The organism is Microbacterium sp. MMO-113, assembly GCF_037148555.1.
Taxonomy (GTDB): Bacteria; Actinomycetota; Actinomycetes; order Actinomycetales; family Microbacteriaceae; genus Microbacterium.
Window position 1 is genome coordinate 621373 of the sequence record NZ_JBBCTD010000002.1, and the last position, 55275, is coordinate 676647.

Sequence of the window (55275 nt, forward strand, 5' to 3'; positions counted from 1 at the left end):
CATCGCGGTCGCCACCGTCGCGAGCTTGATGAAGACGCGCCGGCACCGCAACTCCGTCTCTTCCCCGACCGATTCCACCCCCACCATCGACAAGGAGCACTCTTGAGCGCGCAGCGCTGTTCTGACTCTTCGGACTCTGACAGTACGAGCACCCGGTTCATCCCGGGTGCTCACCCCGCCACCGAGGAGGTCGCCCGCTGATGGGCGATCTGCTCTGGAACATCGCCCTCGTCCTGCTCTTCGTGCTGATCGGCGGTGTCTTCGCTGCGACGGAGATGGCGCTGGTCACGCTGCGCGAGAGCCAGCTCAACGCGATCGCCGTCCGCGGCCGTCGCGGAGCGAAGGTCGCCGCCCTCGCCCGTAACCCCAACACCTTCCTCTCTGCGGTGCAGATCGGCGTGACCGTGGCGGGCTTCGCGTCCGCCGCCTACGGGGCGACCTCGATCGCGCCGTCCGTCGCGCCGCTGCTGGAGGGCTGGGGTGTCGCGCCTCCGCTCGCGATGACCCTCGCCACGATCGTGCTGACGCTCATCATCGCGTACCTGTCGCTCGTGCTCGGCGAGCTCGTGCCGAAGCGGCTCGCGATCCAGCGCAACGCGCAGTTCGCGTACGCGGTGGCACCGGCCCTGAACGGCTTCGCGACCGTCATGCGCCCGGTGATCTGGCTGCTGTCGGTCTCGACGAACGCCCTCGTCCGCGTGCTCGGCGGCGACCCGCACAAGACGAGCGACGAGCTCACCGATGAGGAGGTGCGCGACATCGTGGCGACCCACCAGGGCCTCCCCGACGACGAGCGCCGCATCCTCGACGACGTGCTCTCGCTGCGTGGGCGCCAGGTGAGCGAGGTCATGCGCCCGCGACCGGAGGTCGTGGCGCTCGACGAGGCTGGCACGGTCGGGGCGGCGGTGGAGCAGGTGCGCGAGCTGCCCTACTCCCGGTACCCGGTGTCGCAGACGTCGATCGACGACATCACCGGCTTCGTGCATGTGCGCGACCTCTTCGAGGCTGCCGCGGACGACCCGGAGCGTCCGCTGCAGGGGCTCGTCCGCGACATCCCTTACATCCCGTCCACGGCGGGGGTGCTGCCCACCCTCACCCGGATGCGGGCCGAGGGACACCACATCGCCGTCGTCGTGGACGAGTACGGCGGCACCGACGGTCTCGTGACCCTGGAGGACCTCGTGGAGGAGGTCGTCGGCGAGATCTTCGACGAGTACGACGCCGAGGTCTTCCTCTCCGCCGACGACGGACTGGACGGGCGCCTCAACCTGCAGGACTTCGAGGAGGCGACGGGGCTCGCGATGCCGCGCGGTTCCTCGGACACGATCGCCGGATTCGTCACGGAGCAGCTCGGACGGCTCGCCGTGGTCGGCGACACCGTCGAGGTGCCGGGCGCGACGATCCAGGTGGTCGAGATCGATCGCCGCCGCATCGCCCGCGTGCGCGTCTCGATGCACACCGATCCGGGTGCCGAGCGGGGCGTCGAGGACTGACGGCCGGCCGGGCGGCGGGGCGCGTCAGTCGCCTGCTCCGCTGCCCAGCTCGCGCAGGCCCTCGCCGAGGACCTCGGTCAGGAGCCGGGCGTAGCGACCGTCCGGGTCGAGGTCCGGGTCGAACACGGTGATGCTCGCCCCGATCGCCTGCGGGGCGAGGGCGCGCAGGAGGGCGGTGAGGTCTGCCGCCCCGAGTCCGCCCGGGTCCGGGCTGTCGACGGCGGGCATCACCGACGGATCGAGCACGTCGACGTCGAGCTGCAACCAGTAGCGCCCACCCGCGGACGCGGCGGTCTCAGCCGCGACCGCGCCGGCCCCTCGTGCCAGGACGTCGGCCGCCGGCGTGACGCGCGCGAGGAGGCCGCGGGCCTCCGCCTGCTCCTCGTCGTCGTCGCGGTGCCCGATGTGGGCCGTGCGGGTGGCGGGGAAGTACGGGGCGAGTCCGTCGATGTCGGCGATCGCCGGCCAATGCTTGCCGACCGCGGCCGCCAGCGCTTCGCCGGCCACGCTCGCGCACTCGTCGCTGTTGCCCGGGTGGCGGAAGTCGGTGTGTCCGTCGATGTGCACGAGGCCCGCGCCTCCACGGCGCTTCACGGCGATCCCGGCGCCGACGAGGATGCCGCAGTCGCCGCCGATCACGAGCGGGGCGCGGCCCTCGTCGAGGATCTCGCCGATACGCGAAGCCAGACGGAGGGAGTGGTCGACGAATGCGGCCTCGTTGCGTACTCGGCCAGCGGGCCGCGTGGCGTCGTCGTCCACGTAGCGCCCGGCGAGGACGATGCCGCCGTCGCTCACTCCCCGGTCGGTGAAGCGCCGGAACAGCCCCGCTTCGCGAAACGCCTCCGGTGCCTTCGCGGAGCCGGGCACGCTGCCGGGCTCCGGAGGGCGCAGGCCGAGATTGCTGGGGGACGACAGCAGTGTGATCATGCGCTCATCCTGCATCGGGCGTCCGACATCGCGACGCTCAGCGGATGGCGTAGACGGCGCTGCCGACGATCACCGCGATGACGGTCGTCCAGGCGACGATCGCGACGGCCTGCCATACGAGGATGCGCCCCTTGCCGATGCCGGACGCGGCGAGCATGGTGGCGGTGAAGTGCGTGGGCAGCAGCAGCGGTCCCAGCAGGCTCACCCCGGGGACGCCGTAGCGCTCGAACGCGCGCTGGAACTTCTCGCGGCGGGCGGACCCGCGTCCGGTCTCCGCCGGGACGCCGTCGGCCTCCAGGCTCGTCCCGCCGCCCACCGTCACCGGCTGCTTCGCCCGCGAGCGGTCCACGATGGCCCGGCGGGCGCCCGCGCTGGCGAGCACCAGGATCGCGACGCAGAGGAAGTTGCCGACCATCGCGGCGATGGCCGCGACCACGGGCGGGATTCCGCCGAGGATGCCGATGCTCGCGGCACCCTCGCCTTCGACGAACGGCACTGCCCCGGCGAGGGCGACGATGAGGGGCTGGACGAGGTCGGGGACCTGGGCGACGAGGTTCTGGAAGGTCTCGATGAGGTTCATGGGGGAAGCTCCGGGTGTCGGTGCAGACGGTCTCTCCGTCGCGATGACCCCAGTCCAGTCGATGCCGCCCCGGGGCGGCAGTGCCGCCGCGTCACCGCTCTCCGTGCGGTTCGCACCCGGATCCCGTGACATGTGTCACGCCTCTATCGTGGGGAGCGTGAGCAGTCCTTCCCCCGCCCTCTCCGATCCCGGTCCCGGTGCCCGCCAGCTCGCGCGGGGCATCACCGCCACCTGGTGGTACACGGTCGGCGGGGTGATCTTCATCGAGCTCATGCTGGTGGCCGCCTGGCTGGGCATCGCCGTGGCACTGGATCGCTCGGGCGTCGCTCTGCTCGTCGTGGGGGTCGGTGGGGTGCTCTGGGCGGCGTCGACCGTCCTGCTGCTGGTCGACTACCGTCATCGCGTCGACGCCGGCCCCGGGGTGGGCTGGGTGCGGCTGGCCGTGCCGACCGTCGTCGCCCTGATCTACGGCGGCGCGGCGGGGGCTCTGGTCGGTAGTTGGCAGCTCGCCGCGATGCCCGTGGTGCAGGTCCTCGTGCTGGTGAGCTGGCCCCGCGGGATCCGGGTGCGCGTGGCCGTGGCGGCGACGGTCGTGCTCGTCGCTCTCGCGCTGCTCGACTCGACCACGACCCTCGGTTCCGGGATCCCGGCGTGGGTGCCGGTGCTCTACGGAATCATGCTCCCCGGGATGACCGTGAGCTCGCTGTGGTGGTGGGACGTGCTCGTGGCCCTCGACCGGGCACGCGCCTCGGAGGCGCGCCTGGCGGCGACGCAGGAGCGCCTGCGGGTGGCGACCGACGTGCACGACCTCCAGGGGCATCATCTCCAGGTGATCGCGCTGCAGCTCGAACTGGCGGAGCGCCTGCTGCCCACGGATCCGCAGGCGGGGATGGAGCAGCTCCGCGCCGCCAGGGCGAGTGTGGACGACGCGCGGCAGGGCACCAGGGACCTCGCCACGCGGTTCCGCTCCGTGCCCCTCGGCGACGAGCTGGCGAACGCCCGAGACCTGCTCGCGGCCGCAGGGCTGACGGTGGAGGCCCGGATCCACCCGGATGCGGACGCGGCACCCGTGGCCGACCTCGGCCCGGTGATCCGGGAGACGACCACGAACGTCCTGCGGCACGGACGCGGTGGTCACGCGCGCCTGATCCTCGACCGGACGGCGGACGCCTGGCGGTACGAGGTCGCCAACGACACCGACCCCGCGTCCGAGGACGGGGCGGGCGGCTCCGGGCTCGACGGCGTCCGCCGGCGCATCGGAGAGGCGGGCGGCACGTACGAGCAGCGGCGGGACGCCGACGAGTTCGTCGTGACGGTCACCGTGCCCGCGCGCGCGGAGATCGTCCGATGATCCGGGTGCTGCTCGCCGACGACGAGGGCATGATCCGCTCCGCGCTCGCCGCCCTGCTGCGTCTCGAGGCCGATATCGACGTGGTCGCGGAGTGCGCGGATGGCGAGGAGGCCGTCGCCGCCGCCGTCCGGGTCGAGCCCGACGTGTGTCTGCTCGACCTGGAGATGCCGGGACTCGACGGTGTGCAGGTCGCCGAGCGGCTCAACCGCACGATCGCGACCCGCTGCATCGTCGTCACCCGGCACGCCCGCCCCGGGGTGCTCCGGCGGGCCCTCGCCTCCGGCGTCTCCGGGTTCGTGCCCAAGTCGCGAGGTGCGGACGAGCTCGCCGCGATCATCCGCCGCGTCGCGGCCGGCGCCCGGTACGTCGATCCGGAGATCGCCGCGGATGCGCTGAGCGACGAGCGGTCGCCGCTCACCGATCGGGAACTGGATGTGCTCCGCGCCGGGCGTCGAGGGGAGACCACGGGACAGATCGCGCGGGCGCTCGCGTTGGCGCCGGGGACGGTGCGCAACCACATCTCCGTGATCCTCGGGAAGCTCTCGGTGAGCACCCGTCAGCAGGCCGTGCTCGTCGCCGAGGAGCGCGGCTGGATCTGAGCATCGTCACGCGTCCGTTCCGAGGGTCGCGGCCTGCGAGAATGGAGGCGCCGAGTCCCGAGCCGAGGAGCACACGTGCCGTTCATCTCCACCCGCGGCGGCATGCAGCCGCAGTCGTTCAGCGAGACGCTGCTGGAGGGCCTGGCGCCCGACGGCGGCCTGGCCGTCCCCGACGTCATGCCCGAGGTCGACGGCGAGACGCTCGAGCGCTGGCGTGCCCTGACCTATCCGCAGCTGGCGACCGAGGTGCTCGGCCTCTTCGCGACCGACATCCCGCGGGAGGATCTCGCCCGGATGACGGCGGCGGCGTACGCGGACTTCCCGGACGGCGTCGTCCCGCTGCGTCGCGTGGACGACGACCTCACGCTGGTCGGCCTCTCCGAGGGCCCGACCCTGGCGTTCAAGGACATGGCCATGCAGTTCCTCGGGCAGGTGCTGGAGTACACGCTCGAGCGCCAGGGCTCGGTCCTCAACATCCTCGGTGCCACCTCGGGTGACACCGGCTCCGCCGCGGAGCACGCCCTGCGGGGCAAGGAGCGCGTCGCGGTGTTCATGCTGTCGCCGCAGGGCCGGATGAGCGCGTTCCAGCGGGCGCAGATGTTCTCGCTCGACGACGCGAACGTGCACAACATCGCGGTGGAGGGCGTCTTCGACGACTGCCAGAACCTCGTGAAGAAGCTCGCCGGCGACCTCGACTTCAAGCGCGCTCAGCACCTGGGCGCTGTGAACTCGATCAACCTCGCCCGCATCACCGCGCAGACGGTCTACTACTTCTGGGCGTGGCTGCGGGCGACCGATGCCGGCGGGTGGACCGAGGTGTCGTTCACCGTACCCTCCGGGAACTTCGGCAACATCCTCTCCGGATTCTTCGCGAAGCAGATGGGACTGCCGATCCGGCGCCTCGTCCTGGCCGCGAACGAGAACAACGTGCTCGACGAGTTCTTCCGCACGGGGGTGTATCGCCCCCGCAGCGCCGCCCAGACGCTCGCCACCTCGAGCCCCTCGATGGACATCTCGAAGGCCTCGAACCTCGAGCGCTTCATCTTCGAGCTCGTCGACCGCGATCCGGCGCGAGTGGTCGGTGCGTGGGACGACCTGGAGGCGCAGGGCTTCTTCGACTTCTCGGCCGAGCAGCCGCGCTTCACCGAGGAGTTCGGCATCGTGAGCGGCACCTCGACGCACGAGGACCGGCTCTCGACCATCCGCGACGTGTACGAGGCCTCCGGCGAGGTGATCGACCCGCACACCGCCGATGGCGTGAAGGTCGCGCGGGAGTATGTCGAGCCCGGAGTGCCGATGCTGGTGCTGGAGACGGCCAAGCCGGAGAAGTTCGCCGAGACGATCCACGAGGCCATCGGGGTGGAGCTGGCGTACGCCCCCGAGCTCCGCGCCATGCTCGACGCCCCCCAGCACGTGACCGAGATGCCCGACGACGAGCACGCTCTCCGCGCCTTCATCGAGGAGAACGCCCTCCACTGACTCGCGAAACCCCGCTTTCGCGCCGAAACCCCCTGTCCCGGACGCCGGAGACAGGGGGTTTCGACGTGAACCCGGGGTCTCGGCGGGAAGAGAGAGGGACGCGGCGGGAAGAGAGAGGGACGCGGCGGGAAGGGAGGGGGTGGGCAGGGTGCACAGAGGGAAGGGGGATTGAGGCAGAGTGCACATGTCGGGGAAGGCGGGGGGATGAGTACCGTGGCGGGCAACCCGTATCCTCCTCCCGAAGGACTTCCCATGGCACGCACGGCGCACGCAGACGACTTCGCGCTCTCCCGAGTGACTCCCGAGGCCCGCAAGCCCTGGTTCGGAATCGCCGTCCAGCGATTCGGACAGGTCTCGGCCCTCTCGCAGTTCCTCCTCGGCGCGACCCTCGGTTACAGCATGACCTTCGGCGAGGCCGTCCTCGCCTTCCTGTTCGGCTCGCTCATCCTCGAAGTGATCATGTGCGTGGTCGGCTTCATCGGCCAGCGCGAAGGCCTGAACACCGCGCTGCTCGCCCGCTGGACGGGCTTCGGCGAGATCGGCGCCTCGCTCGTCGGCCTCGCCATCGGCATCAGCCTCATCGGCTGGTTCGGCATCCAGTCCGCGATCTCCGCCCAGTCCCTCGACGCCCTGATGCCCGGAGCCCTGCCGGTGTGGGCCTGGAGCCTCATCTTCGGCCTCGCCGTCACCGCGATCGTGGCCTTCGGGTTCGTCGGGATGCAGTGGCTCGCGAACATCACCGTGCCGCTGTTCCTGATCCTCGTGGGCTGGTCCGTCATCTCCGAGCTCACCCGCCACGACATCGGCGAGCTGCTCACCGGCCCCGCGCCCGGACCGACCATGAGCGTCTGGGCCGGCACCGGCATCGTGGCCGGCGGTCTCATCGTCGGCGCGATCATCACGGGGGACATGACCCGCTTCAACCGCTCCCGCGCCGACGTCGTCAAGCAGACGGTGCTGGGCGTCTCCCTCGGCGAGTTCGTGATCGGTCTCGCCGGTGTCCTCCTCGCCCACGCGGCGGCGACCGGCGACATCGTCGCGATCGTCACCTCGTCCGTCGGGTTCGTCGGCCTGTTCATCGTGCTCACCGGCACGCTGAAGATCAACGACTGGAACCTGTACTCCTCCACCCTCGGCCTGGTGAACTTCATCTCGACGGCCTTCGGCAAGAATCTGCACCGCGTCACCACCACGATCGTCCTCGGCGTCGTCGGATCGGTGCTGGCGGCCGTCGGCATCCTCGGACAGTTCACCGAGTTCCTGATCGTGCTCAGCGTCGCGTTCCCGCCGATCGCCGGGATCATGGTCGCCGAGTACTACGTGGTGCGCCGCTGGCGCCCCGAGCTGGACGCGACGCGCGAGGCCGGAACCCTGCCCGCCACCGCGCCGCGGATCGTCCCCGCCACGATCGTCGTCTGGCTGGTCTCCTCGCTGGTCGGCTACTTCGTGACCTGGGGCATCCCCTCCCTGCTCAGCCTCTTCCTGTCGATGGTGCTCTACATCGTCGCCGGCAAGCTCGGCTGGGTGCGCGGCGTCGGCGTCGCGACCACCCGGCAGGCGAGCCCCGTCGACAGCGCCCCCGCCGCGGTCTGAGCAGACCCGCCGGATACGAACCACCTCCACGAAAGCGAGCACCATGCACATCGGCATCGACGTCGGCGGCACCAACACCGACGCCGTCCTCATGGACGGCACCCGCACCCTGGCCGGGGTCAAGCACTCCACGACCCCGGACGTGACGAGCGGGATCGTCCAGGCCATCGAAGACCTCCGTGCGGGGCATTCCTTCGAGGGTGGCGACATCGACGCGGTGATGATCGGCACGACGCACTTCATCAACGCGCTGGTGCAGGCGAGCCGGCTCGCTCCGGTGGCGGCCCTTCGACTCGGCCTGCCCGCGACGCGGGCCCTGCCGCCGCTGATCGACTGGCCGGAGGTTCTCGTCGCGGCCACCCAGGCGCGCAGCTACCTCGCGCACGGCGGCTACGAGTTCGACGGCCGCCCGATCTCGCCGCTCGACCCCGACGAGATCCGCGCGCACGCCGAGGACATGAAGGCGCACGGCATCCGCTCGGTCGCCATCTCGTCGGTGTTCAGCCCGGTCAACCACGACCTCGAAGTGCAGGCGGCCGAGATCGTCGCCTCGGTGCTCGGAGAAGACGCCGCCATCTCGCTGTCGCACGAGATCGGCCGCATCGGACTGCTGGAGCGCGAGAACGCGACGATCATCAACGCCGCCCTCCGCGAGCTCGCGTCGGAGATCGTCGACGGGCTCACCTCGGCGGTCCGTGCGCAGGGCATCGAAGCGCCGATCTTCCTCAGCCAGAACGACGGCACGCTCATGGACGAGGACTACGTGCGCCGGTACCCGGTCGCGACCTTCGCCTCCGGCCCGACCAACTCGATGCGTGGGGCGGCGGCCACCAGCGGCCTCGTCGACTGCGCCGTCATCGACGTGGGCGGCACCACCGCCGACATCGGGCTGCTCATCAACGGCTTCCCGCGGGAGACGGCGAACGAGGTGAAGGTCGCCGGCATCCGCACGAACTTCCGCATGCCGGACGTGCTCTCCCTCGGCATCGGCGGCGGCAGCATCGTCGACGAGGAGACGGCCGAGGTGGGCCCGGCCTCGGTCGGCTACCGGCTGACGACGGAGGCTCTGGTCTTCGGCGGCTCGACCCTCACGGCCACCGACATCGCGGTCGCCGCCGGTCGTGCGCAGGTGGGGGACCCCGCCAAGGTCGCGCACCTCGATCCCGCCTTCGTGGAGCGCGTGCTCGCCCGGATCGCGGAGCGGGTGGCGGAGGCGGTGGACCGCATGCGCACGTCGCCCGAGCCCATCGCGGTCGTGGCCGTCGGCGGCGGGTCCATCCTGCTGCCCGACGAGCTGCCCCTGTTCGGCACCGTGCATCGTCCGGAGAACTACGCGGTCGCCAACGCCATCGGCGCCTCGATCGCGCAGGTCGGCGGCGAGATCGACAAGGTCTACGCGATCGAGCCGGGCCGCCGCGACGAGACGATCGCCGAGGTGCGCGCAGAGGCCGTCGACAAGGCCATCGCGGCCGGCGCCAAGCCCGCGACCGTGTCGATCATCGACTTCGACGAGGTCCCCATCCCGTATCTTCCCGGCAACGCCACGCGCATCCGCGTGAAGGCCGTCGGCGACCTCGACATGGGGGCCTGACATGAGCACGACGATCACCGCCGCCGACATCGACGGTCTCGCCCGCGGCGCGGCCGTGCTCGGCACCGGCGGGGGCGGCGACCCGTACATCGGCGCCCTCCTCGCCCGCCAGGCCCTCGCCGCGGGAGACGTCACGGTCGTGGCGCTCGACGAGGTGCCGGACGATGCCCTCGTGCTGTTCGTCGCGATGATGGGCGCGCCCACCGTCATGGTGGAGAAGCTGCCGAGCCTCGCGGAGGTCATCGAGCCGGTCAAGGCGCTCGGCATCCATCTCGGCCGCCCGGTCACCCACATCGCCTGTGCAGAGGTGGGCGGGGTGAACTCGACGATCCCGATCGCCGCCGCCGCAGCGCTCGGGCTGCCCCTCGTCGACGCGGACGGCATGGGACGCGCGTTCCCCGAACTGCAGATGGTGCTCCCGACGCTGTACGGCGTGACGGCCTCGCCGCTCGCCTTCAGCGACGAGAAGGGGAACACGGGCGTGCTGCAGACCGCCGACAACTCCTGGACCGAGCGCATCGCCCGCGTCGCCTGCGTCGAGATGGGCTGCTCCGTCATGATCTCCGGCTTCTCGATGTCGGGTGCCGCCGCACGCCAGTCGCTGGTGGCGGGATCGCTGTCCCGGTGCATCGACATCGGCCAGCGGATCGCGGAGGCCCGCGAGGCGAAGACCGACCCGGTCGCCGCTGTCGTGGAGCTCCTCGGCGGCCGCGAGCTGTTCGGCGGCAAGGTCGCCGACGTGAACCGGGCCACGACGACCGGCTTCGCCCGTGGTCGGGCACGGATCGACGGAGACGGAGGCACCTCGCTCACGTTGCAGTTCCAGAACGAGCACCTCGTCGCGGAAGCGGACGGGAGGGTGCTGGCGACCACCCCCGACCTCATCATGGTGCTCGACGGCGAGTCGGGGGAGCCCGTCACGACCGAAGGGCTGCGCTACGGTCAGCGCGTCCGCGTGATCGCCGCTCCCGCTGACGAGCGCTGGCACTCGGACGCGGCTCTCGCGATGGTCGGCCCGGGGTACTTCGGCTACGACATCCCGGCGCACCGGTTCGACGGCACAGTCTCCGCCGGAGACGCCGCGGCGGGGGCCGCCGCATGAGCTGGGAGCTGACGGCGGCGGATCTGCCCGACCTCGCCCGCGGCGCGACGCTGCTCGGCACCGGCGGCGGGGGCGACCCCTACATCGGCAAGATGCTGGTGGAGCGGGTGCTCGGCGACGGGGCGATCACGATCCTCGACCCGGACGACCTCGCCGACGACCTCTTCGTCATCCCGACCGCGCAGATGGGGGCACCGACCGTGATGGTCGAGAAGATCCCCGCCGGCACCGAGCCCACGCTCGCCCTGCGCACCCTGGAGGATCACCTGGGACGCCGGGCCGATGCCACCATGCCGATCGAGTGCGGCGGGATCAACTCGATGATCCCGCTCATCGTCGCCGCGGAGACCGGTCTTCCGGTCGTGGACGCGGACGGCATGGGCCGGGCGTTCCCCGAGCTGTCGATGGAGACCTTCGCGGTCTACGGCGTGCACGGCTCGCCGCTCGCCCTCGCCGGAGAGCGCGGAGAGCGCGTCGTCATCGACACCGGGGACGACGATCGTCAGATGGAGTGGCTCGCCCGCGGCATCACGATCCGGCTGGGTGGCGTCGGTCACATCGCCGAGTACGCGATGAGCGGGGCCGACGTGCGACGCACGGCGGTGCCGCGCACCATCTCGATGGCCCTCGCCCTGGGGCGGGCGATCCGGCTCGCCCGGGAGGAGCACCGCTCGCCGTTCGAGGCGATCGCCGCGACGCTCGCGACCACGCTCTACCCGCATGTGCGCGAGCTCTGCGTCGGGAAGGTGGTGGACGTCGAACGACGGACCACCGAGGGCTTCGCGAAGGGGCGGGCGGTCATCGCTCCGCTCGGCGCCGCGGAGGACGACACGTTCGAGATCGCCTTCCAGAACGAGAACCTCACCGCGCGGCGGGGTGGGCGGCTCGTCGCGATCGTTCCCGATCTCATCTGCGTCGTCGACCACGAGACGGCCGAGCCCATCACCACGGAGGGCCTCCGCTACGGTCAGCGCGTCCGGGTGCTCGGCATCTCGACGCCGGCGATGATGCGCACTCCCGAGGCTCTGGCGGCCTTCGGCCCCTCCGCCTTCGGCCTGACCGAGGAGTTCGCTCCCGTCGAGGGGATGGTCGCGTCCTAGGCTGGATCCCATGAGGCTGGAGCGGGACGACCTGGAGGCGCTCGCCCGCGGGTACGCGCTGCTCGGTTCCGGCGGCGGCGGCTCCACGACGATGCTCGAACTCATCCTCGGTACGACCGCGCACTGGCCGCTCGAGATCGCGCCGGTGGACGCGCTGGATCCCGCGACGCCCTGCCTCGGCGTGGCCTTCGTCGGGTCGACGATGCTGCTCGGGGAGCGGATGCCCGGTGCCGCCCCCTTCGCCCCGCTGCTGCGCGCAGTGGAGAGGTGGCTCGGGCATCCCGTCCCGGCGGTGTGCTCGCTCGAGGGCGGAGGGATGAACGGCCTCGCGCCGCTCACTCTGGCCGGATCGCACACCGTGGTGGACGCCGACTGCACCGGGCGCGCGGTGCCGGGACTCGATCAGATGTCGCTGTTCGTCGACCGTGTCCCTGGGCTCGTGTTCGCGTGCGAGACCGGTGCCGACGGGGTGGCGCTCGTGGAGGCGACGCGGGCGATCGATGCCGAGCGCGTCGTGCGTTCGGCCATCGTCCAGGCCGGAGGCGTCGGCTGCGCCGTTCTCGCCGGCTTCACCGTCGGCGACCTGCGCGAGCACGCCATCGCCGACCACCTCGCCCGCGCGCTCGCCCTCGGCCGCAGCTTCCTGGCGCACCGGGCGGCACCGCTGCCGGTCCTCGCCGAGGTGCTCGGGGGGACGCTGCTCGCCGAGGGCCGCATCGTGACCACCGCGTCCTCCGCAGCCGACCCGCACGTGAACGCGGTCGAGATCGCCGGACTCGGCGGAGCGGTGCACCGCATCGTCACCCGGTCCGAGACCCTCGCGGTGCTCACCGACGGCCTGCTGGTGGCCGCGGCGCCCGAGATCATCGTCCTCCTGGATGCCGTGTCCCGAGACGTCCTCGAAGTCACCGAGCTGGCCCCCGGGCGCACCGTGGCGGCCCTCGCCCTCCCCGCTCCCGCATGGTGGAACGCCCGCCCCGAGCGTCGGGCCCGGGTGGTGCCTTCCGCCTATGGGCTCGTCGATCTGGACGCGGCGTGAGCGGGGCGCTCGCGCTGCCGGCGCTGCTGGCGCAGGAGGAGAACGGCGTCCTCCGCCACGTCGCGGGCCCGCGGGATGTCGCGTGGGACGCGGTGGTGGTGGAAGCCGGCGAGTCCGACCTGCCCGACGAGGGCATCGGCCGGCTCGCGATCCTCACGTCCGGGGCGCCGATCGCCACCTGGCAGCAGGACGCGATGCTGCGCCGGGTCCGTGACCGCGGGTTCACGGGGCTCGCGCTCCCCGGCGCCGCCGGTGTCGACCCCGGGGCACTCCGCCTCGCGGACCGGATCGGTCTCGCCCTGCTCGATGTCGAGAGGCCGGTCCAGCTCGCCCGCGCCTGCTGGATGCTCATCGAGGCCCGCGACGCTCTGACGCTCACGCGGGTGCGCAAGGTCGCGCAGTCGTTCGAGTACGCCGCCGACGACCTCGGCGACCTGCTCGGACACCTCGCGGCGAACCTCGGTCTGGGCGTCGCCCTCGTCGACGCCGCGGGAGTGCTCCGTGAAGCCGGCGGACACCTGGACGCCGAACTGCACGCGGCGATCCGCTTCGACGCGTGGAGCGACAGTGCCAGGGCGGGGGAGGGCACGGCCGCCTCGGTGCGGGTGGACAGCCCCGGCCGGTCCGGTCTGCGTCTCGTCCTGTTCGGCCACGGCTTCGGAGAGGCGCAGCTGCAATCGCTCCTGGTGGCCGCGGAGGTCGCCATGCCCGCGGTGGCCGCCCGCATCCTCATCGACGAGATCGCGGCGGTCAACGACGTCGCCGCGTCGTCGGGGCTGCTGCGGGACTTCGTCGAGCTCCGCGGAGCCGCCGATGCCGACGTCGAGCGGCGCATGGCGGAGCGGGGATGGCGCACCGGCGGGCATCACCTCGGGTTCCGCATGGTGGCGCGCAGCCGGGTGGAGCCGCTCGCGCTCCTCCGTGCGATCAGGCCCGGGCTCAGCGCGATCGACGCCGAGGCGCACGCGACCACGGCGGGTCGAGGCCTCAGCGGCTGGCTCTCCTTCGCTGAGGCCCCGGAGCCCGACCGCGTCGAGCGGGCTGTGGCGGCACTGCGCGAGCTCCACCTCGCGGCACTGCGCGACTTCGCGGTGGCCACCGGGGTGGGCTCGGCACAGACCGGGCCGGAAGGACTAGCGGCGACCCTCGACGAGGCCGGCGACGCCGCACGGATCGCTGCGGCCCGGTCGGCCACCGGATGGTTCGTCCGCGTCGACAGCCTCGGGCTCGAACAGCTCCTGCTCGCCTGGACCGGCAACGACACCTTCGTCCCGGCCGCGCAGTCGCTGCTCGCCCCTCTGGCCGAGGGGAGCGGCGAGCTGCTCAGGACTCTGTCGGCGTACCTCGACCACGAGTCCGGAATCGCGGCCACCGCGGCCGCGCTCGGGCTGCACCGCAACACGGTCGCCGTGCGGATCCGACGAGTACAGGAGCTCCTCGGGATCGACATGAACGACCCCGAGGCGCGGCTGGCGCTGCATCTCGCCTGCCGGGCGGTGCTGCCGGGCTGAGTCCGGAGCACACCGTCCGGGGTCACTCCGGGTCGCCGTGCAGCATCCAGGCGATCCCGAAGCGGTCGATGAGCATCCCGAACGTGCCGCCCCACGGCGGGACATCGAGCGGCATCGTGATCGTGGCGCCTTCGGAGAGACGGTCCCACACCTGCCGGGTGACCTCCTGGGTATTGCCACTCAGCGACACGGAGACGCCCTGCGGCTTCTCGTAGGTCATGCCCTCCGGGGTGTCCGAGGCCATGAGCACCAGCCCGTCGGGGGTCGTGAGCTGCGCATGCATCACGAGATCCTTCTGGCTCGGATCCTGCACCATGTCGGGGAAGTCGCCGAAGACCGTGATGTCGAGGTCGCCGCCGAGGACTCCCCGGTAGAACTCCATGGCCTCGCGGGCCTCGGTGCGGAAGGACAGGTAGGGATTGAGGTTCGCCATGCGTGCTGCTCCTGGTCGCTCGACTGCGGAAAGACCCCCGCCCCACCTCAGTCTGCGCGCGCCGGCACCGCCTCGGCAAGCCAATCTGCGAACGTCTGGGTCCCGCGTACCGCGTCGGGTCCCGGCAGCGCCTTTCCCGCGCGCATCCCCGCCATCTGCGGACCGGGCACGTTCAGTGCCGGGATCCAGCCGCGGTACCCGATGCGTCGCGCGTACGCCCGCACCATGTCGGCGAGCTGCTCCTCGCGGGGGCCGGCGAGATCAGGCACGCGACCCCGCGCGTCCCCGGTCGCGAGCGTGACGAGCCGTTCGGCGACCTCGCGGGCCGCCACCGGCTGCGTGCGCGCACGCGGGGCGAGATGCAGCGGCCCCGCCTTCGCCCGAGCGAACATCTGCGCGGCGAACTCGTGGAACTGCGTGGCTCGGAGGATCGTCGAGGGGACGGCGGACGCGGAGACAAGCTTCTCCTGGGCCACCTTGCCCGCGTAGTAGTCGTAGGGGATGCGGTCGATGCCGACGATGGAGAGCAGGACGACGTGTCCCACGCCGGTGTCCGCGGCGGCGGCGAGGAGGTTCCCGGTGGCGGCCGTGAAGAACTCGATCGCCGTGCTCGCCTTCAGGGTCTCGACGCTCACGACATCGATCACGGCGTCGGCTCCGGCCAGCGCCGCTTCCAGCCCGCGCCCGCTGACCAGGTCGACGCCGTGCGAACGACTGAGCACGACGGCCTCATGACCGGCGCTCCGGACGGCCTCCACCGTGGGCGTGCCGACGACGCCGGTCCCTCCTGCGACGACGATCCTCATGCGTCGGTCCTCACTCCCGATCCAGCCCGAACGTGCGCTTCACGAGCGCCTGCACATCACGGTCGGACCCTTCGATGCGCGGTCATCTCGTTGCGTAGGCCGCCGATCTCGCTGCGCAAGACGCGGATGAACAGCATCGCCGATCATGGTCCAGATCTGCACACCGTCGATGGTCTCCATCCCCTCATCGTGGCACCGGATCCTTCAGCCGCGCTCAGATGCTCTTGCGTGACCGGTCAGGCGAGCGGAGAATTCTGGATAGCGTCTAACATGTTACCTCGCGCGTTGCAGGGGTCGTGGCGTGACGTGTCTCCGGGTCTTCCCCGAAGAGCAGAAGCCGATGAGAGGTCGTCACGTGAACACATCCCCTGCCGTTCCCTCCGCCAACGGCCCGACGGCGGACGGTTTCGTCGCGGGCTCCGGCACCCACCCGCACGACCGCGCAGTCGCCGCCGTGCGGAGACCGCGCATCGTGGGGGTCGACGTCGCCCGCGGCCTCGCTCTTGTCGGGATGTTCGGTGCCCATCTGGCGGTGGCGAGCGGGCCCGGGCTCACGCTCTTCGATCCTTCGAGCTGGCTCGATGTGGTCAACGGGCGCTCATCGATTCTGTTCGCGTTGCTAGCGGGCGTCTCGCTTGCCCTCATGACGGTGGGCATTCGCGATGCCACGGCGGACGAGCTCAGGAGGGTGCGTCTTCGGCTGGTAGGGCGAGGAGCGGCGATCTTCGTCGTCGGGCTCGGTGTCGAGCTGTTGGGGTCGGGCATCGCCGTGATCCTCAGCCTCTACGGCGTCCTGTACGTCCTCGCCGCGTTCACGGTGCATCTGCGCACGAAGACGCTCCTCATCGCCGGAGGGGGACTCATCGTGCTCGGTCCACCGCTGCTCGCCCTCGTCGGAACGCTCTCTCCGGATCTCTCCGGTCCCGGACTCGCTCTGGTGGTGTTCGGGACCTATCCGATTACCGTGTGGGCCGCGCTTCTCTGCGCGGGGCTCATCATCGGACGCCTCGATCTGACGCGGGTGCGGACGGGGCTCATGATGGTGGTCGGCGGCACGCTGCTCTGCCTCGGTGCGTACACCCTCGGCGCAATCCTCGCTCCACCGCAGGGAGATGCTTCCTCGTCGACTGCTCCCTCCTCATCCAGCGGCATGGTCCCGGGGGATGAGATCGATATCTCTGGCCTGACGTGCAACAAGAGCGACGGCATCGTCGCCTGTGTCGCACCCGAGCGGGTCTCTCTGTTCGGCGGAGCCGACTCGGAGGATTCCTACTTCGACTGGGTCGTCTCCCAGGATCCGCCGGCGGCGATGCTCAATGCGGTCACGGGTGTCTCGCCGCACTCCGGCGGTGTCCTCGAGATCGTGGGATCAGGCGGTTTCGCCGTCGCGGTACTCGGGCTCTGCCTCCTCGTCACCCGCTACGCTCGCTGGGCCGTGCTCCCGTTGGCCGCCTACGGTGCCGTACCTCTCACCGGTTACGTCGTCCAGGCGATCCTCATCCGTGCCGGCGCCTCGGCATGGCTGCCGAACCCCGTTCTCTCCTGGGTCGTGCTGTCGATCCTCATGATGATCGCAGCACTGATCTGGACCCGCACGGCGGGCAAGGGGCCGCTCGAACGGCTCGCCGCCCATGCGGCCGATGCCATGGCGCTGACCACGAAGCAGAAAGCTCAGCGCCGGCCAGGGCAGCGTTTCCCCTCCTTGACCTCGCAAGAAGAGTCGTCGTCGATCACACGAGGGGCGTGTGCCCCCGCAGAAGAGGAGGAATGATGTCGATATCACCGGGACCGCGCATGATGGCGGTCGGCGCAATCGCCGCTATTGCCGGCATGTTGGTCGCAGGCTGCACGGCGGCGCCTCCGCCCTCCCCGAAGACGACTCCCACCCCCGCATGCAGCGCGTCGCCCGTGACGCTGTTCTCGGAGTTCACGGAAGCCTTCAACGCGCACGACGCGGCGCAGCTCGCAGACCTGTTCACGGAAGACGCCAACTTCGTCAACATCTTCGGGCAGTTTATGCCCGGCCGAGACGGCATCGAGTCCGGTCACGCCGACGCCTTCGACAGCCGGATCGCCGTCGCCGACCTGAATCTGGACAAGGTGAAAGTCGTCGACGTCGACTCGGAGGTCGTCGTGATGTACGGGTTCTGGACGCTGAAGCAGCCCGACGGAGCCGACGCCGCCCTGAGCGTGCCGGACGGATCGGGCATCCTCACCGGGGTCGCGGAATGCGCCGGACGGGAATGGCGATTCGCGGCCGTCTCCAACACCCGGGTCACGCCGGCTCCGAGCTGAATCTCAGGCCCGTGGACGGGCTCGGACAGGATGATCATGAAGTGAGGCCCAGGCGGCGACACGCCCCGGGCGTCAAGCGTCCTTCGGCGGGTTGTACATGAACTCCAGCCGGATGCCGTCGGCGTCCTCGACGAAGGAGGCGTAATACCGCTCGCTGTACCGCGGGTACTCCTTCGGCTCGCGCACCGCGGTCCATCCGGCGTCGAGGGCGAGGTCGTGGAGTCGGTCGACCTCCGCCCGCGACGGCACCGCGAAAGCCATGTGCTGCCAGCCGACGCGCCCGTGCCGGTGGGGCGCGGAATCGTCGTCCCACGTGTAGAGGATGATCTCGGTCTCCTCGCCGGTGTGCCAGGAGATCGAGTGATCGTCCTCGCCGCCGAGCTCATAGCCGAGCGCGGTGAGCACGGGATGGAACTGCGCGCGCCCGCGTTCGAGGTCGGCGACGGTGATGCCCAGGTGATCGAGGAGAGCCATGCGCCCAGTCTGTCAGCGCAGCACCTCCGTGTCAGTGCGGAGCGTGGTACTCGGCTTCGCCACGCTTCCAGTAGCCCTTCACGACGGCGTTCGCGCTGTCCACGTCCCAGCGCCCGAGCAGGGCCCGGCCGGGCTTCACGATGGACTGCTCGGCGGCGATGAAGACGAACGGGTCGTCTCCCACGACGTCGTCTGCGGTCAGCGCGTCGAGGAAGGCGATCAGCGCGGAGCCGGCCGGCGCGTCGCCGCGATGCAGCCACTCGACCGGCACCGGAGCGTCGATCTCGACCTCGCGACCCGCCGACACCGTCTCGATGACGATGCGTGCGGGGGTGCCCTCGGGGATGAGGGCGGCGAAGCGGCGGATCGCGGGGATGGCGGTCTCGTCGCCGAGGAGGAGCCAGGATCCCGGCTCTCCGGTGAGGACGGCGGCGCCGCGCGGCCCGCCGACGCCGATGGTCGACCCGAGCGGGGCGTTCGCGGCCCACGGGGCGGCCACGCCCTGATCGCCGTGCACGGCGAACTCGACGTCGAGCCAGTCGTCACCCCAGGCGAGGGGCGTGTACTCGCGGCTCGGGGCGGCGCGCAGCTCCTCCACCGAGTCCACGGGGCCGCTCGGAAAGAAGAGCCGCATGTGGTCGTCGGAGCCGGGGGAGTCGAAGCCGGCGAGGTCGGGCCCGGACAGGCGGACGCGCACGAAATCCGGAGCGAGCCACTCGCGGGCGCTCAGCGTGACGTTGCGGAAGCGCAGCTCGAGGCCGCGCAGCTCGAGGCCGCGACGCTCGATCGAGAAACCGGATTTCGTATCGCTCATAAAGTAAGGCTAACCTAAAAACCGACGCGGTCGGCTCGCCCGCCCGTCGGACCGGCGCTCCACGAGAGCGCACACATCCCCGCAGAACAGGAGTCTCTCCATGTCCGTGCCCAGAATCCTCACCGCCACGAGCGTCGCTCTCGTCGGCCTGCTCGCCCTCTCCGGCTGCGCGTCCGGCGGCGAAGCCGAACCCGACGAGACGACGGCGGGATCGCGGACCGTGACCATCGAGGACAACACCGGCACGCACGAGATCACCACGCCGCCGACCTCGGTCGTCGCTCTGGACAACCGGACGTTCCAGACCCTCTCCGACTGGGGCATCGAGCTCTCCGCCGGTGCCGTCTCCCTGATGCCGGAGACCGTCTCCTACGCGAAGGACGAGGACGTCGTCGACATCGGCCTGCACACGGAACCCGACCTCGAGGCGATCGTGGCAGCCGACCCCGACCTCATCATCAGCGGGCAGCGGTTCACGCAGCACAACGAGGCCATCGCGGAGCTCGTCCCTGACGCCACGATCATCGACCTGGAGCCCCGGGACGGCGAGCCGTTCGACGAGGAGCTCAAGCGGCAGACCACCGTCCTCGGCGAGATCTTCGGCACGCAGGACGAGGCCCAGAAGCTCGTCGAGGAGTTCGACGCCGCGGTGGACCGTGCGAAGGCCGCCTACGACGACGCCGACACCGTCATGGCGGTGAACACCTCGGGCGGGCAGATCGGCTACCTCGCCCCGACCGTCGGCCGCTCCCTGGGCCCGATCTACGACATGCTGGGCCTCACGCCCGCACTGCAGGTCGACGACGCGAGCGACGACCACCAGGGCGACGAGATCTCGGTCGAGGCCATCGCCGCCTCGAACCCCGACTGGATCCTCGTGCTCGACCGCGACGCCGTGTTCGCGGCGGAGACGCCGGACTACGTGCAGGCGGCGGAGATCATCGAGAACTCCGAGGCGCTCACCGGCGTCACCGCGGTGAAGGACGACCAGATCGTCTACATGCCCACGGACACCTACCTCAACGAGAGCATCCAGACGTACACGACGTTCCTCAACGACCTCGCCGACGCGCTCGAGAAGAGCGCCGACAAGTAAGGGCTGTGCGGCGGCGTCCCGACCGGGGCGCCGCCGCCGGCATCCCCCCATGACCTCTCCTCTCCTCACAGCGACACCGCGATCGTCCGTACGGCTGTTCGATCCGAAGCTGCTCGTCGGCGTCCTCGTCGTGGCGGCACTCCTGGTGATCTCGCTCTTCACCGGCGTGTACGACATCGCGGGCGCGGACGACGGCGCGCAGATGTTCCAGATCACCCGCGTTCCCCGCACGATCGCGCTCGTGCTCGCCGGCGCGGCGATGGCGATGGCCGGCCTCGTGATGCAGCTGCTCACGCAGAACCGCTTTGTGGAGCCGACCACCACCGGGACCACGGAGTGGGCCGGACTCGGGCTCCTCACCGTGATGGTGCTCGTGCCGCAGCCCTCCCTTCCGCTGCGCATGGCCGGGGCCGTGCTCGCCGCGTTCGTCGGCACGATAGTGTTCTTCGCGTTCCTCCGGCGGGTGGCGTTGAAGTCGTCGCTCATCGTGCCCATCGTCGGCATCATGCTGGGCGCGGTGGTCGGCGCGATCACGACCTACTTCGCCCTCGTCACGAACTCGCTGCAGATCATCGGCGTCTGGTTCGCAGGCAGCTTCACCTCGGTCATGCGCGGCCAGTACGAGATGCTGTGGATCGTCGCGATCATCGGCGTCGTCGTCTTCCTCGTGGCCGACCGGCTGACGATCGCCGGGCTGGGGGAGGAGATCGCCACCAACGTCGGGGTGAACTACAACCGGATGATCCTGCTCGGCACCGCGCTGATCGCGGTGACGACCGGCGTGGTGACCGTGGTCGTCGGCAACCTCCCCTTCCTGGGGCTCATCGTCCCGAACATCGTCTCGATGGTCCGTGGTGACGACCTGCGCAGCAACCTGCCGTGGGTGTGTCTGCTCGGCATCGCGATCGTCACCGTCTGCGACATCATCGGCCGGACGATCATCATGCCGTTCGAGGTGCCGGTGTCGCTGATCCTCGGTGTCGTCGGCGCGGTCGTGTTCGTGCTCCTCCTCCTGCGGCAGCGTCGTCGTGGCTGAGCAGACGATGACGGCGACCGGGGCCCCGCGGACGACGCGGTCGGCCGGGGCGTTCACGACTCCGCGGGCGCGCCGCCGCTACATCGTCGTGCTGGTGGTGCTCGGCGTGATCACCCTCGGTTCCGCCTTCGGTCTCCTCGCCTGGGACAACCCTCTCCCCATCGGCACCCCCGGCTTCTGGCGCATCGCGCAGCACCGCGCGACCGCGGTGGTCGTGATGGCCCTCGTCGCGGTCGCCCAGGCCGTCGCCACGGTCAGCTTCCAGACGGTCACGAACAACCGGATCATCACTCCCTCGATCATGGGCTTCGAGTCGTTGTACCGCGTCGTCCAGACCACGACCGTGTACCTCTTCGGCGTCGCAGGGCTGGTGGCGATCCAGGGGGTCGGCCAGTTCGCGCTTCAGGTGCTCATCATGGTCGGGCTCGCCGTCGTCCTCTACGGGTGGCTGCTCTCGGGCCGGTACGGCAACCTCCAGATCATGCTGCTCGTGGGCATCGTGATCGGAGGAGGTCTCGGGGCGATCGCCACCTTCATGCAGCGGCTGCTCACCCCCAGCGAGTTCGATGTGCTCGCCGCCCGGCTGTTCGGCAACGTCTCCAACGCCGATCCCTCGTACCTCCCGCTCGCGATCCCGCTCGTGATCGCGGCCTCGACCCTCCTGTGGCTGCGGTCTCGCCGGTTGAACGTCCTCGCGCTCGGCCCCGATGCCGCGCGGTCGCTGGGGCTCGACCACCGCCGGGAGCAGTTCCTCGTCCTGACGCTCGTCGCCGTGCTGATGGCCACCTCCACCGCCCTGGTCGGGCCGATGACCTTCCTCGGCTTCCTCGTGGCGACGCTCGCCTACCAGTTCGCCGACACGCACGACCATCGGCTGATCTTCCCCGTCGCCGTCCTCACCGCGTTCTCGATCCTGGCGGGGGCGTACTTCGTCATGAAGAACGTCTTTTACGCGCAGGGCATGGTCTCGATCCTCATCGAGATCGTGGGCGGCACCGTGTTCCTCATCGTCATCCTCCGAAAGGGCAGACTGTGATCGCACTCGACGGCGTCCGCCGTGACTACAGCAGCGAGGTGGCGATCGGCCCCGTCGACCTCCGTATCCCGACCGGCGGGATCACGGCCCTCATCGGGCCGAACGGTGCCGGCAAATCGACGCTCCTGACCATGATCGGCCGGCTGAACGGGATGGACGCCGGAGCCATCGAGATCGCGGGGCTCGACGTCGCCTCGACGAAGTCGAAGGATCTGGCCAAGGTGGTCTCGATCCTCCGCCAGGAGAACCACTTCGTGACCAGGCTCACGGTGCGGCAGCTCGTGGGTTTCGGCCGCTTCCCGCACTCCCAGGGCCGGTTGACGAGGGCCGACGAGGAGGTCATCAGCCAGGCGATCGACTTCCTCGATCTGGGGGCGCTCGAGGGGCGCTACCTCGACGAGCTCTCCGGCGGGCAGCGGCAGCGGGCCTACGTGGCCATGGTCCTCGCGCAGGACACGGAGTTCGTGCTGCTGGACGAGCCCCTCAACAACCTCGACATGCGGCACGCCGTGCAGATGATGAAGCACCTGCGGCGCGCGGCAGAAGAGCTGGGGCGGACGATCGTCATCGTGCTGCACGATATCAATTTCGCCGGACACTACGCCGACCACATCTGCGCCATGAAGGACGGCCGGGTGGTGGAGTTCGGCACCCCGGCCGAGATCATGACGGACGACGTGCTGAGCCGCGTGTTCGACACCCCGGTGCAGGTCGTGGAGGGACCTTCCGGCCCCCTCGCCGTCTACTACTGACGGGCGTCAGAGCTCGACGCCATGGTCCTCGTCGTTCACGCCCGCGTTGTGACCGCGGCGGGACTCGTAGCCGAGAAACCAGCCGAACCACACGATCGCGGCGAGCAGCACGCCCAGCCAGACGTTCTGGAAGATGAGGCCGAGGACGACACCGGCGATCAGCAGGCCGACCGTGACGAAGATGCGCAGGGCGGTACGGGACATGCGCTCAGCATACGTCGGCCGCTGCGGGAACGGGCTGGTCAGCGTCGGCGGTGGTCTTCCGGGGCGAGCCGGGGTCCGCGCCGCGCCTCGGCGACGCCGCTCGCGAAGATGAGCCGGATGACGCGCTGCCGGTGGCCGGCCCAGGGTGCGAGCAGTTCGACCATGCCGGCATCGTCCGTGCGGTGCCCGGTCAGGGCATGCCCGACCTCGTGCGCCAGATGGTAATCGCCCACGCTGACGGCATCGGGGTCGCCCAGCGCGCGGATCCGGGTCTCCGCGGCGGTCCAGACCCCGACTCCGGGCAGGCTCGTGAGCACGCGGTCACGGTCAGCGCCGGTCGTGGCCGCTCGGACGGCAGCGGCGATGCGATCGCCGCGCTCTGCGGCCCGCACGATGGTCTTCGACTGCGGCGGCTCCACGCCGGCGCGATGCCATGCCCAGGACGGGATGCGTCGCCACTGCGCCGCCGTGGGAGCGACGGCCATCGGTCGCGGCGTCGGCCCCGGTGCCGGGTCGCCGTAGCGCGAGACGAGGTACCTCCAGGCGCCGAAGGCCTGCATGGAGGTGACCTTCTGCTCGAGGATGCCGCAGGCCAGGGCATCGAAGACCTCGTCCGTGCGCGCGAGCCGGATGCCGGGGTGTCGCCGGGCTGCCTCGGCGATGAGGGGGTGCAGGGAGGGATCGAAGCCGGTCGGGTCGTCGCCGGCGCCGCACAGCGTCGGCACGAGGGCGAGGGCGTGCTCGGCGCCCGGACCCCAGGCGGTCGCCTTGACCTCGTTCCCCGACATCCGCAGCGCCAATGTCGACGGACCCTGTGGCGTGCGGACCGCGCGCCAGATGACGGGGCCGTCGAAGACCGTCGTCGGATCGGTGCCGCCGCGACGCAGCATGCCGACGGTGCGCCGGAGATCGAGCGGGTGCGGCGGGCGGTACGTCGTCTCCCGCGGGACATCCGCGCGGACGGCGTCCGCCGTCGCGGGGGCGGCGGCGAGGGTCATGCGCCCACCCTACGCGCGACTCCTGACACAGGCCTCCGGGCTGAGCAGAGCGGGTCAGAAGCGGTCGGGCGACGGGGTTCCGTGGCCGTAGCGGATGACGACATCGGCATGACGGTCGAAGCGGTAGCCGATGCCGCGCACGGTACGGACGATGTCCTCGTAGCGGCCGAGCTTCGCCCGCAGTCGCCGCACGTGCACATCGATCGTGCGCTCGCCCGGGGTCTCGTCGTCCTGGGCCTGCCACAGGGCGGCGACGAGTTCGCTGCGCTCGATCGTGCGCCCCTCGCGGAGGACGAGGTACTGCAGCAGCTCGAACTCCTTGTAGGTGAAGGCGGCGGACTCGCCGTCGATGAGCACGCGCTTGCGGGAGATGTCGACGGTGACGCCGGACTCCTCGGGCGTGGTCTCCTCCTCGGCGGCGGCCTTGGTGCGGGCGATCGCGCCGGGCTCCTGCAGGGCGAGACGCACGACGTCCAGGTCTCGGCCGCCGGAGCCGTGCGGGGCGAGGGCGACGGTGGCGTGGGTCTCGGCGCCGGGCGCGAGCTCGGCCAGCGTGCGGCGGAGGGCGTCGACGAGCAGCGGAAGGCTCACACCGGCTTCGGCGGCCTTGATCTCGTCCAGGCCGACGTAGAGGGCGAAGCCGCGGGGCGAGCGGACGGCGGGGAGGTCGGCGCCGGCCGGGGCCAGCGGAGCCGACGACTCGGCGGGTCGGACGGTGCGGTTCAGGGCGGTGACGGCGGGACGCTCGAGAAGGGCGGAGTTCGACATGATGATGGGTCCTCAGGACGTGAGCCCGATGGGAGGGGGCTCGGATGCGTTGCACGAATGACCGGCGGAGCCGGGGAAGCGAGCACGGGTGTGTGCTCGGGACGCTGCTCTCGCAGATGGCGAGGAGTCAGGTCAGGCGAGGTGGCTGTTCGTTCAGCGACACATTCGGCAACACATGTCAACGCGACCGGGCATCATCATCCCGGCAGTCCCGTTCGCCTCCTGGGCGGACAAAGGGCGTGCGTTGATGGTCATGGGGGGGATTATGTCCGATCGTGACGGGACATGTCAAAACGCCCGGGCGCGTCGCAAGAGGCGTAACGTGACACGGATGACGATCTCGCACACCGTCGGCGGCTTCATCCTGACCGACGAGAAGGACGCATCGCGGTACACCCTCACGCGCGACGGGAAGCTCGTCAGCGTGCTCGACTACCGGGACGACGGCCAAACGGTCGCGCTCACCCGGGCCTATACGGTCCCGGCATTCCGCGGAAACGGGTATGCCGGGAAGGTTGTCGAGGGGGCCGTGGCCGACATCGCGGAGCGCGGCGACCGCAAGGTGGACGCCGTCTGCTGGTACGTGGCGGAGTGGTTCGCCGCGCACCCCGAGCAGTCGGGCCTTCTCCGCACGCGCTGACCTTCGGCCTGTATGACGAACTGTTACGGCCGCCGCCTGCGAGGATGAGGGCATGAGACTCGCCGAAGCCCTCGCCGCCCGCGCCGACCTGCAGCGCCGCATCGAGCAGCTGCGGGCGCGCATCGTCGCGAACGCCCGGTATCAGGAGGGTGAGGAGCCCGCCGAGGATGCGGCGGCGCTGATCGAAGAGGCGGAGGGCGCGTTGACCCGGCTGCAGAGCCTGATCCGACGCATCAACGCGACGAACGCCCGCCTCGACCTCGGCGCGGACGGGACGATGACCGATGCGCTCGCCGCGCGGGACGTGCTGCGCCTGCGCCATGCCGTGCTCACGGACGCGGCGGCCGCGGCCTCGGGGGCGAGCGAGCAGTACCTGCGCCAGATGCGCTCGGAGCTGCGGCAGGTGTCGGCGCTGCCCGTCGCCGCGCTGCGTGCGCGGGCGGATGCGGTCGCCCAGGAGCTCCGAGAGCTCGACAACCGGATCCAGCAGGCGAACTGGTCGCACGACCTCGAGGAGGAGAGCGGAAGTCGGTAGTCGCGGCGGAGCGGGCACAACCCTCAGCCGGCGGGGCAAGCCGGCCCCTGTGGGCGGAGGGCAGCCCTGATCTCGCATCGCGCAGCCCCGCACGCCGCACAGGTGAAGGTGCACAGCGCATCTCGCATCACCACGTGCCGGTCGCCGCGACGAGGGTGGGTCAGGGGACCTTCCGCTTCCTCCTCGTGCCTCGGGAGACGGCGCTCCCGGCACGCCTCGGAGGGAATGTCCGAGGGTCTTCGTACCGTGGGGGTATGCGGATCCTGCACACCTCGGACTGGCACATCGGCCGGACGTTCCATGGCAACTCGACCATGGATGCGCTGGCCGAGGTGCTCGCCGCCCTGACCGCGCAGGTCAGGGAGCACGAGGTCGACGTCGTGATCGTCGCGGGCGACGTGTTCGACTCCGCCACGCCCTCGGCCGCCGCGTACACGCTGCTGGGCGACGCCCTCGTCGGTCTCCACGAGACGGGTGCGCGGGTGGTCGTCACCAGCGGGAACCACGATTCGGCCGCGCGGCTGGGGTTCCAGGCCCGGCTGCTGCGCGACGGCATCCACGTGCTCACCGACCCCCTCGCGGTCGGTACCCCCGTCACGATCGACGACGCCCACGGTCCGGTGCACTTCTTCGGGATTCCGTATCTGGAGCCCGCGATCGTCCGTCAGCATTGGCCGGAGGGTGACGCCGAGGGTCGGCAGCTGCGCACGCAGGCGCAGACCATGACGCACGCTATGACCCTCGTCCGCGCAGGCATGCAGAAGCACGCAGGCCGTGCGGTCGCGATCGCCCACTGCTTCGCTGCGGGAGTGGAGCCGACGGAGGGTCTGGAGCGCGAGGTGCGACAGGGCGGTCTCGACGTCGTGCCGCTCCGGGCGTTCGACGGCCCCGACTACGTCGCACTAGGTCATATCCACGGTCGTCAGCAGGTGAGCGAGCGGGTGCGATACGCCGGCGCTCCGCTGCACTACAGCTTCGGCGAGCAGCAGAAGCCGCGCGGCTCCTGGCTCGTCGACCTCGACGCCGACGGACTCGCGGGCGTCGAGTGGCTGGAGCTGCCGGTTCCGCGGCGCCTGGTCACTCTGACCGGCACCTTTGAAGGAATCCTCTCCGCAGAGAACATCGCCGCGCACGCCGACGCCTGGGTGTGCGCCGTCTACACCGACGCCGTACCGCAGACCGAGCCCATGCGTCGGCTCCGCGAGGCGTACCCGCACTGCGCCATGGTGCTCCATCAGCCCGCGGTGGTCGCGGGCATGCAGGAGCGCTCGTACGGTGAGCGGCTGCGCTCCGCGGTGACCGATGCCGACCGGATCGAGGCGTTCCTCGAGCACGTGCGGGCCGGCCACGGAGCCACCGAGGTCGAACGCGAGCTGATCCGTGAGGTGCTCGACGACCGGGTCCGCGCGGAAGCCCTCGTCTAGTGCGGCTGCATCGACTGGAGGTCGAGGGGTTCGGCCCCTTCCGTGCCCGGCAGACCGTGGACTTCGACGCCTTCGCCGACGACGGGATCTTCCTCATCGCCGGCCGCACGGGAGCGGGGAAGTCGAGCATCCTCGATGCGGTCTGCTTCGGGCTGTACGGCGGGGTGCCGCGGTACGACGGCGGGGAGAAGAGGCTCCGCAGCGACCACAGCGAACCGGACGACCCCTCCGAGGTCGTCGTCGAGTTCAGCACGCCGTCCGGCCGCTACCGGGTCACGCGGTCCCCCGAGTACCTCCGGCCGGCCCGGCGGGGAGGAGGCCTGACCAAGCAGGCGGCGGCGGTCTCCCTGGAGGAGCTCACGGACGATGGCTGGGTCGGACGCGCGGCGCGGGCGGTCGACGTGGCGCACGAGCTCGATGACATCCTCCAGCTCAGCCGCGAGCAGTTCCTGCAGGTGATCCTGCTGGCCCAGAACCGGTTTTCGGAGTTCCTGCTCGCAGGCAGCAGGGACCGGCAGGCGCTGCTGCGCCGGCTCTTCGGCACCGAGCGTTTCGAAGACGTGCAGGCCCGGTTCGACGAGCGGCGGCGCCACGCCGAGCAGAGTCTCGGGGCGCGTCTCGCCACGGTGTCCGCCCGGCTGGACGAGGCCGAGCGCCTCGTGGCGGATGCCGACCTCGGGCGCGATGCCGGCGACGCCGACGGCGAGGTCGGACCGGAGGTGCCGGGGGGGAGCGTCACGACGGCCGATCGCCTGGCCGAGCTGGAACGGGCGCAGGCTCGCGCTGCGTACCGGGCGGAACGGCGCGCTGCCGAGCGCCAGGAGGCGGAGAAGCGGTTCGAGGCCGCCGATGCTGTTCTGGCCGCCGCACGGGAGGATCAGCGTGCCCAGAGCGAGCGGGACCGTGCCCGTGCGACGATGGCGCGCCTGGACGCCGAGGAGGAAGCCATCGCCGAGGCGAAGGCGGAGCTCGCCAGGGCGCGGGCGGCCGAGGTGCTGCGGTCCTCGATCACCGCGGCCGACCGTGCCGGGACGGCGGCTGATGACGCGGTGGCTGCGGAGAAGCGCGCACGGGCGGACTGGGATCAGCTCGGTGTCGAGACCGACGACCTCGATGCGTGGATCGCCGACCGGACACGGGCATCCGGGGTCTGGGAGCGCGCCGTCGCGCTGGAGGCCGAGACGCCGCGCCGCGCCGCCGAGCGCGTCACCGCAGAAGAGGCCGTCGCCGCCGCCGAGCGCCGGTGCGCCGACGGCGAGGCGGAGCGCGCGGCGCTGCCCGGACGGATCGCCGCCGTCACCGCGGAGCGGGACGACGCCCGTCGGCTCGGCGACCGGCTCCCCGCCATGGAGAGCGCGCGCGTCGCTGCCGAGCTCCGCCGGGAGGCGGCGGAAGAGGCGGCACGTCTGCAGCAGGAGTGCGCCGCGGCCGACCGGGTCCTCGCCGAGGCGACGTCCGCGCAGGCCGCCGCGCAGTCGGCTCTGGCCGATCTGCGTCAGCGCCGGATCGACGGCATGGCCGGCGAGCTGGCGTCCGCTCTGATCGAGGATCACCCCTGCCCGGTGTGCGGGGCGCGGGAGCATCCGACGCCGGCAGACCACAGCGCCGCGGTCTCCGTGGAGGATATCGCGGCTGCGGAGACCCGGAGGGACGAGGCGGCGCGCCGCGAGCAGCAGGCGAGCTCGACCTGCACGTCGCTGCAGGTCGAGCTCGCTGCGGCTCTGGCGCGCGCGGACGGACGAGACGTCGAGACGGCGAAGGCCGAGCTCGATGCCGCCGTGGCCGCCGAGAAGGAGGCGCTCGCCGCGGCCGAGGCAGCGGGGCTGCGCGACGGCGAGCTCGTCGAACTCGGCGCCCAGCAGAGCGCGCTCGAGGAGCGGCGCGTCCAGGACGAGGCGGCCCTCGCCGAAGCCCGCGAGCAGCTCGCCCTGGTCGTCCAGCGCGACGAGGCCGCCCGTACGGCGATCGACGAGGCGCGAGGGAGCTACGCGTCGGTGGCTGAGCGCCTGACGGAGGCCACCACCCACCTCGCCGTTGCACGCCGCCTCCTCGACGCCGAAGCCGAACGGGCGCGGAGGCAGCAGGCGGCCGCGGAGGCGGCTGCCGAGAGGGATGCCGCCCTCGACGCCTCCGAGTTCTCTGACGTCGAGGCCGCCACCGCGGCGCTGCGTCCGCCGGCGGTGCAGACGGAGCTGGACGAGCGGGTGACGACGCACGCGGTGCAGCGCGAGAAGGAGCGCGCCCTCCTCTTCGACCTCGAGCTGCGGACGCTGCCCGAGGAGCCCATCGACCTCGCGCCGGTCGAGCAGGCCGCCCGCGAGGCCAGGGCGGCGTGGTCGACGGCCGTCGACGAGGCCACCAGGGCGGCGGGCGACGCGGTGCGGCTGGCCGGCCTCATCGACGCCGCGAAGGACGAGCACGCCCGCACGGCGGAGGATGCCGCGGAGTTCGAGGTGCTCCAGGCTCTCGCGGACACGATCGCCGGACGCGGAGCGAACACCCGCAAGATGACGTTGGAGACCTTCGTGCTGGCGGCGGAGCTCGAGGAGATCGTCGACGCCGCGAACCGCCGGCTCCACGACATGTCCGAAGGACGCTACCGTCTGCAGCACTCCGATGCGCTGGCTGCGCGCGGTGCCGCCTCCGGACTGGGCATCGTGGTCGCCGACGCCTTCACCGGGCAGACCCGTCCGCCGCAGTCCCTCTCGGGCGGCGAGACCTTCCTCACCTCCCTCGCGCTCGCCCTCGGCCTGGCCGAGGTCGTGACGGCCCGCGCCGGAGGCATCCGCCTGGACACGCTCTTCATCGACGAGGGTTTCGGTTCCCTCGACGGCGACACGCTCGATGTTGCGATGCGCACGCTCGACGAGCTGCGACAGGGCGGCCGCACGGTCGGCGTCATCAGCCACGTCGAGGCCATGCAGGAGCAGATCCCCGCGCAGCTCACGGTCCGTGCGCTGCCGAACGGACCGAGCGTCATCGAGACGCGCTGAGGTCAGACCCCGTACTCGGTGCGGATCACCTCGCGCAGCTCGATGCTGCACCGCGCGATGGCCTCGCGGAAGTCGGCCAGGGCGCCGTCCTCCGCCTGATCGGAGACGGCGCGGAACGCCCGGATGGGCACGCCGAACTGCCCCGCCACCCAGATGTAGGCGTAGGTCTCCATGTCCACCAGCGCCGCACCCATCGGCCGGATCACGGCGGTGACCTCGGCGTCGTTCACGAAGTGGTCACCCGTGGCGATCACGACGCCCTCGCGGCCCGTGGTCACCTGCGGCGGAAGCGAGACATGCCGTCCGACGACGCCGTCCAGGTCGATCACGTCGTGCTGAACAGCGGTCGCGATCTCGTGTACCGCGTACGCACGCCCCTTCTCGATGGAACCCGCGGTGCCGACGACGACGACCTCGTCGTAGCTCTTCGCGTCCAGGGCACGAGTCAGCGCGTACGTCGCCGGCAGCTTCCCCGGGCCCGTGACAAGGCGGTCGAAGCCGTCGAGCTCCTCGGGGAAGGCGGACAGTTCGGACTCGAGGGCGGCGACGAGGAGCTTCACCGTCACAGTCTGTCAGGTCGCCGCTGGATAGCTCGTCCGCGCGGTGGCGTGATCCGCACGAAACACGGAAGGGGGATACTGGAGCCGAACCGATGAGCGGAGGACAACGTGTCGTTGCAGAAGCAGATCGCGGAAGACCTGGGCGCCCGGCCCGACATCGATCCCGAAGCGGAGGTGGAGCGTCGCGTCGGCTTCCTCGCGGACTATCTGCGCACGACCGGCGCGAAGGGCTTCGTCCTCGGCATCTCCGGCGGACAGGACTCGACGCTCGCGGGGCGCCTCGCCCAGCTCGCAGTGGAGCGCGTGCGTGCCGAGGGCGGGGAGGCGACCTTCCTCGCCGTCCGCCTGCCCTATCGCGTCCAGCACGACGCCGACGACGCCCAGGCCGCGCTGGACTTCATCGCGCCGGACTCCTCGATCGAGGTGAACATCCAGAACGGCGTCGAGGGCGTCGAGAAGGACATCGAGTCCGCCGTCTCCAGCGACATCTCCGATTTCAACCGCGGCAACATCAAGGCGCGCCTCCGCATGGTCACGCAGTACGCGCTCGCCGGGCATGAGGGGCTGATCGTCATCGGCACCGACCACGCCGCCGAAGCCCTCACCGGGTTCTACACGAAGTTCGGCGACGGAGCGGCTGACGTCCTCCCGCTGGCCGGACTCACGAAGCGACAGGGGCGCGCCCTGCTCCAGTTCCTCGACGCTCCGGAGCGCTTGGCCTTCAAGGTCCCCACTGCCGACCTCCTCGACGACCAGCCGGGGCGCACGGACGAGGACGAGCTGGGGCTGACGTACGAGCAGATCGACGATTTCCTCGAGGGGCGGGAGGTCGACCCCGAGGTTGCCGGCCGTATCGAGGCGCGGTACCTCGCGACCCAGCACAAGCGTCATCTCCCGGTGACCCCCGACGACACCTGGTGGCGCTGACCGCGACCCGTCGTGCGGGACCGCCCGCTTTTCGCCGTGTCGGATGCCACGGATAGTGTCGAAGCAGCCGACAGAACGGGAGAATCGTGCGGATCGACACAGAGGCGCAGCGGGTCATCTGGAGCGCGAGCGACCTCAAGGCGGCCGCCGAGTGCGAGTTCGCATGGTCGCGGGCGATCGACGCGAAGCTGGGTCGGGTCCCCGCGGTCGAGGAGCCGGAGGACGCGACGCTCCTCCGCGCCGCTCAGCTGGGAGACGTGCACGAGCAGAACGTGCTCGACCGCTACATCCGGGAGCTCGGCGACGAACGGGTGCATCGGATCGCCAAGGTCTCCTCGAGCGATCCTGAGGCCCTCGCGGCCGCCGTCGATGAGACGCTGAGCGCTCTACGGTCCGACGCGCTGGTCGTCTTCCAGGCAGCCTTCGCCACCGACGAGTTCGTCGGGTTCGCCGACTTCCTCCGCCGCGATGCGGACGGGCGCTGGCGTGTGCAGGACTCCAAGCTCGCGCGAAAGGCCCGAGTGACCGCGCTCATGCAGCTCGCGGCATATGTCGACCAGCTCGACCGGCTCGGCATCCCCCGAGTGGATGAGGTCGACCTCATCCACGGGGACAACAGCGTCAGCACGCACGCGGTCGACGACCTCCTTCCGCTGTTCCGGGTTCGCCGGTCGCGGCTGCGGGCTCTCATCGCGGACCGCGCCGTGGCCGATGGTGCCGCCGGGGCGCCCCTCGCGTGGGGTGACGACCGCGGCGACCTGCGCGTGGTCGCCTGCGGGCGCTGCGCCACCTGCGAGGAGCAGGTGCTGGCTCACCGGGACCTCCTCATGGTCGCCCGCATGCGTCCGGTGCAGCGGGCCCGTCTCCGCGCCGCCGGGATCCTCACGATCGACGACCTAGCTGCGGCGACGCAGGCCCCCGAGGGCATGAACGTCGACACCTTCGAGAACCTCCGCGCCCAGGCCCGCGTGCAGCTGCGGGCGGATGCCGAGGGCGCGGCGACGTACGACGTGCACTACGCCGCGGCGATCCACACCCTCCCGGTGCCCAGCCACGGCGACATCTTCTTCGACTTCGAGGGCGATCCGCTGTACACCGAGCCCGCCCCCGACGGCGAGGCGGAGTGGGGCATCGACTATCTGTTCGGCTGGGTCGACAACGCCGACCAGTACACCGCGCTCTGGGCGCACTCGTTCGCGGAGGAGCGGCGGGCGCTGGAGACCTTCCTCGACTTCGTGAAGGTGCGCCGCGCCGCGCACCCCGGCATGCACATCTACCACTACGCCCCCTACGAGACCTCGCATCTGGTCGCGATGGCCGCCCGCCACGGCGTGCGCGAGGGCGAGGTGGACCGTCTGCTCCGCGAAGGCGTGTTCGTCGACCTGTACCCGCTGGTGCTGCGCACCGTGCGGGTCGGTTCGCGGTCCTATTCCATCAAGAAGCTCGAGCCGCTCTACATGGGGGAGGACGTGCGCACGAGCGACGTCCAGAAGGGCGACGACTCCATCGTGCAGTACGTCGCGGCGCGGGAGCTCGCGGCAGCGGGCGTGCAGACCGAGGCCGACGCCGTGCTCGCCGACCTCGCCGACTACAACCGCTACGACTGCGTCTCGACCCGCCGGCTGCGCAACTGGCTCATCGAGATCGCCCGCGCAGAGGGCGTCACGCCGGCCCCGCCGGACGATGCGGACGAGGTCATCTACGAGCCATCGCCGCGTTCGCTCGCTCTGCTCGGCGACGCGGAGCGTGCGGTGGAGGCCGGTGACGACGGGCTCGTGCACCGGATCGCGGCGGCCGCCATCGACTACTTCCCCCGCGAGGCGAAGAGCTTCTGGGTCGCGCACTTCCAACGGCTGCGGGAGCCGGTCACCATGTGGGACGGCACGCGCGATGTGGTGAAGGTCGATGCCACCCGCTCGCGGGTGCGCCGCGACTGGAGCATCGGCGAGGGGCGCCGAGTGCTGTCGCGGGAGCTCGAGATCCGCGGCGAGGTGTCCCCGGTCACGACGCTCGGCCCCGGCGCGCAGCCGTTCGCGCTCTACGACGTCCCCGCCCCGTTCGACACGGACGTCCCGTCGCGGGCCGTGCACGTGCCGCACGGGGTCACGGTCGTCGAGGTGCTGGACGACGGGTACCTCGTGGTCGAGTCCGCCGTGCAGGGACAGACCTGGGACGACCTCCCCGTCGCCCTCACCCCTGCCGCGCCGCCTCGGGTGGTGTCGCTGCAGCAGGCGATCGACGAGTGGGCGGACGCGGTGCACGCGGCCGCCCCGGGCTTTCCCGAGGACGCGGCCACCGACATCCTCCGCCGCCTACCTCCGCGCACGGTGTCGGGGAACGCGCTTCCGGCCGCAGGGGACGATCCGATCGATGCGATCGTCCGCGGAGTCCTCGACCTCGACCACAGCTACCTCGCAGTGCAGGGCCCGCCGGGCACGGGGAAGACCTACACCGGCTCGCAGGTGATCGCCCGGCTCGTCAACGCGCACGGCTTCCGCATCGGCGTCGTCGCGCAGTCCCACGCGATCATCGAGACGCTGCTGGAGCGCGTCGTCGCCGACGGCGTCGCCCCGGGTCAGGTGGCGAAGTGCCCCAAGGATGCCGACGCCGATCCGGGCTACACGGTGATCCCGAAGACCGGGATGGCCGCCTTCCTCGCCGAGCACGGGAACGAGGGTGCCGTCGTGGGCGGCACCGCGTGGGACTTCAGCAACACCCAGCGGGTGGCCAGGGGAGAGCTCGACCTGCTCGTGATCGACGAGGCCGGACAGTTCTCGCTCGCCTCGACCATCGCGGTCGCCGCCGGTGCGCAGCGGCTCCTGCTCCTCGGCGACCCTCAGCAGCTGCCTCAGGTCAGCCAGGGCGCCCACCCGGAGCCGGTGGACACCTCTGCGCTCGGCTGGGTGATGGACGGCGATCCCGTCGTGCGTCCGGAGTACGGCTACTTCCTCGCCCGCTCCTGGCGCATGCACCCGTATGTCGCGGCTCCGGTGTCGAAGCTCGCCTACGCCGGGAAGCTCGCGTCCGCTCCCGGAGCAGAGCGGCGCGCCGTCGACGGCATCGACCCGGGCCTGCACGTGGTGCCGCTGCGGCACCGCGGCAACGCGACCCAGTCCCCGGAGGAAGCCGCAGAGGTCGTGCGTATCGTCCGCGACCTCGTCGGCCGCACCTTCCACGACAACGACGCCGAGGGCACCGTCCGCCCGCTGACGCCGGAGGACATCATTGTGGTGGCGCCGTACAACGCGCAGCGGCAGCTCGTGCACGACGCGCTCGCGGCGGCCGGTTTCGGCGGGGTCCCCGTGGGGACCGTCGACAACTTCCAGGGCAAGGAGGCGGTCGTCTCTATCACGACGCTCGCCGCGTCGAGCGGCCGGGATGCCCCGCGGGGCCCGGAGTTCCTGCTGCTGCAGAACCGGCTCAACGTGGCGATCTCCCGCGCGCAGGTCGTGGCCTACCTCATCCACTCGCCGGCGCTGCTCGACGACCTGCCGTACACACCCGAGGGGGTCGCGCGACTCAGCGCCTTCGCCCGCCTGGTGGGTGCGGCCGAAGAGGAGGGATCATGATGTCGTCCGTCGCCGGGTGTGCTCCCGTCGAGACGCCGACGGTCGATGAGATCCTGCGCGCCGCCGCCGCATGGGCGTGGTTTCCGCGCGGCAGCGAGCACGTCCGTGACGACCTGCTGCTCGTGCGCTACCCGGAGCGGTTCGGGGGCGGCGTCCGCGGCTCCCAGGTGACGTCGATGCGTCCCGCCGCCGAGGTGCTGGACGCGGCACTGGAACGCACCAGAGCCTGGGGCGAGAACGTCTTCACGTTCTGGACCAACCCCGCCGACGACCCGGACCTCGAGGACGAGCTCCAGCGCCGAAGGGCCGTGCACTTCGACACCGTCACGGTGTTCGCGCGACCGACCATCGGAGCCGCGGTCGACGTGCCGCCCGGGGTCACCGCCGAGGTCGTGCGCACGAAGGACCAGCTCCGCGAGGTCGATGCGATCAACGTCCGGGTCTGGGAGCAGCAGCCGCTGGACGACGACGGTCTGGACGCCGAGTTCGCCGAACTCACCGCAGCCCCGTCCGCCGGGGAGGGTTTCCGGGTGCTCGGCCGCATCGACGGCCGCGCGGTGAGCACCGGCGGCTGCACGATCGTCGACGGGTTCACCCGCTTGTGGGGAGCGGCGACACTCGAGGCCGACCGCGGGCGCGGTGTCTATCGGGCGGTCCTCGCGGAGCGCCTGCGACAGAGCGCCGAGCGCGGGGCCGCAACGGCGCTCGTCAAGGGCCGCGTCTCGACCTCGGCACCGATCCTCGCGAGGGCCGGCTTCACGCGTTACGGCGAGGAGCGCGGCTATCGCCTGACCCTCTGACGCTAGTCGAGAGCGCGAGTCGAGAGCGCGAGCGAGGTCAGACGGTGCCGTAGAGGCGGTCGCCCGCATCGCCGAGGCCGGGCACGATGTAGCCCTTCTCGTCGAGACGCTCGTCGAGCGCTCCGAGGACGAGGGTCACATCACGGTCGCCGGCCATCGCCTCGATCGCGGCCACGCCCTCCGGGGTGCCCAGCAGGCAGATCGCCGTGACGTCCTTCGCGCCGCGGTCGAACAGGAACTGGATGGCCGCGGCCAGAGAGCCGCCGGTCGCGAGCATCGGGTCGATCGCGAAGCACTGACGGTCGGAGAGGTCGTCCGGAAGCCGCTCGGCGTAGGTGGTGGGCTCAAAGGTCTCCTCGTCGCGGACCATGCCGAGGAAACCGACCTCCGCGGTGGGGAGGAGCTTGACGAGGCCTTCGAGCATGCCGAGACCGGCGCGCAGGATGGGGACGACGATGGGTCGCGGCTCGGAGATCTTCACACCCGTGGTCGTGGTGACCGGCGTCGTGATCTCGATGGGAGTGACCTTCACATTCCGCGTCGCCTCGTACGCGAGGAGCGTCACGAGCTCTTCGGTCAGCTGGCGGAAGACCGGCGACGGGGTGCGCGCGTCGCGCAGCACCGAGAGCTTGTGGGTGATGAGAGGGTGGTCGGCGACGTGAACACGCATGGATACAGGCTAATGCGCGCCGGGTCCGCGCACGACATCGGGTGCCGTGGCGGCCGCCTCGCGCTGCCGTAGGCTCGGGGCATGACCGCCGCCGACCGCCTCGCGATGCAGCGCGCACTCGAGCTCGCCGCCGAGGCCGCGACCGCGGCGGAGATCCCCGTCGGCGCCGTCGTGCTCGACGCGGAGGGCCGTGTCCTGGCCGAAGGGCGGAACACCCGCGAGACCACGCACGACCCGACCGGGCACGCCGAGATCGAGGCGATCCGCGGCGCGGCATCGGTCCGCGGGTCGTGGAACCTCGACGGCTGCACGCTCGTCGTCACCCTCGAGCCCTGCGTGATGTGCGCCGGTGCGATCCTCCAGGCGCGCATCGGCCGCGTGGTCTTCGGGGCGTGGGACGACAAGGCGGGAGCGGCCGGCTCGATGTACGACGTGTTGCGCGACCGCCGCCTGCCCTACCGTGCCGAGGTGATCGGCGGCGTGGACGAGCACGCGTCCATCGCGCTGTTGCGCGCCTTCTTCGAGGACCGTCGCTGAACGCTCAGTCCGAGGACTTGAGGACGAAGACGTCCGTCGAGGGTTCCGGATCGATCGCGGGACGGTAGACGTCCGGCTCGATGTAGACGACCCGGGCGACCGGCACGGCGGCGCGGATGCGGGCCTCGATCTCGTCGATGTCGTCCGCGACCTCGCGCAGCGGCTTGTCGGCGCTGAGCGCGATCTTCGCGGCGACCATCAGCTCGTCGGGCCCCAGGTAGAGGGTCTTCATGTGGATGATCTTCTCGATCTCCGGACCGTCGTTGATCGCGTCCACGATGCGGTCGTAGTCGGCGGGGGCCGCGCCCTCGCCGACGAGCAGGCTCTTCGTCTCGACCCCCAGCACGATCGCGATGAGCACGAGGAGGACACCGATCATCACCGTGCCGAGGGCGTCGAAGACGGGGTTGCCGGTGAGGAGCGTGAGGCCGACGCCGAGCAGGGCGAAGGTGAGGCCGGTGAGGGCCCCGACGTCTTCCAGGAGGACCACAGGGAGCTCCGGTGCCTTGGACCGCCGGACGAAGGAGAACCAGGACTGGCCCTTCTCGCGGACGACATTGCTCTCGCGCACGGCGGTGCGGAGCGAGAACGACTCCAGGCCGATCGCGATGAACAGCACGACGAGCGGGAGCCACCACCAGGTCTGGTCGATCTCATGCGGGTGGGTGAGCTTCTCCACGCCTTCGTAGATCGCGAAGAGTCCGCCGACGGAGAAGAGGATGATCGACACGACGAACGCGTAGACGTAGCGTTCGCGTCCGTAGCCGAACGGGTGCGAGCGGTCCGCGTGGCGCTTCGCCTTGCGCCCGCCGAGCATCAGCAGGAGCTGGTTTCCCGAGTCGGCGACGGAGTGGATCGCCTCGGCGAGCATCGAGGCCGAGCCGGAGAGAGCCCACGCGAGGAACTTCGCGAGAGCGATGCCCAGGTTCGCCAGGAACGCCGCGACGATGGCCTTGCTGCCTCCGGATGCACTCATGCGACGAGTCTAGGACGGCAACACGGCCGTCACAGGAGCGCCCGCCGTAGGATGACGACATGGCTGATGCGCTCCCGTCCCTCGCGTTCCTCGGTGCCGGTTCGATGGGGGGAGCGATCCTCCGCGGTGTGCTCGCCTCGGGGGTCCCTGTGGACGGAGGGATCACCGCGACGAACCGCACGCCGGAGAAGGCGGAGGCATTCGCGGGCCTCGACGGCGTCACCAGCATCGCGCTGTCCGAGCGGCCGGAGGGCAATGCCGACGCGGTGGCCGGCGCACGGGTGGTCCTGGTCGGGGTGAAGCCGGCGATGGTCCCCGATCTCCTCCGTGAGATCGCGCCGCACCTCAGCCCGGAGACCGTCGTGGTGAGCCTCGCCGCGGGGGTCACGCTGCAGACCTTCGCGGATGTCCTCGGCCCGGAGGCCCGCGTCATCCGCTCGATGCCGAACACCCCGTCGACGATCCGCAAGGGGGTCACCGGGCTCGCGACCGGCGCCGCGGCGACTCCCGACGACCTCGCGCTCGTGCGCCGTCTGTTCGAGACGGTGGGGGCGGTGGTGGAGGTCCCCGAGTCGCAGATCGATGCGCTCTCGACGATCTCGGGCTCCGGTCCCGCCTACGTCTTCCTCCTCATCGAGGAGTTCACCGCGGCCGCGCGGGAGATGGGCTTCGCCGACGCGGACGCCCGTCTGCTGGCGGAGCAGACGTTCATCGGCGCGACGGCTCTGCTGGACTCGACGGGGGAGGACCCCGCCGAGCTGCGCCGCCGGGTGACGAGCCCGAAGGGGACGACGGAGCGCGCGGTCGCCGTGCTCCAGGACGCCCACCTGTCCGACACCTTCGCCACTGCCGCTGCCGCCGCCCTCGCTCGCGCGAAGGAGCTTGCCGCCGGCGCCTGATCCCACCTGCCTGTTCCCGCGCGCTCCCACCCCGCGAGGACAGGCGATCACGCGAGTTCAGGCAGCCAGGACCCCTGGAGCCTGAACTCCCGCGAGTGCCTGTTGCGGCGAGGTGTCGCGGGAGCAGGCGACCTCGCGAGAGCAGGCGATCACGCGAGTTCAGGCAGCCAGCAGCCCTGGAGCCTGAACCCGCGCGAGTGCCTGTTGCGGCAAGGGGCCGGGCGGCTAGGCGTCGCTGCCGACCTCGGCGAGCACCTCGGGCCAGCGCCGTTGCAGGACGCGACCGCCGAGCACCGTGCCACCCCAGATCGCGGCACCCCCGAGGACGACGGCGGCCGCGAGGCTCGCCCAGCCCAAGGGCGGGATCCAGATCGACGCGATCGCGAAGCCGAGGGCGGGACCGCCGAGCAGCAGCGTGATCGGCGACATGATGAGCATCGCGAGGAAGGACTGCGCGCCGCCGGAGGAGCCGCGGCCGAACGGGTTGGCCTCGGGTGCCGGAGCTCGCCCCGGCAGGAACGCCCCCACCCAGGATCCCGCGCCCGCCGACACCGCCATGAGCCCGAGCGCGGCGCCCAGGCTGCCCGGAAGCAGATCCGGACGTTCGGCCAGCAGACAGGTCACCACGCACAGGAGGATCGTGATCGGCACGGCGACCAGCGCGAACCCGAGCAGCCGTCCGACGCGGTCGGCCGTCCCGCTCACCCCGGTGAGGATGTGCAGCGCGACCGCGTCGTTGTCGTACGCGATCGCCATCTGCACGATGCTCCCGGCGAGCAGGGCGTTGATCGCCGGGATGAGGGTGATCGCGGGTGCGAAGCCGGTACTGTCCTGCTGCAGTCCGTTCATGAGCGCGAGTCCGAGGAAGATCGCGGGGAGCAGCAGGAGCATCACGATGTTGACGACCTGGCGCGGGTCGCGGCGGAAGTAGCGGAGCGTCCGTCCCGCGATGGCGCCGACGGGTCCCGCGGGCAGCAGGCGGTCGAGCACGCCTCCCGAGCGCACGCGTCCGCCCCCGCTCGACTGCAGGGGTGCGACGAGGCGCGCGGCGAGCATGCCGCGCGCGGCGACCCAGAAGACCGCCAGGGTGGCGGCGGCGACGAGCAGCCGCAGGAGGGCGGTGACGACGTCGCCCTGTGCCACGGCGGCGGGGACTCCGAACACGGCGGCGACCGGCGTCCACGCGGCGATCTCGGCGACCGCCGCGAAGGCGCCACCGACGTCGCGCACGGCCGACAGCGCCTGCAGCCCGATGTTGAGGAGGAGGCCGGACGAGGCGAGCAGGACCACGCCGAGGGTGAGGACGAGGTCGCGCGTCCGCCGGCGGGCGAGCCATCCCGCGAGCAGTCCGCTGACGACGCGGGCGCCCAGCACGCAGGTCGCGAGAGCCACGGGGACCATGAGCACCGCGACCAGGAGGGCCGGAACGCTGACCGACCATCCCACGAGCATCAGCAGCAGGGCCAGGGCGGTGCCGATGCCGCCGATCGTCGTCATCCCCGCCACGACGAGACCGGGGAGGAGGGTGCGGGCGGTCACCGGAAGCAGGGCGAACCGCTCGGGTGCCAGCGAGTCGTCCGCACTGACGAGGATCGACCCGATCCACCACCCGAGCACGACGATGGCGCCGGTGAGCACCATCGCGGTCACGGCGACGTCCGGAGCGCCCACCCGCAGCGCGATCAGACCGACGGTCAGCAGTCCCAGCATGCTCAGCGCGACGAGACCCACGATCACGAGGGTCACGATCATCCAGGGGTTGCGGGAGAGCTGATGCCCGAGCTGTCGCAGCCGCAGACCTACGAGGAGCGCAACCACGCGAGGGTCTCCGTTCCGAGGTCGTGCGCGCCGACGAGGCTGAGGAAGCGCTCCTGCAGCGTGAGTCCGGCCCGAACCTCGTCGAGGGCGCCGTGGGCGAGCAGACGCCCCTCGGCCACGATGGCGACGCGGTCGCACAGCGACTCGACGAGCTCCATGACGTGGCTGGAGAGGACGACCGTGCCGCCGCCGTCCACGAAGGAGCGCAGGATCTGCCGGATCGTCTGCCCGGAGACCGGGTCGACGGCTTCGAGGGGTTCGTCGAGGATCAGCAGCCGGGGCGCGTGGATGAGCGCGCAGGCCAGGCCGATCTTCTTCTTCATGCCGGCCGAGTAGTCGACGACGAGGGTGTCGCCCGCCTCCGTCAGGCCGAGGGCATCGAGGAGCTCGCCGGAGCGGGAGACGACCTCCGCCTCCGGCATGCCGCGCAGCAGGCCGGTGTAGCGCAGCAGCTCCGCGCCGCTGAGCCGGTCGAGCATCCGGATACCGTCGGGGAGCACGCCCATCCGCGCCTTCGCGGCGGCAGGGTCCTGCCAGACGTCGGCGCCGAGCACCCAGGCCGTCCCGGCGTCTGGGCGCAGGAGCCCGGTGGTCATCGCGAGCGTCGTCGTCTTGCCCGCACCGTTCGGGCCGAGCAGCCCCAGCATCGAGCCCGCGGGGACGTCCAGCGACAGCGCGTCGACGGCGACCTTCTGGCCGAACTGCTTGCGGAGCCCGCGGAGGGCGAGGACGGGCGGTGCGGGGGCGTGATCGCTCATGCCCCCATCCCACCACGGGCGTCGCAGAGGCCGCATCCACCGCGGGGAGGACTCCCGCCGCGGTGAGGACCCGGCTCAGCGGTCGAGGGCGGCGAAGCGCTCGATGTCGCTGTTCGTCCCGGAGACGATGATGAGGTCGTGGTTGGTCACGATCGTGTTGGCCTCCGCGTAGCGGAACGGCTTGCCCGGGCTCTTCACGCCGACGACGGTGACCTTGTACTTCGAGCGCACACCGGACTCGTTCAGACCGACGCCGCGGATGAACTTCGGCGGGTACATCTTGGCCAGGACGAAGTCGTCGTCGAAGCGGATGAAGTCGAGCATGCGCCCGCTCACGAGGTGGGCCACGCGCTCGCCGGCCTCGCGCTCGGGGTAGATGACGTGGTTGGCGCCCACGCGGGCCAGGATCTTGCCGTGCGACTGCGAGACCGCCTTCGCCCAGATCTGCGGCACCTTGAGGTCGACGAGGTTGGCCGTGATGAGCACGGACGCCTCGATCGAGGAGCCGACGGCGACGACCGCGACCTGGAAGTCCTGGGCGCCGATCTGGCGGAGGGCATCGATGTTGCGGGCGTCGGCCTGCACCGTGTGCGTGACGCGGTCCGACCACTTCTGCACGAGCTCGAGGTTGTCGTCGATCGCGAGCACCTCGCGGTCGAGGCGGTCGAGCTCGCCGGCGCAGGCGGCGCCGAACCGGCCGAGACCGATGACGAGGACGGGAGCGTCCCCCCGAAGGACTTCAACCAACGATCGGCCTTTCCACGGGCAGTGAGTAGTACTGCGTGCGCGATGTCGCGGCGACTGCCGCAGCGAGAGTCACTGTACCAACGCGGCCCATGAAGATCGTCGCGGCCATGACGTACGAGGCGGAATCCGGAAGCTCCCCGGTGAGGCCCGTCGAGAGCCCGACCGTGCCGAACGCGGAGATGACGTCGAAGAGCACGTGGCTGATGTCGGCCTTGGTGATCTGTGCGATCACGATGGTCGACAGGGCCACGATCGTGGCGCCCCAGGCGACGACGCTGAGGGCGACGCGCTGCACGTCGCTGGGGATGCGGCGGCCGAACGCCTCGACGGACTGGCGGCCCTTCGCCTCGGACCAGACCGCGATCGCGAGGACTGCGAGCGTGGTCACCTTGATGCCGCCCGCCGTCGACGCGGACCCGCCGCCGACGAACATGAGCATGCTGGCGGCGAGCAGCGACGAGCCGTTGAGATCGTCCATCTCGATGACGTTGAAGCCGCCGGAGCGGGTCATCGCGGAGAGGAAGAACGCCTGGAAGGTCGTGTCCGCCGCGTCCATGGACCCGAAGGTCTTGGGGTTGTCGTACTCGAGGATGAGGAAGGCGGCGGCGCCGAGAATGAAGAGCAGCACCGTGGTGACGATGGTCAGCTTCGAGTGCAGCGACCACCGCTTGACGTGCCAGACGTGCTTCGCGAGCGTGTAGATCACCGGGAAGCCGATGCTCCCGAGGAACACGCCGACCATGAGCAGCGACAGCACGAGGTAGTCGTCGGCGAAGACGGCCACCCCGCCGTCGTTCGGGGCGAAGCCGGTGTTGGTGAACGCCATCGCCGCGAAGTACGGGGCCTCCCAGAGCGCGGCGATCGGGTCGACCCCGGCCATCACCAGCGCCGGGTAGAGGAGGGCGGCGAGGGCGGCTTCGATGAAGAGGGCGGAGACGGCGACCGTGGTGAGCAGCTGGCCCACCTCGCCCAGACGCACCGTCTGGCTCTCGTTCACCACACCGCCGTGCGCGCGGAGCGGGTTCGTGTCGCCCGCCGCCATGAGCTTCGCCCGGAGCCCGAGGCGCTTCGAGATGAGCATCCCCATGAGGGAGGCGAGGGTCAGCACGCCGAGGGCGCCGATGTTGACGCCGATGAACACGACGACGTGTCCGAAGGGTGACCAGTGGTTGGCCATGTCGACGGTCGCGAGGCCCGTCACGCAGATCGTGGAGACGGCGGTGAAGAGGGCGTCGCTGAGCGGTGTCACCGTGCCGCTGGCGGACGCGATCGGCAGCGAGAACAGCACCGTGAACACGAGGATCAGCAGTGCGAAGACGGCGATGGCGAACCGGGACGGCGACGAGGTGATGAGGTGCTTCACCCGGCCGGCGGCTCCGGGGAGACCGGTGCGGGGGGACGACGCCGAAACGATGCCCGACATCGCTGCCCCCTTCTTCTGCGCCGTCCGTTCCACGGCCGCACCACGGCGCCTCTCGCCGAGCCTTCGTCATGGTACTCCGTGCCGGGGCGCACTACCCTGATCACATGACGGACATCTTCGACGTGATCGCAGACGGTACGAGGCGCGACATCCTCCAGCTCCTGCTCCGACGCACGTCCGAAGGCGAGTCCGGCACGAGCGTGAGCCAGATCGTGGCCGACCTCGGCATCAGCCAGCCCACCGTCTCGAAGCACCTCAAGGTGCTCCGCGACGCCGAGCTGGTCACCGTCCGCGAAGACGGCCAGCGCCGCTTCTACAGCCTTTCCGTCGCGCCGCTGGAAGCCGTCGACGACTGGCTGGTCCCGTTCCTCGTCGACGCGTTCGGCGATGCGGCGCCGGACATCGCGTACCCCGGCGCCCCGATCCCCGACGGAGCCGCACACGCGGCCGAGGTCGTCGGGCGTGCGGCCGCCTCCGCCAAGCACGTCGTCACGAACGCACTGAAGCGCCTCGGCGCCTGATACCGCGCCTCGCACCGGCGGAGAACCGCCCCCGACAGCAGGGGGGATGCCGTCGGGGGCGGTGTGCGGACCCCAGATCCGCGCGGACTCGGCAGGTGCCGGCACGGGTCCTGCACCGACACTGGCAGGGCTGTCTGAGCGATCGGGCAATGCGGGCTATGCGCAGGCTGGACGTCGGCGTGCCGATTCGAGCAGGGCGGGCGCGCACATCGCGGTGTCGGCTGTCTCCGGCAGGATGAGCGCATGACGGACGAGTACCGCGCGCATTTCGACTTCGCGATCGCCTTCGCCAACGGCGGAGGACTGCAGGGACAAGGGGTTCCGGCTCGACCTGCCGCGAACGCCGCGCTATCAAGGCGGCGACGCTCGCCGACCGCGAGCTCCGCGGCAGCGCGGTGCTCCTGGATACCGGCTGGAGCCGGCTGTTCGGCACGCCCGCCTACGGCACCGGCTCGCCCTTTCTCGCGGAGGACGCCGCGCGCTTCCTCGTGGACGCGGGGGTGAGTCTGGTCGGCATCGACGCGCTCAACATCGACGACACGGAGAGCGGCGGGGAGCGGCCGGCGCACAGCATCCTCCTCGCGGCGGGCGTGCACGTCGTCGAGCACCTCACCGCTCTGGATCGCCTCCCCGCGCGCGGGGCGCGGTTCACCGCGGCCCCTCCGGCGATCCGCGGGTTCGGCACGTTCCCGGTCCGGGCGTTCGCGACCGTGCCTACATCCCACTGATCACAACAGCCACGCGGGTTTACACGCGTCCCAGCGACCCCATAGAGTGTGCTCATCGAGAAAGGGGTACGTGGGATGCCCGAGGTTCCAGACGTCCGATTCCTGACGGTGGCCGAAGTCGCCGAGCTCATGCGCGTGTCCAAGATGACCGTGTACCGGCTCGTGCACGCCGGTGACCTCCCCGCCATCCGATTCGGACGGAGCTACCGCGTGCCGGAATCCGCCGTCGCGGAGGCTCTGCAGCGGCCCATCGCCGACGCCGGCTGACGGAGGGCGCGGGGCACCCTCCTGAGTTTGCTAGGATGATCCGAGGCATTTTTCGTGCTCGTACCCGGGTGTCCGATTCCGGCGACACCCAGCCCCTGACTTAGTGAGGTTTCCGTGGGTTCTGTCATCAAGAAGCGCCGCAAGCGCATGGCGAAGAAGAAGCACCGCAAGCTGCTTCGCAAGACTCGCCACCAGCGCCGCAACAAGAAGTAAGCGGCCAGACACCGAGCGCCTGTCTTCGGACGGGCGCTTTGTGTCTCTGCGCGCCGTTCCGCACCGCCGAGAGGATGTCATGAAGTCGATCACCGTCGCCGAACTCGCCGAGCGCTCCGGCACGCCCCTCATCGATGTCCGGGAGGTGCACGAGTTCCAGGCCGGCCACGTCCCCGGCGCCGTGAACATCCCGATGTCCGAGATCGGCAACCGCCTGGACGAGCTTCCCGCCGAGTCGTTCGACGTGATCTGCCAGGCCGGCGGCCGCTCGGCCCGTGTGGTCGAGGCGCTTGAGGCCCGCGGCTACGACGCCACCAACGTCGAGGGCGGCACCGGCGAGTGGATCGCCCAGGGACGCGAGGTGGAGGTCCCGTCGTCGTGATGACGCTGACCCTCATCGGCAAGCCCGACTGCCATCTGTGCGCCGTGGCCTCCGAGGTCGTCGACGCGGTCGTCGCCGAACTGCCGGACGCCGCCGCGGAGCGCATCCAGATCGTCGAGGCGTCCATCCAGGACGACCCCGCCCTGTACGAGCAGTGGTGGGAGAAGATCCCCGTCGTCCTCATCGACGGACGACTGCATGCGCACTGGCGCGTGTCCCCCGACCGGCTGCGCGAAGCGCTGGAGGAAGCCGTCGGCGCGGAGGCCCGTGCCGACCAGAAGGAGCTGCGATGACCATCCGCCATGTCGTGACCTGGAAGCTCGCCGCGGAGGACGCGGAGGAGCGGCAGGCCCAGGCGGCCGAGGTCGCCCGCCGCCTCAACGCCCTCGACGGGGTCGTGCCGCAGCTGCGCAGCATCTGGGCCGGTGTGAACGACGTCTACCCCGACGCGAACTGGGACGTGACCCTGGTCGCGGACTTCGACTCCGTCGCGGACCTGGAGCAGTACCAGGTGCACCCCGCGCACGAGGAGGTCGCCGCATACATCCGCTCGGTCGTCTCCGGCCGTGTGGCGGTCGACGCCGAGCTCTGAGCGTCGAGCCGTGGCCCCCGGCACCGAAACACAAACGTAATGCGGCGCGAGGGGATGTCATTGGTCACGCGACGAGCCGCATGTTTAGATGAACTCCTACCCGTCCGTGGGCTCACCCGCCCCCCGACTCCCAGGAGCCGACATGTCCCGTCGTAACCTCTTCGCCGGCCTCGCGATCGCGGCCACCGCCACCCTCGCGCTCGCCGGATGCGCCACCGGCTCTTCCGACGCGGGCAGTGGCGGCGAGTCCGCTGCCGGTGACGACTACGGACTCATCGAGGCGGGCAAGCTCACCGTCTGCTCCGACATCCCCTACCCGCCGTTCGAGTTCGAGGGTGACAACGGTGAGTACACCGGCTTCGACATCGACCTCCTCGGTGCGATCGCCGAGCAGCTCGACCTCGAGCTCTCCGTGCAGGATGTGGGCTTCGATGCGCTGCAGTCCGGCACGACTCTCGCCGCCGGCCAGTGCGACATCGGTGCCTCGGCCATGACGATCACCGACGAGCGCAAGGCCAACATCGACTTCTCGGACCCGTACTACGATTCGCTGCAGTCGCTGCTCGTGCGCACCGACTCGGGCATCGAGTCCATCGACGACCTCAATGGCAAGAACGTCGGCGTGCAGCAGGGCACGACCGGCGAGGCCTACGCCACGGAGAACGCGAAGGGCGCGCAGCTCGTGCAGTACCCGTCGGACGGCGAACTGTGGCCCGCGATGCAGGCCGGGCAGATCGACGCCATCCTGCAGGATCAGCCCGTCAACCTCGAGCACGAGAAGGCTGACTCCGCCTACAAGATCGTCGAGACCTACGAGACCGACGAGTCCTACGGCTTCGCGTTCGCCAAGGGGGAGAAGGACGAACTCCGCGAGGCCGTGAACGAGGCTCTGCAGGAGCTCCGGGACAACGGCGAGTACGACACCATCTACAACGAGTACTTCACGGCCAACTGAGTCGAGAGCTGAGTCGGTCGGGAGGACCTTGACAATGGCGTTGAGGCGCACCACGAAACAGAAGCTGTACCGGTACTCGATCTACGCGGTGCTGCTCGCGATCGTCGTCTGGGCGATCGTCAGCACCGACTGGGCGCGGATCGCGCAGCTTTACTTCAACCCCGAGGTCGCGGCGAAGATGCTTCCGGGCATCATCACCACGGCGCTCGTCAACACCCTGTGGTTCACGGCGGTGGCGTTCGCAGGCGGCTTGCTGCTCGGCATCCTGCTGGCGCTGATGAAGCTCTCGGTGATCGCGCCGTTCCGGTGGATCGCGACGGCGTGGATCGAGCTGTTCCGCGGTCTGCCCGCGATCCTCACGATCTTCGCGATCGCGTTCATCCTGCCGATCGGCCTCGGTGTGCCGGCGACCCGCCTCGGCGGGCCGGTCGTCCTGGGCCTGATCGGTCTGATCCTCGTGGCCTCCGCCTATATGGCAGAGACCATTCGGGCCGGAATCCAGGCAGTGCCGAAGGGACAGACCGAAGCGGCGCGTTCGCTCGGCATGTCGCCCATGAAGACGACCTTCTGGATCGTGGTCCCGCAGGGCTTCCGGATCATCATCCCGCCGCTGACGAACGAGTTCGTGCTGCTGCTGAAGGACACGTCGCTGCTGTTCGTCGCGGGCTCCTTCATCTGGTCGAAGGAGCTCACGAACTTCGCCCGCGACGCAGCGACGCAGAACGCCAACGGAACGCCGCTGATCATGGCGGCGATCCTCTACCTGATCGTGACGATCCCGCTCACGCGTCTCAGCGCGTGGCTGGAGCGTCGGATGGCGAGGACACGATGAGCACCGACCTGATCGACGTACAGGCCCCGGCGATCGCGATCCAGGACCTGCACAAGAGCTTCGGCGACAACGAGGTGCTCAAGGGCATCGATCTGACGGTTCTGGCGGGCGAGGTCGTCTGCGTGATCGGCCCGTCCGGTTCCGGGAAGTCGACGCTGCTCCGCTCGGTGAACCTGTTGGAGGAGCCCACGGGCGGCAAGGTGCTCATCGAGGGCATCGACATCACCGATCCCGACATCGACATCGACCGCGTGCGCACCCGTATCGGGATGGTGTTCCAGAGCTTCAACCTCTTCCCGCACCTCAGCGTGCTCGGCAACCTCACGATCGCGCAGCAGCGGGTGAAGAAGCGCTCGAAGGCCGAGGCGGAGAAGGTCGCCCGCGCCATGCTCGAGCGCGTCGGCCTCGCGGAGAAGGCCGACGCGTACCCCGGGCACCTCTCGGGTGGGCAGCAGCAGCGGGTGGCCATCGCCCGGGCGCTGTGCATGAACCCCGACATGATGCTGTTCGACGAGCCCACATCGGCCCTCGACCCCGAGCTCGTCGGCGAGGTGCTGCAGGTCATGCGGTCGCTGGCCGACGAGGGCATGACGATGCTCGTCGTCACGCATGAGATGGGCTTCGCGCGCGAGGTCGGTTCGCGGCTGATCTTCATGGACGGCGGACACATCGTCGAGGAGGGCGACCCCCGCGAGGTGCTGGCGAATCCGCAGCACCAGCGCACGAAGGACTTCCTCTCCCGCGTCCTGTAGTTCTCGCCTCGGGTGTCGCCGAGACCCCGGGCATTCGCCGAGACCCCCGGCTGCAGACGTCTGCAGCCGGGGGTCTCGACGTGAACCCGGGGTCTCGTCAGCCGCGGGGGCGCGCGACCACCGGGACAGGGGTCACCGCGATGCGGACGCGGTCACCGAACGACGGGTGCAGGGCGGGATCGTGCTGCACGCGGACGAGCTCGCCCGACTCCGTGCGCACGAGGGTCCGCCGCATGCTGCCGAGGAACGTGCTCTCCTCCACGAGGGCATCGGTGGCGGCGTCCTCCGCGGTGGTGAAGCGCACGTTCTCCGGACGGAGGTACACGTCGACGGGGCCGTCGGCGGGGGTCTGCAAGGGGAGACGTTGCCCCCACACGACGACGTGCTCGCCGTCCGCGACGCCGGAAACGACGCTGGAGAGGCCCACGAACGCGGCGACCTCGGCGGTCGCGGGAGTCGTGTACAGCTCTTCCGGGGAGCCGATCTGCTCGATGCGACCGGCGTTCATGACCGCGATCCGGTCCGACACCGCGAGGGCCTCCTCTTGGTCGTGCGTGACGAAGACGGTCGTGATGCCGAGCCGCAGCTGGATGCGCCGGATCTCGTCGCGGAGCTGCACGCGCACCTTGGCGTCGAGAGCCGACAGGGGTTCGTCGAGCAGAAGCACCCGGGGTTCCGTGACGAGGGCGCGAGCCAGGGCGACCCGCTGCTGCTGTCCGCCGGAGAGCTGATGCGGGAACCGGTCGGCAAGGTCGGCGAGGCCCACGAGGGCGAGCGCATCAAGGGCACGCCGCGCCGCCTCGGTCTTGCCGACACCTCGACGACGGAGCCCGAAGGCCGTGTTGTCGACGACGCGGAGGTGCGGGAAGAGCGAGTACGACTGGAACACCATCCCGATGTCGCGCCGGTTCGTCGGCACTCGCGAGACGTCCCCGCCGCCGAGGAGGACGGTTCCCTCGTCGGCGCCTTCCAGTCCCGCGAGCACACGGAGCAGCGTCGTCTTGCCGCAGCCGGAGGGACCGAGCAGCGAGACGAACTCCCCGGGGGCGATGTCGAGGTCCACGCCGTGCAGCACCCTCGTACCGCCGTAGCTCTTGACGATGCCGTGGAGCTCGACCCGCGTGCCGTCGCCGGCCTGGGCGAGCAGCAGGTTGTCCTTGGTGCGCGGGAGTGCGTGATCGAGGGTCATGAGCGGGCCTTTCGCGGACCGCGGGCGACGCGGCCGATGAGCAGGAGCAGGAGGAAGACGAACGACAGGGCGAGCAGTGTGAAGATCGCGGGCGCATACGGGTCCTGCTTCTGCACCACGACCATCGCCGTCTGGAAGACCTGCCGGTTGAGGAGGGACGCGATTGTGAACTCTCCGAGCACCACCGCGATGGAGATCAGCGAGGCGGCGAGCAGGCCCTGTCGGAGGTTCGGCGCGACAACGTGGAGCACGACCGTCGGCCAGCCCGCCCCGAGCGAGCGCGCCGCTTCGGACAGCGTGCGCAGATCGGCGGCATCGATCGAGGCCTGGATCGAGCGGAAGGCGAAGGGGAGGACGGTGACGCCGTAGGCGAAGGCGAGGGTCCAGGTGCCGGTGCCCACGGTCCGACCGATCTGCAGGTAGATCGGCGCGAGCCCCACCACGAGCACGATCGCGGGGATCGAGATCGGCAGGAGCGCGACGAACTCGAAGGCTGCCGTGAGCCGGGGGAAGCGGAGGTTCACGAGGATCATCGTGGGGGCCAGGAGGAACAGCACGATCGCCACGGTGACGACCGCGAGGACCAGCGAGTTCCCGAGACCCGTCCAGAGGGGCTTCAGGGCTGCCGACGCCGCGGGGTCGAAGAGGGCGGTCCAGTGCGCGAAGGAGAGCCCGTCCGTGCCTCGGAGCGTGAAGAGGAACGTCGACACGAGGGGCACCGCGAAGAACGCCCCGACGACGATGCCGATCACCGCACGGGTCGCGCGCGACGGGGCGAGGCCGTTCATGCCTGCCACCGCGCGGCACGTCGCTGGATGAGCGAGTACAGCGCCATCACGACCCCGACCACGATGATCATGCCGAGGGCGAGAGCGCCGGCGAGGTTCTCCCGGCCGAGCAGGGTCTCGCTCGTGAGCGCGGTACGGATCTGCAACGGGACGATCTGGGAGCCCTGACTCGCGAGCGCCGCGGCCGTGGCGTACGAGGAGAACGCGTTCGCGAAGAGCAGCAGCAGGCTGGCGAGGAACGACGGCGCCAGCACCGGGAGGCCGATCCGCAGCCAGAAGCTCGCCCTGCTGCCCCCGAGGGTGAGGTTCGCCTCGACCCACTGCGGCTTCAGGGCGGCGAGGGCGGGTAGGAAGGTGATGACCATGAGCGGCACCTGGAAGTAGATGTACGGAAGGATGAGGCCGGGCAGCTCGTACAGCCACGTGCCCTCGGCGAAGATGTCGACGCCGAACGTGTCACGGAGGAAGACCGTGACCACGCCCTGGATTCCGATCGTGGCGATGAAGGCGAAGGCGAGCATGACCCCGCCGAACTGCGCGAGGACCCCGGCGGCCGCGTCCACGGAGCGCCGCACGACGCCGTCCGGGTTCATGCCGAGGAGAGCGTAGGCGACGAGGGCGCCGACGAGGGCGCCGACCGCCGCGGTGAGCAGCGACAGCCCCGCCGAGTTCGCGAAGGTCGTGAGCACCACCGGGTCGCCGAGGGCGGCGACGTTCGTCCAGGTGAAAGCGCCGTCGCGGTCGAAGAACCCGGAGCCGATCGCGAGCACGGTCGGCACGGCGAGGAAGAGCAGCACGTAGGCGGCGAACGGTACGAGTCCCAGCCACGCCACGGACGGCGCCGACCGCCGGGCCCGCGTGTGCGACGCGGGTCCGGCGGCGGTGGCGGGGGCGGACGCCGCGGCATCCACCCCCGGTGCGACGACGGAGGTCACTGGACCGCCGCTGCCCACTTCTCGCCGAGCAGCGTGCCGGCGTTCTCGGACTGCTCCTCGGTCGGCACGACGGTCTCCTCCGGAGCGTCGGGGAGAGCGGCCGCGAGCTTCTCGTCGATCGTGCCGGCCTCGGTCATCGCCTCCATGCGCACCGGACGGGCGCCGCCCTTCAGCCACAGGTTCTGCACCTCGTCGCTGTAGAGGAACTCCTGCCACAGACGCGCGGCCGCCGGGTTCGGAGCGTCGACGTTGATGGCCTGGTTGTAGTAGCCCGCGTAGCCGGTGCCGTCGAAGACCACGACCTTCCAGTCCGGGTTGTCGGCCGTGTGCGCCGCGTTCAGGTAGTCCCAGTCGAAGACGACGGGGGTCTCGCCGCTGGCGACGGTCGCGGTCGTGACGTCGACCTTGAGGAGGTTCCCGGCCTTCTGCAGGTCGGCGAAGAAGTCGATGCCCGGCTGGAAGTCGTCCAGCGTGCCGTCCGACTGCACGGTCGCCAGGCCGACGGCGGCGAAAGCCGCTCCGGCCTGCGTCGGGTCGCCGTTGATGGCGACGGCGCCCTTGTAGTCGGCGGAGAGGAGGTCGGACAGCTCCGCCGGCGCCTCGAAGGCGGAGGAGTCGTAGCCGATCGACATGTAGCCGCCGTAGTCGCCGACGAAGAGGCCGGTGGGCTCCTTCAGCTCGTCGGGGATGTCGTCCCAGGTCTGGACCTTGTACGGGGCGAAGGCGTCGGTGTTCTGCAGGGCGACGGTCAGGCCGAGGTCGAAGACGTCGGGGGCGGTGTCGAGGCCCTTGTTCGTCTCGGCCGCCTGGATCTCCTCGGCGCTGGAGACGTCGGGCGAGGCCTCGTTGACGGTGATCTCGGGGTACTTCTCCGTGAACAGGTCGAGGATCTCGCCGTAGTTCGCCCAGTCGCGGGGGAGGGCGATGACGTTGAGCTGACCCTCCTCCTTCGCGGCCGCCTCCAGGTCGGCGAACGAGCCGAAGTCCTCGACGGAGGTCGCGCTCGCCGCGTCCACGGCGTCGTCACCGGCGGCCGGGGAGTCGGTCGCGGAGGCGCAGGAGGTCAGAGCGATGACGGCCGTGGTGGCCAGGGCGATGCCGGCGCCGATGCGTGCGCGGCGGATGGAGCGTGCCATGAGTGTCCTCTCGGTGTCCGGCGCTGTGCGCCGGTGTCGGGTTGCGAGAGGACACTACGAGGGGGAGGTAGCCGCAGGGAGCGGCTCCGGTGAACGCTCGGTGTCGCGCGGGTGGCGCGGGGATGCGCCGCGATTCAGCGCTGCGGGACGGTGTACTTGAAGCCGCGGTGCGAGCCCACGTAGCCGAGGCGCTCGTAGAAGCGGTGGGCGTCGGCGCGGGCGGCGTCGGAGGTGAGCTGCACCATGGCCGCACCGAGGGCGGGCGCCGCCGTGTCGCCGACCCAGCGCATGACCGCGGAGCCGATGCCCGAGGACCGCAGGTCGCTGCGGACCCGGACCGCCTCGACGAGCAGCCGCCGGGCGCCGCGGCGTGCCATCCCGGGGATCGAGGTGAGCTGGAGGGTGCCGACCACCGCGCCGTCGAGCTCGATCACGAGGAGGTCGTTCGACGGGTCGGCCAGGATCTCGCGGAGGCCGCGCTCGTACGCCGGGCGGTCCTCGTCGGAGGCCACATCGCCGCGGGCGGCGCTGATCGGGTCGTCGGCGAGCAGCGCGATGACGGCGTCGGCGTCGGCCTCGGTCGCCCGCCGCAGCACGGCGTCCCCGCTCCTCGATGCGAACGGATGCGGAAGCGGGAGAGCGGCGAGCATGAGCCCAGTCTGCCAGCGGTGGATGCGGGACGGCGCCCGCGGGTCTGGAATCATGGCGGAGTGGATATCGGCAGCCTCCTCGGTCTCGAGCAGCTCACCTGGGGGATGCTGATCCTCATCATCGTGGCGGCGTTCAGCGCCGGGTGGATCGACGCGGTCGTCGGCGGCGGAGGGCTGCTGCAGCTCCCGGCGCTGCTCCTCATCCCCGGCATCGCCCCGGTCCAGGCGCTCGCGACGAACAAGCTCGCCTCCGTGTTCGGGACCGCGACCAGCAGCATCACCTACTACCGCCGGGCCAAGCCCGACCTCCGCACAGCTCTGCCGATGGCGGTGATCGCGTTGATCGGCTCGTTCGGGGGTGCGGCGGTCGCCACGGTGCTGCCCCCGGCCGCCTTCAAGCCCATCATCGTGATCGCCCTGCTGGCGGTGGCCCTGTTCACGGCGCTCCGGCCGCAGCTCGGGGCGGCGACGCAGCTGCGCTTCCACGGGCACAAGCACCACATCATGGCCGGGCTCGCCGGGCTCGGCATCGGGTTCTACGACGGGATGATCGGTCCGGGGACGGGCACCTTCCTCGTGATCACTCTCGTCGCGCTGCTGGGCTACGACTTCCTGCAGGCGAGCGCGAAGGCGAAGATCGTCAATCTCGCGACGAACGCGGGGGCGCTGCTCCTCTTCATCCCGCACGGCTCAGTGCTGTGGCTGTTCGGGGGCATCCTCGCGGTCGCGAACGTCGGCGGCAGCTACCTGGGCTCGCGGATGGCCATCTCCCGCGGTACGACGTTCATCCGCGTGGTGTTCCTCGTCGTCGTGGTGGCTCTCATCGCGAAGCTCGGCGTCGACGTGTGGAACGAGAACCTCGCCCCCCTCTTCGCCTGATTCTCCCGTTCTTTCTTCGCCGAGACCCCGGGTACGCGACGAGACCCCGGGCTGCCAGCGGCAGCGTCCCGGGGTCTCGGCGGTAAGACGGGGTCTCGGCGGG

58 protein-coding genes (1 of these 58 only partly in view) are annotated in these 55275 nt (G+C 70.7%); 37 read left to right on the forward strand and 21 right to left on the reverse strand.

Annotation, left to right across the window (positions count from 1 at the left end; all coding sequences use genetic code 11):
- Positions 1-106 carry the 3' portion of a TerC family protein gene (locus WFJ36_RS09770; RefSeq protein ID WP_071327622.1) on the forward strand. 914 nt of this gene lie to the left of the window's left edge, so 106 of the gene's 1020 nt are visible here — the last part of the coding sequence; the start codon falls outside the window, past its left edge; it ends in the stop codon at positions 104-106.
- A 94-nt stretch (positions 107-200) separates the two neighbouring features.
- Positions 201-1493 (forward strand): hemolysin family protein, encoded by a 1293-nt coding sequence (locus WFJ36_RS09775; protein ID WP_071327621.1) that lies wholly within the window; start codon positions 201-203, stop codon positions 1491-1493.
- A gap of 24 nt (positions 1494-1517) precedes the next feature.
- On the opposite strand, the gene WFJ36_RS09780 is transcribed toward WFJ36_RS09775, so the two are convergent.
- Positions 1518-2420 carry an arginase family protein gene (locus tag WFJ36_RS09780; protein WP_336643209.1) on the reverse strand — a complete coding sequence of 301 codons (903 nt, stop codon included), beginning with the start codon at positions 2418-2420 and terminating at the stop codon, positions 1518-1520.
- Positions 2421-2457: 37 nt separating this feature from the next.
- Complete coding sequence (locus tag WFJ36_RS09785) at positions 2458-3000, reverse strand: small multidrug efflux protein (protein ID WP_071327620.1); 543 nt, start codon at positions 2998-3000, stop codon at positions 2458-2460.
- A 157-nt stretch (positions 3001-3157) separates the two neighbouring features.
- On the opposite strand from WFJ36_RS09785, the gene WFJ36_RS09790 reads away from it, so the two are divergent.
- From WFJ36_RS09790 to WFJ36_RS09830, 9 genes are all read left to right on the forward strand, one after another.
- The gene (locus WFJ36_RS09790) at positions 3158-4351 is read left to right on the forward strand and encodes a sensor histidine kinase (RefSeq protein ID WP_336643210.1); all 1194 of its coding nucleotides are present in this window, start codon (positions 3158-3160) and stop codon (positions 4349-4351) included.
- Positions 4348-4950, forward strand: a complete 603-nt coding sequence (locus WFJ36_RS09795) for a response regulator transcription factor (RefSeq protein ID WP_336643211.1) — start codon at positions 4348-4350, stop codon at positions 4948-4950. Before WFJ36_RS09790 ends, WFJ36_RS09795 begins: the two co-directional genes overlap by 4 nt.
- 75 nt (positions 4951-5025) lie before the next feature.
- Positions 5026-6429, forward strand: coding sequence for a threonine synthase (gene thrC, locus WFJ36_RS09800; RefSeq protein WP_336643212.1), 1404 nt, complete (start codon positions 5026-5028; stop codon positions 6427-6429).
- A 252-nt stretch (positions 6430-6681) separates the two neighbouring features.
- Positions 6682-8022, forward strand: a complete 1341-nt coding sequence (locus tag WFJ36_RS09805) for a purine-cytosine permease family protein (RefSeq protein WP_071327617.1) — start codon at positions 6682-6684, stop codon at positions 8020-8022.
- A 43-nt stretch (positions 8023-8065) separates the two neighbouring features.
- Complete coding sequence (locus WFJ36_RS09810; protein ID WP_071327616.1) at positions 8066-9613, forward strand: hydantoinase/oxoprolinase N-terminal domain-containing protein; 1548 nt, start codon at positions 8066-8068, stop codon at positions 9611-9613.
- Between the two features lies 1 nt (position 9614).
- Entirely contained in the window at positions 9615-10715 is a 1101-nt protein-coding gene (locus WFJ36_RS09815; protein ID WP_071327615.1) for a DUF917 domain-containing protein, read from the forward strand.
- Positions 10712-11815, forward strand: coding sequence for a DUF917 domain-containing protein (locus WFJ36_RS09820; RefSeq protein WP_071327614.1), 1104 nt, complete (start codon positions 10712-10714; stop codon positions 11813-11815). The genes WFJ36_RS09815 and WFJ36_RS09820 overlap by 4 nt, the downstream gene beginning before the upstream one ends.
- 10 nt (positions 11816-11825) lie before the next feature.
- Positions 11826-12854, forward strand: a complete 1029-nt coding sequence (locus tag WFJ36_RS09825; RefSeq protein WP_336643213.1) for an S-methyl thiohydantoin desulfurase domain-containing protein — start codon at positions 11826-11828, stop codon at positions 12852-12854.
- Positions 12851-14365 carry a PucR family transcriptional regulator gene (locus tag WFJ36_RS09830; protein WP_336643214.1) on the forward strand — a complete coding sequence of 505 codons (1515 nt, stop codon included), beginning with the start codon at positions 12851-12853 and terminating at the stop codon, positions 14363-14365. The genes WFJ36_RS09825 and WFJ36_RS09830 overlap by 4 nt, the downstream gene beginning before the upstream one ends.
- Before the next feature lie 22 nt (positions 14366-14387).
- Here WFJ36_RS09830 and WFJ36_RS09835 read toward each other — a convergent pair whose 3' ends face one another.
- Entirely contained in the window at positions 14388-14798 is a 411-nt protein-coding gene (locus tag WFJ36_RS09835; RefSeq protein WP_071327611.1) for a VOC family protein, read from the reverse strand.
- A gap of 47 nt (positions 14799-14845) precedes the next feature.
- Positions 14846-15604 (reverse strand): SDR family oxidoreductase, encoded by a 759-nt coding sequence (locus WFJ36_RS09840; RefSeq protein WP_292788128.1) that lies wholly within the window; start codon positions 15602-15604, stop codon positions 14846-14848.
- 355 nt (positions 15605-15959) lie between these two features.
- Here WFJ36_RS09840 and WFJ36_RS09845 point away from each other — a divergent pair, with 355 nt between their 5' ends.
- On the forward strand, positions 15960-17375 hold the full coding sequence (locus WFJ36_RS09845) for a hypothetical protein (protein WP_292788126.1): 1416 nt from the start codon (positions 15960-15962) through the stop codon (positions 17373-17375).
- Positions 17376-17512: 137 nt separating this feature from the next.
- Positions 17513-17899, forward strand: a complete 387-nt coding sequence (locus tag WFJ36_RS09850; RefSeq protein WP_071327608.1) for an SgcJ/EcaC family oxidoreductase — start codon at positions 17513-17515, stop codon at positions 17897-17899.
- A 72-nt stretch (positions 17900-17971) separates the two neighbouring features.
- On the opposite strand, the gene WFJ36_RS09855 is transcribed toward WFJ36_RS09850, so the two are convergent.
- Both WFJ36_RS09855 and WFJ36_RS09860 read right to left on the reverse strand, forming a co-directional pair.
- Positions 17972-18373, reverse strand: a complete 402-nt coding sequence (locus WFJ36_RS09855) for a VOC family protein (RefSeq protein ID WP_292788124.1) — start codon at positions 18371-18373, stop codon at positions 17972-17974.
- A gap of 31 nt (positions 18374-18404) precedes the next feature.
- The gene (locus tag WFJ36_RS09860; protein ID WP_336643215.1) at positions 18405-19187 is read right to left on the reverse strand and encodes a siderophore-interacting protein; all 783 of its coding nucleotides are present in this window, start codon (positions 19185-19187) and stop codon (positions 18405-18407) included.
- A gap of 100 nt (positions 19188-19287) precedes the next feature.
- Between WFJ36_RS09860 and WFJ36_RS09865 the strand changes: the two genes are divergently transcribed.
- Genes WFJ36_RS09865 through WFJ36_RS09880 form a run of 4 tightly spaced genes read left to right on the forward strand, consistent with a single transcriptional unit; the run spans position 19288 to position 23107 of the window.
- Positions 19288-20283, forward strand: coding sequence for a siderophore ABC transporter substrate-binding protein (locus tag WFJ36_RS09865; RefSeq protein ID WP_292788120.1), 996 nt, complete (start codon positions 19288-19290; stop codon positions 20281-20283).
- Between the two features lie 49 nt (positions 20284-20332).
- Positions 20333-21319 (forward strand): ABC transporter permease, encoded by a 987-nt coding sequence (locus WFJ36_RS09870; RefSeq protein WP_292788118.1) that lies wholly within the window; start codon positions 20333-20335, stop codon positions 21317-21319.
- 7 nt (positions 21320-21326) lie between these two features.
- A complete protein-coding gene (locus WFJ36_RS09875) occupies positions 21327-22355 on the forward strand; it encodes an iron chelate uptake ABC transporter family permease subunit (protein WP_292788148.1) in 1029 nt (342 codons plus the stop codon).
- The gene (locus WFJ36_RS09880) at positions 22352-23107 is read left to right on the forward strand and encodes an iron ABC transporter ATP-binding protein (RefSeq protein WP_071327603.1); all 756 of its coding nucleotides are present in this window, start codon (positions 22352-22354) and stop codon (positions 23105-23107) included. Before WFJ36_RS09875 ends, WFJ36_RS09880 begins: the two co-directional genes overlap by 4 nt.
- Positions 23108-23113: 6 nt before the next feature.
- Here the strand turns inward: WFJ36_RS09880 and WFJ36_RS09885 are convergent, their stop codons facing one another.
- The 3 genes from WFJ36_RS09885 to WFJ36_RS09895 are packed head-to-tail and all read right to left on the reverse strand — an operon-like array spanning position 23114 to position 25077.
- Complete coding sequence (locus WFJ36_RS09885) at positions 23114-23311, reverse strand: hypothetical protein (protein ID WP_025104487.1); 198 nt, start codon at positions 23309-23311, stop codon at positions 23114-23116.
- A 38-nt stretch (positions 23312-23349) separates the two neighbouring features.
- A complete protein-coding gene (locus tag WFJ36_RS09890) occupies positions 23350-24309 on the reverse strand; it encodes a DNA-3-methyladenine glycosylase family protein (RefSeq protein ID WP_336643216.1) in 960 nt (319 codons plus the stop codon).
- A 54-nt stretch (positions 24310-24363) separates the two neighbouring features.
- A complete protein-coding gene (locus WFJ36_RS09895; protein WP_292788113.1) occupies positions 24364-25077 on the reverse strand; it encodes a winged helix-turn-helix domain-containing protein in 714 nt (237 codons plus the stop codon).
- Positions 25078-25408: 331 nt separating this feature from the next.
- Here WFJ36_RS09895 and WFJ36_RS09900 point away from each other — a divergent pair, with 331 nt between their 5' ends.
- The 4 genes from WFJ36_RS09900 (at position 25409) to WFJ36_RS09915 (ending at position 30669) form a co-directional block, all read left to right on the forward strand.
- Positions 25409-25717, forward strand: coding sequence for a GNAT family N-acetyltransferase (locus WFJ36_RS09900; RefSeq protein ID WP_071327595.1), 309 nt, complete (start codon positions 25409-25411; stop codon positions 25715-25717).
- Positions 25718-25769: 52 nt separating this feature from the next.
- On the forward strand, positions 25770-26252 hold the full coding sequence (locus WFJ36_RS09905) for a DIP1984 family protein (RefSeq protein WP_071327594.1): 483 nt from the start codon (positions 25770-25772) through the stop codon (positions 26250-26252).
- Between the two features lie 254 nt (positions 26253-26506).
- Complete coding sequence (locus WFJ36_RS09910; RefSeq protein ID WP_292788109.1) at positions 26507-27676, forward strand: exonuclease SbcCD subunit D; 1170 nt, start codon at positions 26507-26509, stop codon at positions 27674-27676.
- The gene (locus WFJ36_RS09915; protein WP_336643217.1) at positions 27676-30669 is read left to right on the forward strand and encodes an SMC family ATPase; all 2994 of its coding nucleotides are present in this window, start codon (positions 27676-27678) and stop codon (positions 30667-30669) included. The genes WFJ36_RS09910 and WFJ36_RS09915 overlap by 1 nt, the downstream gene beginning before the upstream one ends.
- Before the next feature lie 2 nt (positions 30670-30671).
- Here the strand turns inward: WFJ36_RS09915 and WFJ36_RS09920 are convergent, their stop codons facing one another.
- Complete coding sequence (locus tag WFJ36_RS09920; RefSeq protein ID WP_071328054.1) at positions 30672-31229, reverse strand: phosphorylase family protein; 558 nt, start codon at positions 31227-31229, stop codon at positions 30672-30674.
- A gap of 108 nt (positions 31230-31337) precedes the next feature.
- Here WFJ36_RS09920 and nadE point away from each other — a divergent pair, with 108 nt between their 5' ends.
- From nadE to WFJ36_RS09935, 3 genes are all read left to right on the forward strand, one after another.
- Positions 31338-32156, forward strand: coding sequence for an ammonia-dependent NAD(+) synthetase (nadE, locus tag WFJ36_RS09925; protein ID WP_071327591.1), 819 nt, complete (start codon positions 31338-31340; stop codon positions 32154-32156).
- 86 nt (positions 32157-32242) lie between these two features.
- Positions 32243-35725: a TM0106 family RecB-like putative nuclease gene (locus tag WFJ36_RS09930; protein ID WP_336643218.1), complete on the forward strand. Its 3483-nt coding sequence runs from the start codon at positions 32243-32245 to the stop codon at positions 35723-35725.
- Positions 35722-36525: a GNAT family N-acetyltransferase gene (locus WFJ36_RS09935; protein WP_336643219.1), complete on the forward strand. Its 804-nt coding sequence runs from the start codon at positions 35722-35724 to the stop codon at positions 36523-36525. The genes WFJ36_RS09930 and WFJ36_RS09935 overlap by 4 nt, the downstream gene beginning before the upstream one ends.
- Positions 36526-36562: 37 nt before the next feature.
- On the opposite strand, the gene upp is transcribed toward WFJ36_RS09935, so the two are convergent.
- On the reverse strand, positions 36563-37195 hold the full coding sequence (upp, locus tag WFJ36_RS09940) for a uracil phosphoribosyltransferase (RefSeq protein WP_025104476.1): 633 nt from the start codon (positions 37193-37195) through the stop codon (positions 36563-36565).
- An 81-nt stretch (positions 37196-37276) separates the two neighbouring features.
- On the opposite strand from upp, the gene WFJ36_RS09945 reads away from it, so the two are divergent.
- Positions 37277-37732 (forward strand): nucleoside deaminase, encoded by a 456-nt coding sequence (locus tag WFJ36_RS09945; RefSeq protein ID WP_336643220.1) that lies wholly within the window; start codon positions 37277-37279, stop codon positions 37730-37732.
- Between the two features lie 4 nt (positions 37733-37736).
- On the opposite strand, the gene WFJ36_RS09950 is transcribed toward WFJ36_RS09945, so the two are convergent.
- On the reverse strand, positions 37737-38708 hold the full coding sequence (locus tag WFJ36_RS09950; protein WP_336643221.1) for a cation diffusion facilitator family transporter: 972 nt from the start codon (positions 38706-38708) through the stop codon (positions 37737-37739).
- 59 nt (positions 38709-38767) lie between these two features.
- Between WFJ36_RS09950 and proC the strand changes: the two genes are divergently transcribed.
- Positions 38768-39607, forward strand: coding sequence for a pyrroline-5-carboxylate reductase (gene proC / locus WFJ36_RS09955; protein ID WP_292787436.1), 840 nt, complete (start codon positions 38768-38770; stop codon positions 39605-39607).
- Between the two features lie 225 nt (positions 39608-39832).
- Here the strand turns inward: proC and WFJ36_RS09960 are convergent, their stop codons facing one another.
- From WFJ36_RS09960 to WFJ36_RS09975, 4 genes are all read right to left on the reverse strand, one after another.
- Entirely contained in the window at positions 39833-41425 is a 1593-nt protein-coding gene (locus WFJ36_RS09960; RefSeq protein WP_336643222.1) for a hypothetical protein, read from the reverse strand.
- Positions 41407-42183 carry an ABC transporter ATP-binding protein gene (locus WFJ36_RS09965; protein WP_071327585.1) on the reverse strand — a complete coding sequence of 259 codons (777 nt, stop codon included), beginning with the start codon at positions 42181-42183 and terminating at the stop codon, positions 41407-41409. Before WFJ36_RS09965 ends, WFJ36_RS09960 begins: the two co-directional genes overlap by 19 nt.
- Before the next feature lie 75 nt (positions 42184-42258).
- Positions 42259-42930, reverse strand: coding sequence for a potassium channel family protein (locus WFJ36_RS09970; protein ID WP_025104470.1), 672 nt, complete (start codon positions 42928-42930; stop codon positions 42259-42261).
- Positions 42923-44353, reverse strand: coding sequence for a TrkH family potassium uptake protein (locus tag WFJ36_RS09975; RefSeq protein ID WP_071327584.1), 1431 nt, complete (start codon positions 44351-44353; stop codon positions 42923-42925). Before WFJ36_RS09975 ends, WFJ36_RS09970 begins: the two co-directional genes overlap by 8 nt.
- Positions 44354-44457: 104 nt before the next feature.
- Here WFJ36_RS09975 and WFJ36_RS09980 point away from each other — a divergent pair, with 104 nt between their 5' ends.
- The 10 genes from WFJ36_RS09980 to WFJ36_RS10025 all read left to right on the forward strand — a co-directional run bounded on the left by WFJ36_RS09980 (position 44458) and on the right by WFJ36_RS10025 (position 49595).
- Positions 44458-44874 carry an ArsR/SmtB family transcription factor gene (locus WFJ36_RS09980; RefSeq protein WP_025104468.1) on the forward strand — a complete coding sequence of 139 codons (417 nt, stop codon included), beginning with the start codon at positions 44458-44460 and terminating at the stop codon, positions 44872-44874.
- 350 nt (positions 44875-45224) lie between these two features.
- A complete protein-coding gene (locus WFJ36_RS09985; RefSeq protein ID WP_336643256.1) occupies positions 45225-45602 on the forward strand; it encodes a cyclase family protein in 378 nt (125 codons plus the stop codon).
- A 75-nt stretch (positions 45603-45677) separates the two neighbouring features.
- A complete protein-coding gene (locus WFJ36_RS09990; RefSeq protein ID WP_025104463.1) occupies positions 45678-45869 on the forward strand; it encodes a helix-turn-helix domain-containing protein in 192 nt (63 codons plus the stop codon).
- Between the two features lie 114 nt (positions 45870-45983).
- The gene (locus WFJ36_RS09995; RefSeq protein WP_003792170.1) at positions 45984-46082 is read left to right on the forward strand and encodes a 30S ribosomal protein bS22; all 99 of its coding nucleotides are present in this window, start codon (positions 45984-45986) and stop codon (positions 46080-46082) included.
- 79 nt (positions 46083-46161) lie between these two features.
- Positions 46162-46464, forward strand: coding sequence for a rhodanese-like domain-containing protein (locus WFJ36_RS10000; RefSeq protein ID WP_025104462.1), 303 nt, complete (start codon positions 46162-46164; stop codon positions 46462-46464).
- Positions 46461-46757, forward strand: a complete 297-nt coding sequence (locus WFJ36_RS10005; protein WP_336643223.1) for a glutaredoxin family protein — start codon at positions 46461-46463, stop codon at positions 46755-46757. Before WFJ36_RS10000 ends, WFJ36_RS10005 begins: the two co-directional genes overlap by 4 nt.
- Positions 46754-47056, forward strand: a complete 303-nt coding sequence (locus tag WFJ36_RS10010) for a Dabb family protein (RefSeq protein ID WP_336643224.1) — start codon at positions 46754-46756, stop codon at positions 47054-47056. The genes WFJ36_RS10005 and WFJ36_RS10010 overlap by 4 nt, the downstream gene beginning before the upstream one ends.
- Before the next feature lie 142 nt (positions 47057-47198).
- Positions 47199-48011 carry a basic amino acid ABC transporter substrate-binding protein gene (locus WFJ36_RS10015; protein ID WP_071327580.1) on the forward strand — a complete coding sequence of 271 codons (813 nt, stop codon included), beginning with the start codon at positions 47199-47201 and terminating at the stop codon, positions 48009-48011.
- Positions 48012-48045: 34 nt separating this feature from the next.
- A complete protein-coding gene (locus WFJ36_RS10020) occupies positions 48046-48843 on the forward strand; it encodes an amino acid ABC transporter permease (protein ID WP_060921705.1) in 798 nt (265 codons plus the stop codon).
- The gene (locus WFJ36_RS10025) at positions 48840-49595 is read left to right on the forward strand and encodes an amino acid ABC transporter ATP-binding protein (protein ID WP_060921706.1); all 756 of its coding nucleotides are present in this window, start codon (positions 48840-48842) and stop codon (positions 49593-49595) included. The genes WFJ36_RS10020 and WFJ36_RS10025 overlap by 4 nt, the downstream gene beginning before the upstream one ends.
- A 97-nt stretch (positions 49596-49692) precedes the next feature.
- Here WFJ36_RS10025 and WFJ36_RS10030 read toward each other — a convergent pair whose 3' ends face one another.
- The 5 genes from WFJ36_RS10030 to WFJ36_RS10050 form a co-directional block, all read right to left on the reverse strand.
- On the reverse strand, positions 49693-50784 hold the full coding sequence (locus WFJ36_RS10030) for an ABC transporter ATP-binding protein (protein ID WP_071327579.1): 1092 nt from the start codon (positions 50782-50784) through the stop codon (positions 49693-49695).
- Complete coding sequence (locus WFJ36_RS10035) at positions 50781-51572, reverse strand: ABC transporter permease (protein ID WP_071327578.1); 792 nt, start codon at positions 51570-51572, stop codon at positions 50781-50783. Before WFJ36_RS10035 ends, WFJ36_RS10030 begins: the two co-directional genes overlap by 4 nt.
- Positions 51569-52507: an ABC transporter permease gene (locus tag WFJ36_RS10040; RefSeq protein ID WP_083391607.1), complete on the reverse strand. Its 939-nt coding sequence runs from the start codon at positions 52505-52507 to the stop codon at positions 51569-51571. Before WFJ36_RS10040 ends, WFJ36_RS10035 begins: the two co-directional genes overlap by 4 nt.
- Entirely contained in the window at positions 52504-53643 is a 1140-nt protein-coding gene (locus WFJ36_RS10045) for an ABC transporter substrate-binding protein (protein WP_071327576.1), read from the reverse strand. Before WFJ36_RS10045 ends, WFJ36_RS10040 begins: the two co-directional genes overlap by 4 nt.
- Positions 53644-53777: 134 nt before the next feature.
- Positions 53778-54293, reverse strand: coding sequence for a GNAT family N-acetyltransferase (locus WFJ36_RS10050; RefSeq protein WP_071328052.1), 516 nt, complete (start codon positions 54291-54293; stop codon positions 53778-53780).
- 105 nt (positions 54294-54398) lie between these two features.
- On the opposite strand from WFJ36_RS10050, the gene WFJ36_RS10055 reads away from it, so the two are divergent.
- Complete coding sequence (locus WFJ36_RS10055; RefSeq protein WP_336643257.1) at positions 54399-55172, forward strand: sulfite exporter TauE/SafE family protein; 774 nt, start codon at positions 54399-54401, stop codon at positions 55170-55172.
- The last annotated feature ends 103 nt before the right edge of the window (positions 55173-55275 follow it).

Coding starts and splice junctions, on each gene's coding strand:
- WFJ36_RS09965 (WP_071327585.1), bottom strand. CDS start 42,183: ATGAGCGATCACGCCCCCGCACCGCCCGTCCTCGCCCTCCGCGGGCTC.
- WFJ36_RS10015 (WP_071327580.1), top strand. CDS start 47,199: ATGTCCCGTCGTAACCTCTTCGCCGGCCTCGCGATCGCGGCCACCGCC.
- WFJ36_RS09810 (WP_071327616.1), top strand. CDS start 8,066: ATGCACATCGGCATCGACGTCGGCGGCACCAACACCGACGCCGTCCTC.
- WFJ36_RS09975 (WP_071327584.1), bottom strand. CDS start 44,353: ATGTCGGGCATCGTTTCGGCGTCGTCCCCCCGCACCGGTCTCCCCGGA.
- WFJ36_RS10010 (WP_336643224.1), top strand. CDS start 46,754: ATGACCATCCGCCATGTCGTGACCTGGAAGCTCGCCGCGGAGGACGCG.
- WFJ36_RS09840 (WP_292788128.1), bottom strand. CDS start 15,604: ATGAGGATCGTCGTCGCAGGAGGGACCGGCGTCGTCGGCACGCCCACG.
- WFJ36_RS09910 (WP_292788109.1), top strand. CDS start 26,507: ATGCGGATCCTGCACACCTCGGACTGGCACATCGGCCGGACGTTCCAT.
- WFJ36_RS10025 (WP_060921706.1), top strand. CDS start 48,840: ATGAGCACCGACCTGATCGACGTACAGGCCCCGGCGATCGCGATCCAG.
- WFJ36_RS10020 (WP_060921705.1), top strand. CDS start 48,046: ATGGCGTTGAGGCGCACCACGAAACAGAAGCTGTACCGGTACTCGATC.
- WFJ36_RS09780 (WP_336643209.1), bottom strand. CDS start 2,420: ATGATCACACTGCTGTCGTCCCCCAGCAATCTCGGCCTGCGCCCTCCG.
- WFJ36_RS10000 (WP_025104462.1), top strand. CDS start 46,162: ATGAAGTCGATCACCGTCGCCGAACTCGCCGAGCGCTCCGGCACGCCC.
- WFJ36_RS09900 (WP_071327595.1), top strand. CDS start 25,409: ATGACGATCTCGCACACCGTCGGCGGCTTCATCCTGACCGACGAGAAG.
- WFJ36_RS09860 (WP_336643215.1), bottom strand. CDS start 19,187: ATGAGCGATACGAAATCCGGTTTCTCGATCGAGCGTCGCGGCCTCGAG.
- WFJ36_RS09875 (WP_292788148.1), top strand. CDS start 21,327: ATGACGGCGACCGGGGCCCCGCGGACGACGCGGTCGGCCGGGGCGTTC.
- WFJ36_RS09990 (WP_025104463.1), top strand. CDS start 45,678: ATGCCCGAGGTTCCAGACGTCCGATTCCTGACGGTGGCCGAAGTCGCC.
- WFJ36_RS09835 (WP_071327611.1), bottom strand. CDS start 14,798: ATGGCGAACCTCAATCCCTACCTGTCCTTCCGCACCGAGGCCCGCGAG.
- WFJ36_RS09895 (WP_292788113.1), bottom strand. CDS start 25,077: ATGTCGAACTCCGCCCTTCTCGAGCGTCCCGCCGTCACCGCCCTGAAC.
- WFJ36_RS09865 (WP_292788120.1), top strand. CDS start 19,288: ATGTCCGTGCCCAGAATCCTCACCGCCACGAGCGTCGCTCTCGTCGGC.
- WFJ36_RS10030 (WP_071327579.1), bottom strand. CDS start 50,784: ATGACCCTCGATCACGCACTCCCGCGCACCAAGGACAACCTGCTGCTC.
- WFJ36_RS09855 (WP_292788124.1), bottom strand. CDS start 18,373: ATGGCTCTCCTCGATCACCTGGGCATCACCGTCGCCGACCTCGAACGC.
- WFJ36_RS09935 (WP_336643219.1), top strand. CDS start 35,722: ATGATGTCGTCCGTCGCCGGGTGTGCTCCCGTCGAGACGCCGACGGTC.
- WFJ36_RS09795 (WP_336643211.1), top strand. CDS start 4,348: ATGATCCGGGTGCTGCTCGCCGACGACGAGGGCATGATCCGCTCCGCG.
- WFJ36_RS09815 (WP_071327615.1), top strand. CDS start 9,615: ATGAGCACGACGATCACCGCCGCCGACATCGACGGTCTCGCCCGCGGC.
- WFJ36_RS09870 (WP_292788118.1), top strand. CDS start 20,333: ATGACCTCTCCTCTCCTCACAGCGACACCGCGATCGTCCGTACGGCTG.
- WFJ36_RS09820 (WP_071327614.1), top strand. CDS start 10,712: ATGAGCTGGGAGCTGACGGCGGCGGATCTGCCCGACCTCGCCCGCGGC.
- WFJ36_RS09785 (WP_071327620.1), bottom strand. CDS start 3,000: ATGAACCTCATCGAGACCTTCCAGAACCTCGTCGCCCAGGTCCCCGAC.
- WFJ36_RS10045 (WP_071327576.1), bottom strand. CDS start 53,643: ATGGCACGCTCCATCCGCCGCGCACGCATCGGCGCCGGCATCGCCCTG.
- WFJ36_RS09890 (WP_336643216.1), bottom strand. CDS start 24,309: ATGACCCTCGCCGCCGCCCCCGCGACGGCGGACGCCGTCCGCGCGGAT.
- WFJ36_RS09905 (WP_071327594.1), top strand. CDS start 25,770: ATGAGACTCGCCGAAGCCCTCGCCGCCCGCGCCGACCTGCAGCGCCGC.
- WFJ36_RS09980 (WP_025104468.1), top strand. CDS start 44,458: ATGACGGACATCTTCGACGTGATCGCAGACGGTACGAGGCGCGACATC.
- WFJ36_RS10055 (WP_336643257.1), top strand. CDS start 54,399: ATGCTGATCCTCATCATCGTGGCGGCGTTCAGCGCCGGGTGGATCGAC.
- WFJ36_RS10035 (WP_071327578.1), bottom strand. CDS start 51,572: ATGAACGGCCTCGCCCCGTCGCGCGCGACCCGTGCGGTGATCGGCATC.
- WFJ36_RS09805 (WP_071327617.1), top strand. CDS start 6,682: ATGGCACGCACGGCGCACGCAGACGACTTCGCGCTCTCCCGAGTGACT.
- WFJ36_RS09825 (WP_336643213.1), top strand. CDS start 11,826: ATGAGGCTGGAGCGGGACGACCTGGAGGCGCTCGCCCGCGGGTACGCG.
- WFJ36_RS09950 (WP_336643221.1), bottom strand. CDS start 38,708: ATGAGTGCATCCGGAGGCAGCAAGGCCATCGTCGCGGCGTTCCTGGCG.
- WFJ36_RS10050 (WP_071328052.1), bottom strand. CDS start 54,293: ATGCTCGCCGCTCTCCCGCTTCCGCATCCGTTCGCATCGAGGAGCGGG.
- WFJ36_RS09945 (WP_336643220.1), top strand. CDS start 37,277: ATGACCGCCGCCGACCGCCTCGCGATGCAGCGCGCACTCGAGCTCGCC.
- upp (WP_025104476.1), bottom strand. CDS start 37,195: ATGCGTGTTCACGTCGCCGACCACCCTCTCATCACCCACAAGCTCTCG.
- WFJ36_RS09775 (WP_071327621.1), top strand. CDS start 201: ATGGGCGATCTGCTCTGGAACATCGCCCTCGTCCTGCTCTTCGTGCTG.
- WFJ36_RS09885 (WP_025104487.1), bottom strand. CDS start 23,311: ATGTCCCGTACCGCCCTGCGCATCTTCGTCACGGTCGGCCTGCTGATC.
- proC (WP_292787436.1), top strand. CDS start 38,768: ATGGCTGATGCGCTCCCGTCCCTCGCGTTCCTCGGTGCCGGTTCGATG.